The sequence below is a fragment of the Marivibrio sp. genome (assembly GCF_040218065.1).
Taxonomy (GTDB): Bacteria; Pseudomonadota; Alphaproteobacteria; order UBA8366; family Aestuariispiraceae; genus Marivibrio.
Genome location: NZ_JAVJQE010000015.1, coordinates 393,790 through 438,927, shown reverse-complemented (window position 1 = coordinate 438,927; position 45,138 = coordinate 393,790). Strand labels below are relative to the sequence as shown.

General features: G+C 68.0%; 63 protein-coding genes (1 of these 63 only partly in view). 2 read left to right on the top strand and 61 right to left on the bottom strand.

Annotated features, from left to right (window positions below):
* The 6 genes from RIB45_RS18000 to RIB45_RS17975 all read right to left on the bottom strand — a co-directional run.
* Positions 1 to 610, bottom strand: a 610-nt coding sequence (locus tag RIB45_RS18000) for a hypothetical protein (RefSeq protein WP_350051977.1), incomplete at its 3' end; no start/stop codon positions are given.
* Between the two features lie 159 nt (positions 611 to 769).
* Complete coding sequence (locus RIB45_RS17995) at positions 770 to 1,213, bottom strand: hypothetical protein (RefSeq protein ID WP_350051975.1); 444 nt, start codon at positions 1,211 to 1,213, stop codon at positions 770 to 772.
* A 106-nt stretch (positions 1,214 to 1,319) separates the two neighbouring features.
* Positions 1,320 to 1,703 carry a hypothetical protein gene (locus RIB45_RS17990; protein ID WP_350051974.1) on the bottom strand — a complete coding sequence of 128 codons (384 nt, stop codon included), beginning with the start codon at positions 1,701 to 1,703 and terminating at the stop codon, positions 1,320 to 1,322.
* A 476-nt stretch (positions 1,704 to 2,179) separates the two neighbouring features.
* On the bottom strand, positions 2,180 to 2,665 hold the full coding sequence (locus RIB45_RS17985; RefSeq protein WP_350051972.1) for a PH domain-containing protein: 486 nt from the start codon (positions 2,663 to 2,665) through the stop codon (positions 2,180 to 2,182).
* 95 nt (positions 2,666 to 2,760) lie between these two features.
* Positions 2,761 to 3,147 (bottom strand): DNA adenine methylase, encoded by a 387-nt coding sequence (locus RIB45_RS17980; protein WP_350051971.1) that lies wholly within the window; start codon positions 3,145 to 3,147, stop codon positions 2,761 to 2,763.
* Positions 3,098 to 3,574 carry a DNA adenine methylase gene (locus RIB45_RS17975; protein ID WP_350051970.1) on the bottom strand — a complete coding sequence of 159 codons (477 nt, stop codon included), beginning with the start codon at positions 3,572 to 3,574 and terminating at the stop codon, positions 3,098 to 3,100. The genes RIB45_RS17980 and RIB45_RS17975 overlap by 50 nt, the downstream gene beginning before the upstream one ends.
* 157 nt (positions 3,575 to 3,731) lie before the next feature.
* Here RIB45_RS17975 and RIB45_RS17970 point away from each other — a divergent pair, with 157 nt between their 5' ends.
* A complete protein-coding gene (locus RIB45_RS17970) occupies positions 3,732 to 4,505 on the top strand; it encodes a hypothetical protein (protein ID WP_350051969.1) in 774 nt (257 codons plus the stop codon).
* A 20-nt stretch (positions 4,506 to 4,525) separates the two neighbouring features.
* Here RIB45_RS17970 and RIB45_RS17965 read toward each other — a convergent pair whose 3' ends face one another.
* The 51 genes from RIB45_RS17965 to RIB45_RS17715 form a co-directional block, all read right to left on the bottom strand.
* Positions 4,526 to 4,990, bottom strand: coding sequence for a hypothetical protein (locus RIB45_RS17965; RefSeq protein ID WP_350051968.1), 465 nt, complete (start codon positions 4,988 to 4,990; stop codon positions 4,526 to 4,528).
* An 11-nt stretch (positions 4,991 to 5,001) separates the two neighbouring features.
* Positions 5,002 to 6,420 (bottom strand): hypothetical protein, encoded by a 1,419-nt coding sequence (locus RIB45_RS17960; protein ID WP_350051967.1) that lies wholly within the window; start codon positions 6,418 to 6,420, stop codon positions 5,002 to 5,004.
* Position 6,421: 1 nt separating this feature from the next.
* Positions 6,422 to 7,009 (bottom strand): YmfQ family protein, encoded by a 588-nt coding sequence (locus RIB45_RS17955; RefSeq protein ID WP_350051966.1) that lies wholly within the window; start codon positions 7,007 to 7,009, stop codon positions 6,422 to 6,424.
* Positions 7,010 to 7,023: 14 nt separating this feature from the next.
* Positions 7,024 to 8,097, bottom strand: coding sequence for a baseplate J/gp47 family protein (locus RIB45_RS17950; RefSeq protein WP_350051964.1), 1,074 nt, complete (start codon positions 8,095 to 8,097; stop codon positions 7,024 to 7,026).
* A gap of 1 nt (position 8,098) precedes the next feature.
* Entirely contained in the window at positions 8,099 to 8,560 is a 462-nt protein-coding gene (locus tag RIB45_RS17945; protein WP_350051963.1) for a phage GP46 family protein, read from the bottom strand.
* Complete coding sequence (locus RIB45_RS17940; RefSeq protein WP_350051962.1) at positions 8,560 to 9,165, bottom strand: phage baseplate assembly protein V; 606 nt, start codon at positions 9,163 to 9,165, stop codon at positions 8,560 to 8,562. Before RIB45_RS17940 ends, RIB45_RS17945 begins: the two co-directional genes overlap by 1 nt.
* On the bottom strand, positions 9,162 to 10,220 hold the full coding sequence (locus RIB45_RS17935; RefSeq protein ID WP_350051961.1) for a phage baseplate assembly protein: 1,059 nt from the start codon (positions 10,218 to 10,220) through the stop codon (positions 9,162 to 9,164). The genes RIB45_RS17940 and RIB45_RS17935 overlap by 4 nt, the downstream gene beginning before the upstream one ends.
* Complete coding sequence (locus RIB45_RS17930; RefSeq protein WP_350051960.1) at positions 10,213 to 11,427, bottom strand: DNA circularization protein; 1,215 nt, start codon at positions 11,425 to 11,427, stop codon at positions 10,213 to 10,215. The genes RIB45_RS17935 and RIB45_RS17930 overlap by 8 nt, the downstream gene beginning before the upstream one ends.
* Positions 11,428 to 11,437: 10 nt before the next feature.
* Positions 11,438 to 13,228: a phage tail tape measure protein gene (locus RIB45_RS17925; protein WP_350051959.1), complete on the bottom strand. Its 1,791-nt coding sequence runs from the start codon at positions 13,226 to 13,228 to the stop codon at positions 11,438 to 11,440.
* A gap of 33 nt (positions 13,229 to 13,261) precedes the next feature.
* Entirely contained in the window at positions 13,262 to 13,393 is a 132-nt protein-coding gene (locus RIB45_RS17920) for a GpE family phage tail protein (protein WP_350051958.1), read from the bottom strand.
* Entirely contained in the window at positions 13,393 to 13,722 is a 330-nt protein-coding gene (locus tag RIB45_RS17915; protein WP_350051957.1) for a phage tail assembly protein, read from the bottom strand. The genes RIB45_RS17920 and RIB45_RS17915 overlap by 1 nt, the downstream gene beginning before the upstream one ends.
* Before the next feature lie 3 nt (positions 13,723 to 13,725).
* A complete protein-coding gene (locus RIB45_RS17910; protein WP_350051955.1) occupies positions 13,726 to 14,079 on the bottom strand; it encodes a phage tail tube protein in 354 nt (117 codons plus the stop codon).
* A 34-nt stretch (positions 14,080 to 14,113) separates the two neighbouring features.
* The gene (locus tag RIB45_RS17905) at positions 14,114 to 15,592 is read right to left on the bottom strand and encodes a phage tail sheath subtilisin-like domain-containing protein (RefSeq protein WP_350051954.1); all 1,479 of its coding nucleotides are present in this window, start codon (positions 15,590 to 15,592) and stop codon (positions 14,114 to 14,116) included.
* A 4-nt stretch (positions 15,593 to 15,596) separates the two neighbouring features.
* A complete protein-coding gene (locus tag RIB45_RS17900; protein WP_350051953.1) occupies positions 15,597 to 15,794 on the bottom strand; it encodes a DUF2635 domain-containing protein in 198 nt (65 codons plus the stop codon).
* Positions 15,795 to 15,799: 5 nt separating this feature from the next.
* On the bottom strand, positions 15,800 to 16,366 hold the full coding sequence (locus RIB45_RS17895) for a hypothetical protein (RefSeq protein WP_350051952.1): 567 nt from the start codon (positions 16,364 to 16,366) through the stop codon (positions 15,800 to 15,802).
* On the bottom strand, positions 16,363 to 16,896 hold the full coding sequence (locus tag RIB45_RS17890) for a hypothetical protein (protein WP_350051951.1): 534 nt from the start codon (positions 16,894 to 16,896) through the stop codon (positions 16,363 to 16,365). The genes RIB45_RS17895 and RIB45_RS17890 overlap by 4 nt, the downstream gene beginning before the upstream one ends.
* Positions 16,893 to 17,546 carry a hypothetical protein gene (locus RIB45_RS17885; protein ID WP_350051950.1) on the bottom strand — a complete coding sequence of 218 codons (654 nt, stop codon included), beginning with the start codon at positions 17,544 to 17,546 and terminating at the stop codon, positions 16,893 to 16,895. Before RIB45_RS17885 ends, RIB45_RS17890 begins: the two co-directional genes overlap by 4 nt.
* A gap of 30 nt (positions 17,547 to 17,576) precedes the next feature.
* Entirely contained in the window at positions 17,577 to 18,026 is a 450-nt protein-coding gene (locus RIB45_RS17880) for a hypothetical protein (RefSeq protein ID WP_350051949.1), read from the bottom strand.
* A gap of 150 nt (positions 18,027 to 18,176) precedes the next feature.
* Entirely contained in the window at positions 18,177 to 20,579 is a 2,403-nt protein-coding gene (locus RIB45_RS17875; RefSeq protein WP_350051948.1) for a phage major capsid protein, read from the bottom strand.
* Positions 20,579 to 20,890 carry a hypothetical protein gene (locus RIB45_RS17870; protein ID WP_350051947.1) on the bottom strand — a complete coding sequence of 104 codons (312 nt, stop codon included), beginning with the start codon at positions 20,888 to 20,890 and terminating at the stop codon, positions 20,579 to 20,581. The genes RIB45_RS17875 and RIB45_RS17870 overlap by 1 nt, the downstream gene beginning before the upstream one ends.
* A gap of 330 nt (positions 20,891 to 21,220) precedes the next feature.
* Positions 21,221 to 22,114, bottom strand: coding sequence for a phage minor head protein (locus RIB45_RS17865; RefSeq protein ID WP_350051946.1), 894 nt, complete (start codon positions 22,112 to 22,114; stop codon positions 21,221 to 21,223).
* Between the two features lie 8 nt (positions 22,115 to 22,122).
* Positions 22,123 to 23,592, bottom strand: coding sequence for a hypothetical protein (locus RIB45_RS17860; protein WP_350051945.1), 1,470 nt, complete (start codon positions 23,590 to 23,592; stop codon positions 22,123 to 22,125).
* The gene (locus RIB45_RS17855) at positions 23,583 to 24,992 is read right to left on the bottom strand and encodes a terminase large subunit domain-containing protein (protein WP_350051944.1); all 1,410 of its coding nucleotides are present in this window, start codon (positions 24,990 to 24,992) and stop codon (positions 23,583 to 23,585) included. The genes RIB45_RS17860 and RIB45_RS17855 overlap by 10 nt, the downstream gene beginning before the upstream one ends.
* Complete coding sequence (locus tag RIB45_RS17850) at positions 24,964 to 25,563, bottom strand: phage protein Gp27 family protein (protein WP_350051943.1); 600 nt, start codon at positions 25,561 to 25,563, stop codon at positions 24,964 to 24,966. The genes RIB45_RS17855 and RIB45_RS17850 overlap by 29 nt, the downstream gene beginning before the upstream one ends.
* Before the next feature lie 10 nt (positions 25,564 to 25,573).
* Positions 25,574 to 25,861, bottom strand: coding sequence for a VpaChn25_0724 family phage protein (locus tag RIB45_RS17845; protein ID WP_350051942.1), 288 nt, complete (start codon positions 25,859 to 25,861; stop codon positions 25,574 to 25,576).
* Positions 25,861 to 26,238, bottom strand: a complete 378-nt coding sequence (locus RIB45_RS17840; RefSeq protein ID WP_350051941.1) for a DUF2730 family protein — start codon at positions 26,236 to 26,238, stop codon at positions 25,861 to 25,863. The genes RIB45_RS17845 and RIB45_RS17840 overlap by 1 nt, the downstream gene beginning before the upstream one ends.
* 8 nt (positions 26,239 to 26,246) lie before the next feature.
* Positions 26,247 to 26,426 carry a TraR/DksA C4-type zinc finger protein gene (locus tag RIB45_RS17835; RefSeq protein WP_350051940.1) on the bottom strand — a complete coding sequence of 60 codons (180 nt, stop codon included), beginning with the start codon at positions 26,424 to 26,426 and terminating at the stop codon, positions 26,247 to 26,249.
* Positions 26,426 to 27,082, bottom strand: coding sequence for a hypothetical protein (locus RIB45_RS17830; protein ID WP_350051938.1), 657 nt, complete (start codon positions 27,080 to 27,082; stop codon positions 26,426 to 26,428). The genes RIB45_RS17835 and RIB45_RS17830 overlap by 1 nt, the downstream gene beginning before the upstream one ends.
* A gap of 1 nt (position 27,083) precedes the next feature.
* Complete coding sequence (locus RIB45_RS17825; RefSeq protein ID WP_350051936.1) at positions 27,084 to 27,515, bottom strand: hypothetical protein; 432 nt, start codon at positions 27,513 to 27,515, stop codon at positions 27,084 to 27,086.
* 12 nt (positions 27,516 to 27,527) lie between these two features.
* Complete coding sequence (locus RIB45_RS17820) at positions 27,528 to 27,968, bottom strand: structural protein (protein WP_350051935.1); 441 nt, start codon at positions 27,966 to 27,968, stop codon at positions 27,528 to 27,530.
* Between the two features lie 110 nt (positions 27,969 to 28,078).
* A complete protein-coding gene (locus tag RIB45_RS17815) occupies positions 28,079 to 28,444 on the bottom strand; it encodes a helix-turn-helix domain-containing protein (protein ID WP_350051934.1) in 366 nt (121 codons plus the stop codon).
* A 3-nt stretch (positions 28,445 to 28,447) separates the two neighbouring features.
* Complete coding sequence (locus RIB45_RS17810; RefSeq protein ID WP_350051932.1) at positions 28,448 to 29,134, bottom strand: DUF2786 domain-containing protein; 687 nt, start codon at positions 29,132 to 29,134, stop codon at positions 28,448 to 28,450.
* 264 nt (positions 29,135 to 29,398) lie between these two features.
* Positions 29,399 to 29,848, bottom strand: a complete 450-nt coding sequence (locus RIB45_RS17805) for a hypothetical protein (RefSeq protein WP_350051931.1) — start codon at positions 29,846 to 29,848, stop codon at positions 29,399 to 29,401.
* Positions 29,848 to 30,066, bottom strand: coding sequence for a hypothetical protein (locus RIB45_RS17800; RefSeq protein WP_350051930.1), 219 nt, complete (start codon positions 30,064 to 30,066; stop codon positions 29,848 to 29,850). Before RIB45_RS17800 ends, RIB45_RS17805 begins: the two co-directional genes overlap by 1 nt.
* Positions 30,066 to 30,428: a GcrA family cell cycle regulator gene (locus tag RIB45_RS17795; RefSeq protein WP_350051929.1), complete on the bottom strand. Its 363-nt coding sequence runs from the start codon at positions 30,426 to 30,428 to the stop codon at positions 30,066 to 30,068. Before RIB45_RS17795 ends, RIB45_RS17800 begins: the two co-directional genes overlap by 1 nt.
* Positions 30,421 to 30,831, bottom strand: a complete 411-nt coding sequence (locus RIB45_RS17790) for a TSCPD domain-containing protein (protein WP_350051928.1) — start codon at positions 30,829 to 30,831, stop codon at positions 30,421 to 30,423. Before RIB45_RS17790 ends, RIB45_RS17795 begins: the two co-directional genes overlap by 8 nt.
* Entirely contained in the window at positions 30,828 to 31,127 is a 300-nt protein-coding gene (locus RIB45_RS17785; RefSeq protein ID WP_350051927.1) for a hypothetical protein, read from the bottom strand. The genes RIB45_RS17790 and RIB45_RS17785 overlap by 4 nt, the downstream gene beginning before the upstream one ends.
* Positions 31,124 to 31,903 carry a phage protein GemA/Gp16 family protein gene (locus RIB45_RS17780; protein WP_350051926.1) on the bottom strand — a complete coding sequence of 260 codons (780 nt, stop codon included), beginning with the start codon at positions 31,901 to 31,903 and terminating at the stop codon, positions 31,124 to 31,126. The genes RIB45_RS17785 and RIB45_RS17780 overlap by 4 nt, the downstream gene beginning before the upstream one ends.
* A gap of 14 nt (positions 31,904 to 31,917) precedes the next feature.
* On the bottom strand, positions 31,918 to 32,202 hold the full coding sequence (locus tag RIB45_RS17775; protein ID WP_350051925.1) for a hypothetical protein: 285 nt from the start codon (positions 32,200 to 32,202) through the stop codon (positions 31,918 to 31,920).
* A 1-nt stretch (position 32,203) separates the two neighbouring features.
* On the bottom strand, positions 32,204 to 32,863 hold the full coding sequence (locus tag RIB45_RS17770; RefSeq protein WP_350051924.1) for an MT-A70 family methyltransferase: 660 nt from the start codon (positions 32,861 to 32,863) through the stop codon (positions 32,204 to 32,206).
* The gene (locus tag RIB45_RS17765) at positions 32,860 to 33,429 is read right to left on the bottom strand and encodes a hypothetical protein (protein WP_350051923.1); all 570 of its coding nucleotides are present in this window, start codon (positions 33,427 to 33,429) and stop codon (positions 32,860 to 32,862) included. The genes RIB45_RS17770 and RIB45_RS17765 overlap by 4 nt, the downstream gene beginning before the upstream one ends.
* Before the next feature lie 3 nt (positions 33,430 to 33,432).
* Positions 33,433 to 33,678: a hypothetical protein gene (locus RIB45_RS17760; protein WP_350051922.1), complete on the bottom strand. Its 246-nt coding sequence runs from the start codon at positions 33,676 to 33,678 to the stop codon at positions 33,433 to 33,435.
* A 329-nt stretch (positions 33,679 to 34,007) separates the two neighbouring features.
* Positions 34,008 to 34,559 (bottom strand): host-nuclease inhibitor Gam family protein, encoded by a 552-nt coding sequence (locus RIB45_RS17755; RefSeq protein WP_350051921.1) that lies wholly within the window; start codon positions 34,557 to 34,559, stop codon positions 34,008 to 34,010.
* 99 nt (positions 34,560 to 34,658) lie between these two features.
* The gene (locus RIB45_RS17750) at positions 34,659 to 35,195 is read right to left on the bottom strand and encodes a helix-turn-helix domain-containing protein (RefSeq protein ID WP_350051920.1); all 537 of its coding nucleotides are present in this window, start codon (positions 35,193 to 35,195) and stop codon (positions 34,659 to 34,661) included.
* Complete coding sequence (locus RIB45_RS17745) at positions 35,192 to 35,557, bottom strand: hypothetical protein (RefSeq protein ID WP_350051919.1); 366 nt, start codon at positions 35,555 to 35,557, stop codon at positions 35,192 to 35,194. The genes RIB45_RS17750 and RIB45_RS17745 overlap by 4 nt, the downstream gene beginning before the upstream one ends.
* Before the next feature lie 11 nt (positions 35,558 to 35,568).
* Positions 35,569 to 36,528, bottom strand: coding sequence for an AAA family ATPase (locus RIB45_RS17740; RefSeq protein ID WP_350051918.1), 960 nt, complete (start codon positions 36,526 to 36,528; stop codon positions 35,569 to 35,571).
* Between the two features lie 72 nt (positions 36,529 to 36,600).
* Entirely contained in the window at positions 36,601 to 38,541 is a 1,941-nt protein-coding gene (locus RIB45_RS17735) for a transposase domain-containing protein (RefSeq protein WP_350051917.1), read from the bottom strand.
* Positions 38,541 to 39,020, bottom strand: coding sequence for a DNA transposition protein (locus tag RIB45_RS17730; protein WP_350051915.1), 480 nt, complete (start codon positions 39,018 to 39,020; stop codon positions 38,541 to 38,543). The genes RIB45_RS17735 and RIB45_RS17730 overlap by 1 nt, the downstream gene beginning before the upstream one ends.
* On the bottom strand, positions 39,020 to 39,847 hold the full coding sequence (locus RIB45_RS17725; RefSeq protein WP_350051913.1) for a ParB N-terminal domain-containing protein: 828 nt from the start codon (positions 39,845 to 39,847) through the stop codon (positions 39,020 to 39,022). The genes RIB45_RS17730 and RIB45_RS17725 overlap by 1 nt, the downstream gene beginning before the upstream one ends.
* Before the next feature lie 253 nt (positions 39,848 to 40,100).
* Complete coding sequence (locus tag RIB45_RS17720) at positions 40,101 to 40,724, bottom strand: hypothetical protein (protein WP_350051911.1); 624 nt, start codon at positions 40,722 to 40,724, stop codon at positions 40,101 to 40,103.
* A complete protein-coding gene (locus tag RIB45_RS17715; RefSeq protein WP_350051985.1) occupies positions 40,721 to 40,981 on the bottom strand; it encodes a helix-turn-helix domain-containing protein in 261 nt (86 codons plus the stop codon). Before RIB45_RS17715 ends, RIB45_RS17720 begins: the two co-directional genes overlap by 4 nt.
* Before the next feature lie 180 nt (positions 40,982 to 41,161).
* Between RIB45_RS17715 and RIB45_RS17710 the strand changes: the two genes are divergently transcribed.
* On the top strand, positions 41,162 to 42,157 hold the full coding sequence (locus RIB45_RS17710; protein ID WP_350051909.1) for a S24 family peptidase: 996 nt from the start codon (positions 41,162 to 41,164) through the stop codon (positions 42,155 to 42,157).
* Positions 42,158 to 42,510: 353 nt separating this feature from the next.
* Here the strand turns inward: RIB45_RS17710 and speE are convergent, their stop codons facing one another.
* The 4 genes from speE to phbB form a co-directional block, all read right to left on the bottom strand.
* On the bottom strand, positions 42,511 to 43,359 hold the full coding sequence (speE, locus tag RIB45_RS17705) for a polyamine aminopropyltransferase (protein ID WP_350051907.1): 849 nt from the start codon (positions 43,357 to 43,359) through the stop codon (positions 42,511 to 42,513).
* On the bottom strand, positions 43,356 to 43,907 hold the full coding sequence (gene speD, locus RIB45_RS17700) for an adenosylmethionine decarboxylase (protein WP_350051905.1): 552 nt from the start codon (positions 43,905 to 43,907) through the stop codon (positions 43,356 to 43,358). The genes speE and speD overlap by 4 nt, the downstream gene beginning before the upstream one ends.
* 93 nt (positions 43,908 to 44,000) lie before the next feature.
* Positions 44,001 to 44,441 (bottom strand): NUDIX hydrolase, encoded by a 441-nt coding sequence (locus RIB45_RS17695; RefSeq protein WP_350051903.1) that lies wholly within the window; start codon positions 44,439 to 44,441, stop codon positions 44,001 to 44,003.
* A gap of 55 nt (positions 44,442 to 44,496) precedes the next feature.
* Positions 44,497 to 45,138, bottom strand: partial view of an acetoacetyl-CoA reductase gene (gene phbB / locus RIB45_RS17690; RefSeq protein ID WP_350051901.1) — the 3' portion only. It continues 81 nt past the right edge of the window; 642 of the gene's 723 nt are visible here — the last part of the coding sequence; its start codon lies beyond the right edge, outside the window; its stop codon occupies positions 44,497 to 44,499.

Sequence of the window (45,138 nt, the reverse complement as noted above, 5' to 3'; positions counted from 1 at the left end):
GGCGCTCCACGTTGGCGAACTCTTCCATCGCGCGATCGAAGTCCGCCTGCTCGTTGCTGACGAGGAACTTCGACGCGTAGAGCCGACCCAGCAGGAAGCGCTCCTGCACCTGGCCCGCATCGAAGGCCGCGCGGGCGTCGTTGTCGGCGTAGGCGCTCTCCATGATCTCGGTCAGCGTCTTGCGCAGATCCGGCCCGATGACGTCGAGCGTGCCTTTGACCAGTTCGTCGCGCCGGGCGTGGTGGCCGACCGCCGCCTCGAAGGCCGCCTCGTAGTCCTTCACCTTCGCTTCGACCTCGTCGATCAGCGCCAGCTTCTCAGGATCGTCGAACAGCTCGCGCTTCGCGGCGATATCCGCGATCAGCGCCTTCTCGGCGGCGCGCACCGCCTCGATCGTTTCGGGAGACTTCGAGATGACGTAGTTCTTCACCGCCATGCGCGCATCCATCATGCCGGCCGCGAAATTGGCGCTGACGTTCGATTCCCGCGCCAGCTGACGGTATTCAGAGAATAACCCGCCGCCCTGCATCATGCCGACGATCCCCATGCCGCCGGCGATCAGGAGCAGGGCGAGCACGACCGCGAACCCGCCGAAGGTCCGCGTAGTCACTCGTACTTTCTTCAGGCTGTTCATTAGGTTGGCCCCTCTCAGTGTTGTGTTGTGCGCCGCACAATCAAGCGGGTAAATATTTCCGCGAAATGGTTAACGGGATGTGACCGAATCGGTCATTTCTCCGCAAAGTCACGCATCCCGACCTATGGGTCGCAGCTACGAACGCAGGCGGCTCAGCATCTCCTTCCGTCGCTGGCTGTGCTGCGAGCGCGGCGCATCGAGGAGCTTCATCTCGAGATACGCCTCCGCCCAGGCCAGGAACGCATCGCCATCCCCACCGAGATAGCGATCCATCGCCTCCTCGAGCTCGCGATACGTCTCGCCGGTCGCCTCTAGGCCGGTGCGGATTTCCTGCAAATCGTCGTGGAGCCCCTCGAACCCGTCGCACGCGCTTTGCAGCGCCGTGCGCACGTCGTCCAGCTCGCGGCTCATCGCCGACGCCGACGCCCGGAGGCTTGGAGCGGCGACGGCGCGCTCCACGATCCGGTCCATGCTGCGGATCCAGGCATGCGGCGCGGGTCGGCCCATCACCGCCTCACCCTGGATTGCGGCGGCAAGCGACAAAGCGCCCGGCGCCAACCGGCCCAGGACGGCGCTCATCTGGACAAAGGCCCCTTCCGGACTCCCTCCGGGCTCGAACGCGCGGATCATCGCGTCGCGCGCGGCCAGGTAGGAAGGCGGAACAACGGTCCCCGCATGAGCACGCTCAGGCATGGCTGCGAACCTCTGCGGTTGGCGCGGACGCCGGAGCGTTCGCCTGGGCGGGGAAGCCGGCGCGCAGCTGAGAAAGACTTTCTTTGAGCAGGATCTTGAGGCTGCGGGCGGCTTGGACGCGCCGCTCCAAGAGGGCGAACTCCGGCTCCAGGCGCTCGAAGGCGGCCCACAGCGCAACCAGGCCGAACTGCTGGGTCATGGGCCGCAGATCATGCCGCACGCGCCGGTACTCGCTGGTCCCCGGCTCCAAGAGGGCGAGCTCTTCGATCAGATTGGACAGGGTTTCCTCGGTCGTGTCGAGGAGCGTCTGGAACCTGTCAGGCGTGAAGTAGCGCGACAGCTCCGCCGAAACGGCTCGGTCGACGAGGATTAGCACGTCGGGGTCTCCCTCATTCGTTGGGGCGCTCTCGCCGGCGACGGGTGCGCCCGATCGGCGGCGAGGGGAGCCGGTTCGGCCTTAGAACTGACACTCACAGCGAAAGCATTTATTGGCGCTTACGCGGCCCGACGCCCCTCAGATGAGGGGGATTGCTTGATTTGAGTAAAATTTCTTGGAAGGCCGCACTTGAGTACCGCGCGAGAGAAAGACAAAGCACCTCTGGGCGAATAAAATAAAAAATACACGCAAATCATCAGTTGTCGGATTGTCTATTTTTCACCTCTTGGCGCTCGACTGCCAAACGCTCGTGGAAGACCTTCGTCATGAATGGGGACGTTGGATTCGCGGTCTATCGGGGGGGGGGGGGGGGGGGGGGCCCCCGCACGGTCCGCCGCTCATGTAGCGCGCCATTTGATTCTGCACTCGCTGACATTTGAATCTGCAGCAGAACAGAAAGCAGCGCCGCCCGGAAATTAGCCGAGCAGCTTCGCTTTCTGTGCGGCGAACTCCTCGTCCGTCAGAATGCCCTTCTCCTTGAGGGCGGCGAGCCGCTCCAGTTGGCTGGCGATCGACTCGCCGGCGGGCTTGCTCGCGGCGGTCGATGAGCCGCCGCGGCGCTCCTCAATAAGGTCGCGAATACGCTTCGCCTTTTCCTTGTCGCTGCACTTGAAGTCGAGATCGTCGCCTGATGTGTAGATTCGGAGCCTATTGTGCGTGAGCGTGCTGTGGTGCTCGACCGATGACACCTTCGTCAGGTCGATCGCCTCGATCACCTCGGTCATCAGACCCTTTAGATAAAACACGACGCGGCGATCGGTGACAATCAGCACGCCATTGCGCTGCCGATCGTCACCTTGCCCCATCAACTTCCCAATCCAGCCAGGGATCCACTCCAGGATCTCTTCACCGTCGGCCTGCTGGCGCTCGCGGAACTTTCTCAGGTCTGACGGCTCGCCCATCGCTCGCCCCTCCGTTGTCTTCAGTTCGTGAAGCCTATCGCGCGGCCGCCGCGCCCGTCACTGTCAAAAAGGCGGCGCTGTGTGAACAGCGCCGTTCACGGCCCCTGGATGATCAGCTCGGCGGCCTTCTTCTGCGGCCCCTTGTGAACCGAGTAGGTCGTGCCGGCCTCCTCGATCCGGAACGCCCCGAAGATCTCGCGCACCTCTGGGACATCGTTCAGAGACATGATGAAGCGCCCTGAGAGGCCTCTCAGAAGGCTCTCCAGACGCTCGAAATCGGCTCGCTCGAACAGGCCCGGCCCGTAGTCGCCCTCGCACGCCCAATAGGGCGGGTCGAGGTAGAAGAGCGTGTAGGGCCGGTCGTAGCGTTCGATGAAGGTCTGGTAGGGCAGGCACTCCACCGTCACCGAGGCCAGGCGGGCGTGCACGTCCTCAAGCATCGGGATCACCTTGGAGACGTCGAAGCGCGCCGGGCTGGTCATCGAAGTTCCGAATCGGGGCGTCGCCACGCGGCCGCCATAGGCTGGTGCGGGCGAGGTAGAGGAAGCGGGCCGCCCGCTCCAGGTCGGTCAATGTCTCAGGGTCGGTCCGCACCAGCCGGTCGAAGTCGGCGCGGGTCGCAAGCTTCCAGCGGATCATCTCGACGAAGGGCTGGTAGTGCCGCTGGACGATCCGGAACAGGTTGGCGACGTCGCGGTTGAGGTCGTTGATCACCTCCACCTTCGGCCGCCGGCGCCGGCGCAGGAAGATCCCACCCATGCCGACAAAGGGCTCGGCGTAGAGCTGCACGCCCTCGGCCGCGTCGATCATCGCGGTCAGGCGCTTCGCCAGGTTGCGCTTTCCGCCCACCCAAGCGGCGAGAGGGCGGACGGGAGAGACGGCCTCGCCGTCGATTTGAGTCGACTCCATCAGGTTGCACTTTCACACTCTCCCCGCGGTGGCGTCACCGTGCGGGGCGACCGCCGGGCGTTAGCGCGCCCGGCCTAAGTGAGGGGCCTCCACCCCTCGGTTTGGGGCGCTCCAACGCCCCGGCCCCCGCTCCATCGTAGGGGCAGGGTTCAATCGATTGGAGGTCGACGTGAGTCAGCCAAATGACCGCAATTACCAGCTGAAGCTGATCTACAACGACGAAGACCTTCGAAAGCCCAGGCACGATGAGATCATGCATTGGCTCGACGCGAAGTTGAGGGATCCTGCCTTCACGGAAGCTCACGTGATCTCGCCGCGGTTCAGAAGTGCATTCGACCACTATGTTGACGATGTCGTCGAAGTCGATGGCGAGGCGATCAAACCGGACCGGCCCGGATATCAGTATTTGTGCGAAGAGGCGCGGCGGGCTCATCCTGCACCGGCGCGCGGCGCACGCACCTTGAAACCTGAAGAGGGCGAGCCTCCCATACGCAGGCACAGCTGGGTCAAAAACGTTTGGGAGCAGCCCCTCCAGAGCACGGGATACGGCGGGCGGAAGCAAGTCGTGGGCTTCCTCGATCTCGCCGCCTCCTTCAACGCCGATGCAAAACTGGTCCGGGTGCACCATCGACGATTCGCTGCGAAGAACGCGCCCAACGGCTACGGCCAATCGTTCGAGTTGTTGGAAGAAACCGCTGAATGGACTCGCTGGGAGGAGACCCTCCAGGTCGGTTTCGAGGTGAAGAGCGAGATCAGCTCCGTTGGGGAGCTTATGCGCCAGCTTCAGCTCTACCGGACGACCGAGAGCATTCATCAGTATAGGCGTATCATTGTCGTCGCCCCCGCTCACCCCGACGCGGAGAACGTGCTGCGAAGCCATGGGTTCGGCTTTATCGCCTCGCCGGACAAAGCCAGCGGATTGAGCACCTAGCCCACTCACGCCGCCCCTCATTACACCGCCGGCCAGGTGATGCCCGCGAGGATCTGCTCGACCTCCTCGGCCGAGGCGGCCGCGCGGACGGCGTTCTTGGCGGTCAGGCGCGCCTGGCGCTGGGCGTCGAGGGCGGCCTCCCACGGGGCGCGCGTCAGCATGATCACCTCCGCGGCCTGTTTGAGCGTCGCGACGGGCTGTCCGTCGCGCGGGTCGATCGTGCCGGCGGCGACGTCGGCCGATAGGGCGCCGTAGGTTCCGGCCGGGTTGTCCGGATCGGCCTCGGCCAGCAGCGCCTCGGCCTGCTTGGCGGCGCGGTCGTACTCGGCCAGCTTGCGGGCCGAGAGCTGCTCGGTGATCGCGTCGGCGACGGCGTCGGCCCGTCGTTCGATAAGCTCGATCGCGACCTCGCGGGCCAACTGGATCGTGGGGGCGTTGCCGATCGGGTCTGGCCCGGCGAGAAGGCCCTGAAGAATGCGGTTCATGATCGTCTCCCTTAGACTTCAGCGTCGAAGCGGTGGCCATGAAGGCGCAGCGCCTTCGCGCTCGCCGTGCGATAGCGGGCGCGCAGCGTTTGATCGCCGGAACCTGCGAAGGCGGGCAACTCGGCCAGGACCACGTCCAAGCCGTCGAGATCGGTGTAGAGCTTCGCGACGCTGGCCGCCTCCCAAGTCGCGCCGTCGTCGAGGCTGAGATCGACAAGAAAGTCGGTCCCATAGACCACCGCTTCCAGAGGCTCGACCAGCATCGCCGCCAACCCGCCGGCGGGCTCGCCCGTCGCTTCCATCGGCAACGTCACGGCCGAGAGCGTCTGCGGCGCGCCGGTCTGAATAAGGTCGATGTAATCCCAACGCGAACCGGCGCCGTCGCCGTTGGTGTTGACCATCAACCGAACGTCGGCGGCTGATTCAACGGCGAAGGTGTGAAACACCAGCCCGTTGCGGTAGGCGCGGAACGTCGACCCAGTCCGTTCAAGCCGCCAGACGTCGGTGAGCGGCGCGCCGGCGGCGAGCGCACTCGCATCGTCGCCATCCTCGCCCATCGCCATGTAGCTATCGCCGGCGGTCAGAAGCACGCCCCAGGCGCTCGTGCTCGTTACGACGTTGTTTGAGAAGATGTCGGCTCCATAGGCGTTCGCGCCGTTGCCAGGATCGAAGTCCGCATCGCCGCTGGCGAGATAGACGCCAGTGATCGCGTTATTGGCGCTCTTGCCATGACGCCACTCGATTGCGAAGTCGCCGGAGATCACATCGTTTCGGCGGATCGAAGCGCGCGCGTTGTTGCCAAGGGTCTGGCCGACGATCGCGCGCGACCCGGCGTCGAAGGTGAAATAGGTTGCGCTGGTCGCCCCGTTCCAATCCGCAAGATCGTTGGATTGATCGGTCGTGGTCTCGGTCTCGGTCGTCAGATAGCCGCCGCCGGCGCTGTGCGTGTAGCCGCTCGAGGCGCCCGTATCGATGCGCGAGAGATCGACCAGCGGATCCGCGACACCGTTCAGTACGCGGATAGACCCGCCGCCCGCCAGGCTGTCCAGCAGGCCGTTGATCTTGAGCTCCTTGCGCAGCGCAGCGACGGAGATATTGGCCTGGTTGACCCAACCGCCGCCCGAATAGGTGAGCACGTCGCCGTCGGCCGGCGCGGTGATCGTGACGTCCGTCAGGCCGCCAAGGGCGATGGCGCCCAGCTTGGCGTTGATCGCCGCCAGCAGCTGCGCCCGGTCCGTCTTGTCGAGGGAGAGGCCCGCGTCGAGGACGACGGCGACCAGCTCCTCCTGCACTGTGTTGAACCAATCATGGTCCAGATGCGTCGGGATCACGCCTTGTTGCTTGTCGCCCGGTCGGAAATAGCCAGGCGTGCCGGCCGCCGACGGCGCCGGCAGCGTATCGGACGCGGTCGAGGTGTCGATGCGGAACATATCACTCTCCTCCGTAGGCGAAGATCACAAGGGTGTGGGCGGGCTTCCTGCGGCGGATCTCGCACTCCAGGATCTCATCGCCCCAGGCGCGCAGCGGTTCGTCGCAAGGCGTCTCGCAGGTGAAGTCAAAGACGACGGTGTCCGGGGCGTTGACGCGCCAGACGAAGCGCCAGTCGGCGTCGAAGATCGCCTTGTCGGACTCGCTCTCGCAGGTGAAGGGCGTGAACTCGTCGATCGTGATCGGGAAGCCGAGACGCGTCGCCTGGTCGATGAAGAAGGCCCGGCTCTGCCCGCCGCGGCCGGTCAGCTTCGCGTGGGCGGCGCGCCGGCGCTGCTCGAAGGTGGCGTCGGCCGGGGTGCAGTCGTCGGGCAGGCCCAGCACGCGCTCCCAATCGGACAGCAGCTCCGTCGCCTGACGCGGATCCGCCTGGCGCAGCAGCGCCTCCGCCCGGCCGTGCACGCGCGCCAGGCCGTCCGCCGGCGCGCGCAGCAGCCGGGTCAGACCCGCCTCCTCCTCGCGCGGCCAAGCCAGACCCGGCGGCAGCAGGGCCTGCAGCTGGCGGAGGTAGCTTTCGGCGAGGTCGCGCATGCCCGTCAGCCTCCTCAGCTCCAGGTGACCGACCCGAAGGTCGGGATCTCGCCGGCCCCGGCGACGACGTCGGCCGCCGGCGCCACCAGGGCGTGGTCGGTCTCGCCGGCGGCGAGCGAGATCGCCTCGCGGATATGGCTCACCAGGATCGTGCCGCCGGGCTCGCTCTCGCGCCGGATCAGATCCTTGAGTGCGGTCTCGATCGCCGCCTTCACGGCCGCGGTGTTGGGGTTGAGGCCGGAGATCTCGAAGGCGATGGGCGCCGCGATCGGGGCGACGACGTAGAGCTCCTTCACCGTCACCGGCCGAACCTCGTCGATATAGGCGGCGACGGCCGTGAGATCGGCCGGCTGCGGGATCCCGTCGGCATAGGCGTCGTCCATCATGATCCGGACGGTCAGCGTGCCGAAGCCCATCTCATGCGGGTTCACCCAGACGCGGGTGACCTCAATCCCGTGATCCTCCTTGCGCAGCGCCCAGCGGATGTAGTCGAGGCGGCGGCCGCCATGGGCGGGCGCGCGCATCTCCAGCAGCACGCGCTCGCGCAGCCGATCGTCGCTCTCGACGTCGGAGCCTTGGGTCAGGCCGCCGGCCGCGATCGTCGCCTCGCCCTGCACACCCACGATCGGGGAGGTGAGCGCCAGCTTGAGGCCCGCGTCCGCGTTGCCGGCCGCGCCGCCCTTCTCGGCCGTGACGGCCGCGCTGGCGGTCCCGCCGGCGATGGCGGCCGCGGCGGTGGTGCGATAGCGCACCCCGTCCGGCCGCTGCAGGATCGCGCCCAGCGGAATCGCCGCGCCGTCCTCGCCCGTGAAGGTGACGGCGCCGGAGGCCTTCCAGGCCGCCTTGCGCGCCAGGCCGAAGCTGCCGGCCCAGCGGTCCAGGTTCTCGGCCTCCGCCGTGTCCGGGAACCACTGGCGGACGATCCAGGCGAGGAAGCCGTAAAGGCCGTGCAGCCCGCCGGCCCAGACGCGCGCCAGCACGCCCAGGACCGACCGGCGCAGGCGCGCGGCCGCGCCCGGCAGGCGGCCGTCGACGTCGTTCTGCGTCTGCTCGATCAGCTGAGTGAGGGTCGGGCGCTCGAACGGCATATCAGGCGGTCTCCCCGGCAGTGTCCCAGGCGAAGCTGTAGGCCGCCGGCGTCGTCGCCGGCCGATGGACGGTGATCTTCAGGCCCAGCCGGCCGCGGCCGACCCATTCGCCCTCGACGTCGACGCGTTCGGCGACGCCGTCCTCAACAATCCAAGCCAAGGCGGTGCGGCAGTAGGCGACAGCGCGGGTGCGCGTCTCCTCCGTCTCCTTCTCGCGGCCGAGCAGCCAGAGGTGCGAGCCGGTCTCGTCGCCTTCGACGTCGTTCGCCGGCGCGACATCGCCCCAGAAGCCTCTAGGGTCGTCGTCGCCCGCCGGCAATTGGAAGGACGCGGGCGCCCGCCGGTCGGTGAAGAGGCTGACGACGATCGCCGTCTTGAGCCCCTCGTCGGTCGAGAGGTCCGGACCGTCCAGCAGGACATCGGCCGTCATCGCCTCCTCGTTGAAGTCGAGCAGCACGTCCATCAGCCGGCCCTCTCCGGATGCTGGCTGTCCAACCCCGGCGGCTGCACGGCGTTGGTCTCGGCCGTCACGCTCGCGCCCGTCTCCCAGCTCTCGTCGAGCCAGGCCGTCCCGCCCTGATGGGTCTTCGCCTCGCCGCGGCCGGCGACGTCGGTCTGCAGGCGGGTCGCCGCATGGATCTCGACCACGTCGCCCTCGAGGCGGAGCACGCCCTCGGTCGCCAGCAGCAGGTTAAGGCCCTCGACGCGGATCCCGTCGCGCGTCAGATAGACCACCTGACCCTGATCGTCATAGAGCGCGACCTCGCCGCCCGTCATGCCCTTCAGGCGGTAGCGCCGGTCCTCGACGCCCAGCACGATCGAATGCGACCGAACGCCCGCGATCGAGGCGAAGACCGCCATGGCGCCCGACAGCGGCCGCGAGGTGAGGCCATACTCCTGGAAGCGCTCCACCCGATCCAGCGTCTCGCCGGCGAGCGCCTGGATTTGAACGCGCTGGATACCGCCTTGGTCGTCGACCATCGTGATGACGCCGCGGCCGAACAGCAGCGCGATGCGCCGGCGCAGCGGCTCCAGCAGGCGGGCTAGTTGTCGGCTGAGCTTCGTCATAGCCAGCTCTCCGCCGGCGGCGTCTCCGGCTCGGCGCGCAGGTCATAGGCGCCCGGCGGCGAAAGCTCCAGGCCCGTGGTCGAGCCGCGCGATCCCTTGTTGTAGACGCACCGCGTCACGACCATGTGCGCCTCATCAAGGCCCGCCTGCGGGTGGTGAACCCGCGTCAGCAGGCCCGGTCGCCACAGCGGCTCGCCCGGCGCTTGACGCCAGCCTTGAACCTCGCACCGGAACTGGCGGCCGCGGGCCGCCCGCACGCTTACCTCCCAGCCGGCGCGCTCGGTCGCGGCGGCCGTGTCGCTGGCCTCCTCGGCGATGATGACCTTCGGCCGATAGCGACCGACGCCGGGGTCGCCGGCGCGCCCCTCGACCGCGGCGATCTGGTCGGTCGGCAGATAGTCGGCGCCCGGCTGCTGGCCCTTGACGATGATCTGGCTGAAGCGGTCCTTGGCGCTTCGCGGGGCCGACCAGCTCAGGATGTTCTCCCCATAGACCAGCGCGCCGACGGCCGTCCCGTTGGGCGCACGGCCCAGCGTCAGGTTGCCGTAGGCGTCGCTCGCCGGCAGCAGGGCGCGCATCCGGCAGGCGCGCTCGATCGCCTCGAAGGGGCTCTCGCCCACCTCGATTTTGAATTTGGCGAAGGGGCGGCCAATGAGCTCGGGCGGCGCCGTCACCGTCACGCCGAAGGGCTCGGCCAGAACCTGCGCCAGGTCGAGGACCGTCAGGTCGTACCATTCGGTCGGTCCCGTCACGGCGGCGGAGCAATCAACCAGGTCCCCGGTGCGGTCGCGGCCGTCGATCAGGATCTCGTGGGTGGAGGCGTCGCCGCCCGGCTCGACCGCGTCGATCCAGCCGGTGATGACGCGCAGCCCGTCGAGCATCACGATGCAGGCGGCCCCTTCCGGAATCGCCTCGGCGCGGGCGACGTCGCCGCCCCACCGGTCGCTCAGCACCAACCGGAAGGATCCGGCGCCGGCGTCGATCGCGCGGGTGACGGTCATCTCCTTCCAGCCGGCGTGGATCCGGCCGTCGACCCAGAGCTCGACCTCAGCCATCGATCAGCACCTCCAGCGTCTCGCCGCCGGGCACGAAACCGGGATGGCGGATCCGGTTGCGCTCGACCAGCTCGCCCTCGCGCCCGGCGTCGCCGTGGAGGCGGTAGGCGAGAACCAGGCTGGGCGTGGTGATCCGTACTGGCGCGCGGGCCGTGCGCGCCAGGCTCGGCGCGACGGCGTTCAGGTGCTTCACCGTGGCGCTGCGCAGGCCCGCCAACGCCCGAAAGGTCTCGTCGTCCGCGGCCTCCATCTCGCGATCGAGACGCTCGCCGATCGCATCGCGCAGCTGCACCGCTTCGTCGGCCGTCTTGAGCTGGGCGCGCGGCGCCTGGCGCGCCAGCTCGATCGCCGCCTGGCGTCGGACGAGGCCGGCGAAGGCCGCCCGGTTGGCCGCCAGGCGTGAGCGCCCGGGCGCGCCCTGCAACGCCGTCGAGGCCGAGCTGGCCGTCGAGGACCCGCGATCAACGAGCGCCGTCACGCGGTCGAACAGGCCCGTGACGGCCGTCACGCCAAGCCGGTTCAGGATCTCGTTGCCCACGCCGCCGAGGAAGGATCGAACATTCGCCGCCAGGTCCGGCGGGTTGCGCACCAGGTCGACCGCCCCTTCCGCGAGGGAGAGCGCCAGCTCGGCCGTCTCGAACGACAAGGCGGATCCGGCCGATTCCGTCTGAACGACGTCGGCGAAGTCGCCGGTCGCCTCGACGGCGTCCGCCTCGACATAGCCGGGCTCGCCGGCGACGGTGTAGCCGTCGGCGAAGCTGTCCGCGCTCGCGGCGTCGGCCGCGTCAGCCGCCTTCCCGACGGCCGCCGCGGTGTCCGCACGCTCCCGCGGATAGCGCTTCGCGCCCTGCTGGATGAAGCTGAGGGAAAGCCGGGCCATCCGGCCTTCGCCGGTGCTCTCGCTCACCCGGCAGCCATTGCAGACGACCGTCAGCTCGCCGAGGTACGGGTGCACCAGCAAGCCGTCGCCCGGCTCATTGCAGGCTTCGATGACGCGATCGCGCGCGGCCATGTAATCGTCGCCGAGCACGAAGGCGTCGATCGTGAAGTCGTGCGGCTTGGCGCCCAACCCCTCGACATAGGCGCCGTCGCGGCCTGGCGTCTCGTGTACGGCCGCGCGCTGACCGCCCATCTCGCTGCTGTGGCCGGCCACCTTGAAGGGCGCGCCTCGGAAGCTCGCGGGCTGAAGGTTGTCTCGCCAGCTCATCGCGCGGACCTCACGACTGGCCCATGGCGAGGCCGGTCTCGACGCCGAGGTCGAGATCCGGACTGTCGCTCTTGACGCGCTCGACGCGCATGTTGGCCGGCGCGTTCTCAAACCGCACCGAGATCTCGCCCCTGTTCCGTGCGGCGCCCGCACCGCCCGGCGCCAGCGCGCTCGGCGCGGCGGGCGTGAAGCTCGACGCGCTTGAGGATCCGGACGCGCCGGAGATCCCGAGGCGGTCCTTCACCCAGCTGGGCATCCAGGCGACAAGCGCATCGATCGCGCCCTCGAGCCAGTTCACGATGCTGTCCCACTGCGCGCTCAGACCTTGCCCGAAACCGGCCATCCACTCCGCACCGATCTTGGCCAGATCGACGCCGAACAGATACTGCACCAGGCCGTCGACCGCGCTCGCCAGAAGCGAGGCCGGATTGAAGCTCTTCAGGATCTGCACGACGCCCTGGACGAAGCCCTCCTCGAAGGCCGCCTTGACGCCCTCCCAGAGATCCCTGAAGAAGCTCTCGATCTTCTCCCAGTTGTCGTAGATCACATAGGCGGCCGCCCCGATCGCGGCGGCCCCGGCGATGACGCCGGCGACCATCCAGGTAAGCGGGTTGGCCAGCAGCGCCGCCGTCCAGGCCCAGGTCGCCGCGATCGCAGATCCGAGCATAGGCAGCATCTTCATCAGGCCCGCCCACAACTTGGGAAGATGCGTAGCGGCCATCCCCGCCATCTTTTTCCCAGCGTGCGCGATGTCCTTGCCGAGGTCGAAGAAGGCCTTGCCGGTCAGGACCGCCGCCACAATCACCTTTCCGCCCAAAATGACGGCGAGCGCGATCGCGGCGCCCTCCCACCCGATCGTGGTGTCGATCAGGCCCGCGAGCGTGGCGATAACCGAACCCATCACCTTCGCCAGCGACCAAAGCCCGCCCAGCAGCCCGGGCAGCACCTCGGCCGCGCGCTCGATGCCTGTACGCAGACTCTCCATGATCTCGGGCTTCGCCTCGATCGCGAGGTCTTTCACCGTCGTCAGCATCGCACTGAAATGCGGCATCAGCTCTCCGGCGATCGCATGGCCGGTGACGCTCACCACCTTCTTCAGGCGGGTCCAGTTGTCGGTGAAGGCCTCGGCCGCGCGCGCCTGCTCCTCGGTGATGAGGCCGAGCTTGCGCGCCTCCTCACGCGCGCCCTGGATGGCGTCGCTGCCGTTTCGCAGCATGTTGACCATCGAGACGCCCTCGGCGTCGAACAACGTGAAGGCCAGGCGTACGCGCTTCGCCGGATCCTCGATCGACGTCATCTTGTCGGCGACCTCCTCGAGGAGGGCGCCCGTCGGCCGCATGTTCCCTTCGCTGTCCTTCAGCCGGATCCCCAGCGCGGCCAGCGCGTCCTTGGCGACGCCGGTTCCGGCCGCCGCTTCGGCCGTGCGCCGGGTGAAGCGCTGCAGCGCCATGTCGAAGGTCTCTTGGCTGATCCCCGCCAGGTCGGCCGCGTGCCGATACTCCTGCAGCTCCTCGACGCCGATTCCCAGCTTGTCCGACGTCTTGGCCAGCTGATCCGCCGCGGCCGCGCTGCCGGTCACCATCGCGAACAGCGCGCCGGCGGCGACGCCGCCCTTCAGCGCGAACGCCCCCGCCTGCTTGACCAGGTTCCCGAAGTTCGCGCCGAGCTTCTTCGCGCTCGCGGCGACGCGATCGAGACCGGTGTCCCTGGCGAACCGATTGACGGCCTGGCCCATGCGGCGGGCCGGGCCGGTGACCTTGTCGACCGCCTGGAAGATGAGCTTGAGATTGTACTCGGCCATCGCGTCCTGCCTCGATGCGGTCCGGCCCGCCGATCAGCTCTGCGGGCCGGGGTGGAGCTGGCGGTTGATGCGCCGCGCGCCGTCATGCCAGTTGATCAGCTCGCGCACCGTGAGCTTTCGCAGCTCGCTCGGCGGCCAGTGATAGGTGAAGGCGACCTCCTCCATCATTTGTCGCCAGTTGGGAGGAACCCTCCCAAAAAACCCATCACCTCCTGCATGATCTTCGCGGCGTCGACGAACTTGATCTTCTTCGCGCTGGCGTAGGGGATGTTCGCCATGTTGGAGACGAGACGCGGGATGTGGCCCAGGTCGATCCGGACCTTGGTTCCGCCGTCATCGTCGCCGAGCCCCTCGATCACAATGTCGATGTCCTCGAGGACGCCGAGGTCGAGCTCCGAGAAGTTGAGCTCGGTGACGTCCTCGCCGTTAACGGGGATCGGATGCGTCAGCTTCACGGTGCGCAGGCCCTTGGGCGCTTGGGTCTTGTCGGCCATGGATCAGACCTCCTCTCCGGCGGGGGCGTGGAAGAGGACCTGGATGTTGCCCTCCTGGGTCTGGGCGTCGCCGTCGGCGGCGTACCAGGCGTCGCGCAGCATCACGGTCTTGCCGTTGTTGAGCTCCAGCGTGACGGTCTCGTCCTCGATCTCGACGAAGGCCTTGAGGTCCAGGTCCGCCCCGTCGGTGATCTCACCCTCGATGCGGGCGGGCTGCGGCGTCTCGGAGAAGCCGTGCACCTCGTCCTCGCCCGTGATCGGGTTCCGCTTGGGGCGGCCCAGATTGTAGGTGAAGTTCCCCTTCGCGGCGTACTGGGTCCCGCCGATCTTGAAGAAGATCTTGCCGGCCTTGCGCATGTCTCTACTCCCTTAGGCTCGCGATCCGGCCGGCTCAGCGCCGGAACTGGATCTGCACCGCGCCCTGGCGGAACTGGTTGATGACGTTCGGCGGCAGGCGCCAGTTGAGGCGGTTCACGTTCTGCGCGTCGCGCGTGACGATGAGGTCGCGCTTGAACTGCTCGACATCCTCGACCAGCGCCAGCTGCTCCCAGACCTGGAAGCGGGCGATCGCCTCGGCGCGGCCGAGCTTCGGCGTCATGATCTTCTGACCGGCGCCGTAGTTCTTGCCGTCGTCGCCCAGCTTGTGGCGCGGGTACTTCTTGGAGATGTAGGTCCGGAAGTCGTAGCGCAGGTAGGAGAGCGTCAGCAGCGTCTCCACGTCCATGTAGGCGCGGTCCTCCGCCCCCAGCGCGTTCTCCTGGTACATCGTGCGCAGATACTCGATGCGCACCAGGCCGCCGGCGTCGACGTAGTGGGTCGAGACGCCGTCGAGCACGAGCAGGTTCCGCTCCGGGAATTTGGTGAAGCGGTCCGCCTCGGCCTCGGGCAGGACGCCCTGCAGCACCAGCGTCTGCAGCGGCCGGCCGGGGTCGATGTTGCCGTAGTAGGCCGCGACGCCGGCGATCGCCGCCGCCCACTCCCAGGTGGGCGTCGGGCTCTTGTGGGCGTCCATCACCGAGACGTGCGGGCTGTTGCGGCCGTCGCCGAAGGTGATCAGCTCGGAGTGCGTGCCCGTCTTCGCGATGAAGGCGACGCCGTCGATCATCTCCAGCGGGCCGAACCGATCCGCGAGCTCCGCCTCCAGGACGGTCAGGTTGGCGGCGTCGGTGTAGGGGAAGGCGATGACGTTGTAGTGGGTGTCGCCGAGGACGTCGAACAGACCCGTCACGTCCGGATTGCCGGACCCGGCCTGCGTCTGCGCGATCGTCAACGTCAGCCCGTCGGGCAGCGCCTGGCCGGCGTAGTAGCTGTGCCGGATGTCCAGCGCGCTCGGCGCCTCGCCCTTGTGCTTCGCCGTCACGTTCACCTGGGTGTCGGTCGCGCCGTCGACGGCGGCGTTGACCGCCAGATCCGGCACGGCCTCGATAGCGGCCGCGATCGCGGTTGCGATCTCCGCCAGCGTGTCGCCGGTCGCAACGCCGACGCGCACGCGTCGGCCGCCGATCAGAAGCTCGATCGTGCCGGCGCTCACCGTGCCGCCGACCGTGATCGACCAGGTCGCCTTGACGCCGGCTTCGGCGTCGTCTAGCGCCAGCGCGTGCAGCTCGGTCACCTGGTTGTTGTCCAGCAGCCGCTCGACCATGTGCGCCAGCATGGAGCCCTGGCCGTAGTAGTTGACGGCCTGCTCGGCGCGCGTGACGCGATCGACCTGACCGGCCGGCTTGGTCCCGGCGGCGAGCCGCTGCCCGATCGTCAGGATCCGGAAGGGCATGAGCGAGGGGCCGAGGTCGGCCGCGCTCGCGTCGAACTCGACATACATGAACGGCAGCGTGGCCGTCGCGGGGATGCCGTCGAAGCTGATGGCGTCCATGGTCTCAGCCCTCCTTCTCGGTCGAACGCTTGGCCGCCTTGGCGATGGCGGCCGGCGTGGTCTTCACCAGATCGCCGTCTTTCACCCGCAGGCGGTAGTAACGGGTCAGCGGCAGCGCCTCGCCGTTCGGATCGATCCAGCGCGAGCCGTCCTCGCTGCGGACCTTGACGCCCTCGCGGGGCTTCAGGTGTTCCTTCGTCATCGCTCTCACTGCTCCGGTTCGATGAGGTCTTCGGCTTCATTGACGCCGTCGGGCTGCGCCAGGTCGTAGGCGACGCCGCCCTGGAGGAAGTCGTCGATCGCGTCGGTGGCGCCGACGTCCTCGAAGTGCACGGTCGATAGCGTGAGGCGCGCCTGGTGGCACAGGATCCCGGCGAACATCACCGGCTCCTGGCTCTCCAGCTGCAGGCCCGCGCGCCCGTCGACGATCGTCGTGTCGACGACGCCGCCCAGCGTCTCGTCGGTGTTGAACTGCTGGCGCATCGCCTCGAGCGCCTGGTCGAACAGGACCTCGCTCTCGGCTTCGTCCTCCAGCGCCATGAAGCCGCGGATCGTCCAGCGGTTGACGATCCGGTTGGTCGCGCTGTCGTGTTCCTCGCAGCTCCAGCCGGTGCGGGTGATGAAGAAGCCGAGCACCTTCTCACCCTGGGCGTAGAGCGACTTGAAGTCCGAGACCTTGTGCGCGTAGCGCTGATAGCCGTGCGTCACGCCGACGCCAGGCGTCGCATTGACGAAGGCGAGAACGCCGGCGCGAATGTCCGCCAGCGCCGTCATCGTCCGCCCCCCTGAGCCGCCAAGCGCTCGAAGACGCGATCGGGAACGCCGGCGAAGATGCCGGGGAACTGCGGCTCGGCCTTCTCAAGCGCGCCCTTCATCATGAAGGCGCCCTTGGTGCCCTTCGCGGCGATCTTGAGGGCGACCGCGTAGGCGATCGACTTCGCCTCGGCGCCGCCGACGCCGAACTTGGCGCTGACCCAATCGATCAGCGGGTCGAGCGGCGGGAAGTGGGGCTTCGATCCCAGCTCGACCGGGACGGCGTAGGCCAGCGGCGAGGCGACCATGCCCAGAACTCCGTCCGCCGTCTTTTCCGGATCGGCCGCGAAGAAGGATCCGCGCAGGCCGCCGCCGCCGCCGACGCCGACCGGCGTCAGCTCTTTGACCTCCCGCAAGGTCAGGAGCTCCGCCTGCCAGACGGCCGCCATGACCTCCTCGGAGAAGATGTCCGGCGCGGCCTCGAAGGCCTTCGCCATCTCCGCGGTCGGCGACAGGTCGCTGTGGATCTCGAAAGCCGGGGCCGCGCTCATCGCAGAACCCCCGTCTTGAAGAGGCGGCGCTTGCCGTCGCTCGCCGCCTGGTCGAGATCCACGACGACGCCGGCGGCGACGTTGCGCTTCGGATCGATCCCCAGATGGTCGAGATAGGTCTGGCGCATGCGCTGCGCGCGGCGCGCATAGTCGCCGGCCTTGGTCCCGAAATTGACCGCGTCGGCGTCCAGCGTCGATTGCTGGTGACCGGCGTAAAGGCTCGCCAACTGCTCGAGCAGCAGGGACGCCGCCCAGCAGCAGACCGCCTCGCGGTCCTTGAAGGGCACGGTGTCCTCTACCTCGCTCACTACATGGAGCTGGGTGTAGAGGATCTGAAGCTCCTCGCCGGCGGTGACGGACCAGCCCAGGCGGATCTTCTCGCCGCCGAGCGTCAGCTCGACCGCCGCCGGGATCTTGTCGCCGCCCGTCCGCTTGACCTCGGCGATCGCGCTGAACTGCGCGTCCCAGCCGGGCGGCAGATCCTGCATCTCGCCGGCGACGGCCGTCACCTCCTCGATCGCGGCGCGCGGCCGGTCCGTGCTGTAGCGCGTGACGGCCAAAGCGATCGCCCGCTCGCGACTGTCCGCCGTGATCTCGGCGGACTCGTCGCGGACCAGATCGTCGACGATGGCTTGGAAGTCGCTCAGCATGGCGCGGCCGCGCTCCGTCTCAGGTCTGGCTCAGAGCCGGACCAGGGTGATCAGGATCGACACGTCGTCCCAGGTCGGGCTCGTCCCGCCAAGGTCGAGGTCGATGGAGATCTCGCTCTCGTCCGCCACAACGGGCGCGGCGAGCGCGCCTTCGCTGACGGTCCCGGCGGTGACCGCGATCGGCGCCGTCAGCACCGTCGTCCCGTCGTCCAGGACCTCGATCGCGAGCGTCGGCGACGTGCCGCCCGACGCGCGGGCCGTAGCCGTGACGCCGAGGATTTTGGCCTTGAACGGCAGCTGGAAGGTCGCGGCGCCGGTGACGTTGGCGCCCACCTGGCCGGAGAGCTGGATCGGCATAAGCACGACGCCGGGCGTCGCGACGCCGAGGTTGGGCGTGTCGGCCTGCGCCCGATCGATCGGCACGAGCAGCGCGGCGGCCGCGAGGCCGGCGAACGCGAGGGGGGCGAGAAGCTTCTTCATGGGGGTCTCCCGGGTTGGTCATGTCGTCGGTGGGTCGTGCACCCCCGGACCGCGCTGCGCCGCGCCCGGTCCGGGGGATTTCCTGCCGCTGGCTCCGCGACCGCCTCGACGCCGGCGACCGCCTCTCAGCCCGCTCTCTCAGGGTATTGCTTAGGCGACGATCGAGCCGTCCGCCCCGCGGTGGTCGAGCCAGTTGCCGCCGTAGATGTGACGCAGCTTCCAGCTCAGCGTGTCGTGACTGAACATCGAGCCCTGGTTGGGGCTGTCCTGGATGAAGAGCTCCGGCTCCTCCTGCCCGTCGAGGAACGCGATCTCGATGGTCGGGATGTCGGCCGGGTCGACCGTCAGGAACCAGTTGTTCGCGTCGGTCCAGTACCAGACCGGCACGATCTGAATCTGCTGCGACTGGATGAAGGTCTTGTCCTGCTCAGTGTTACGCCGGAAGAGGTCGACCGCGGTCTCCTCCAGATTGTCCGGCACCCACATGAAGGCGGGCGGGATGCCGATCTTCTCGCCGGAGCTGAGCTCCGTCTGATTCAGCATCGCCAGGCGCCGCGCCGCGTAGCTCGTCTTGTCGAGCGCGGCCGCACCCAGGTTCCCGTGGTTCGCGTGGAAGACCGCCAACCCGTCGTAGATCACCGGGTTGGTCGCGAGGAAATCGAGCACGAACTTGCCGCAGGTGCGCTTGGCCGCCCGGCTCAGCTTGATCGGGATCCGCGAGATCGCGCCGGCGTCGTCGTTCTTGATCATCTCCAGCGTGACGCTCTCGGTGCCGCCGCGCTTCTCCACCGCGTAGGTCGCCTTCTCGTCGGTCGGGCTGTTGAGGGCGTTGTAGGGCTGACCCTCGGCCACCTTCGGCATATCGCCGTAGCCGCCGAAGCGCGTGCGCTCCTGGGTCCGGAAGTCGCCGACGCTGGTGACCGTCGCCAGCTGCCGCCAGACGTCGTAGCGCGTCGGCACGTTGTAGTCCGCGACCATGCGCCGGGTGATCGCGTCGCCCAAAACGTCGCCGAAGCTCTGGCTGTCGAGCGCCTCGCGCATCAGCGACTCGTCGCAGTCGCGCAGGCGGCCGGTGACGCGCGTGTCGCCGGTGATGCTGATGTAGGCCTCGCGGAAGGAGCGCGCGTGGCGGTGGTCCCGGTGCGAGGGGTCAAAGAAGGCGTCGAGCATCTGCTCGACCTTCTCGAACCGGGTCTCGCCCATCTGGATCCGGCCGCCGCCGGCGCCGGTGACGCGGCCGGCCTCGGAGAAGTGGGAGAGGTAATCGAGTTCGTCGCGGATCGCCTGGTCGACCTGGGCCTCGGTGAAGCTCTCCATGCCCTCGAACTGCTGGCGCAGGCGATCGCGCGCCGGCTGCGGCAAGGTCGAGTTGGCAAGGCGCTCACGCATCGCGTGGCGGGCCTCGACCATGCGGATGCGGTTCTCGACGTCGGGGCCGGCGTTGGGCGCCGGATTGCTCGGCGGCTGGCCGCCGGAGCCGCCGCCGGTACGGCCGAGGGCCTCCGTGAAGCGGTCCTTCAGCTGCTCGTCCGTGAGGCCGTCCGCCTCCTTCATGGTGATGAGGCCGGCGTCCAAGAGGGCCTGAATGATCTCGCTGCGGTCCATGACCGTCTCCTTCTGCGCTTCCTTGAAGCCGATGATCGCGCCGGCCGCGCCGGGCTCGACGATCAGATCGACCGAGTTGATCTTGGTGAAGGCCACCGCCTCCTTGAACGAACCGGAGGCGTCGCGACGCGGCCGGCCGCGGCCGAGCACGTCGATCGAGAAGCCGAAGAGCGAGGTCATGCCTCGCTTCCAGGCCTCGCGAAGTTTGAGGCCGACCGCGCCGTCCGGCTCGATCAGCTTGAGCGTCGCCTGGATCTCGCCCTGGTCGGCGCTCGCGCCCTCGACGAAGCGGGGGCTGGAGATCGCGCCGATCAGGTTGCGCACGTCCTTGCCGCCGCCGGAGAGGTGCTCCTGATCCGACTTCACGAAGACGCGCACGCCCTCGAACATCGGCGCGGCCTCGCGCAGCACGGCGTCGGGATAGAAGGTGCGGTTGCCGGAGAGGCCGGCGCGGATGACGCGGATCTCGAAGACGCCGCTGTCGGCGTCCGTCGCCTCCAGGAAGAGGTTGCCGGCGACGTCCCCCGGCTTGACCGCCTCGGCCATGGCGGCCGCCTCGCTGCCGGCGGGCGCGAAGGTCTGCACGACCTCCTCGCCGTCGCCGAACGTGACCTCCCCGTCGTCGTCCAGCGTGTAGCCGTACTTCATCAGCTTGCCGTCATGCTCGACCACGATGAAGTCGCCGAAGAGAGCGCGCGTGTAGAGATAGCCGTCCTCGCCGAGGCCGAGCTTCTTCTCCAGCTGCTCGCGCACCTTCATGCCGAGATCGTAGAGATCCCCCTCGAAGGCCTCGCGGATCGCCTCCGCGCCGATCACGCCGAGCTCGGGGATCTGCGCCGCCTGGTCGTTGGACTTGGCCTCGACGAAATGCATCGGCGCGGCGTCGATCGGGGCGAGCAAGACGCCGGCCCCGATCAGTGCGGTTGCGGTGAGCAGCTGCCGGCGCATCAGCTGAGCGTCCCCTCGACCTTGCGGCCGTCGCTCAGCGTCGCCGTCACGCCCTTGCCGTCGTCGTGGACGCGGAAGCCGAGAACGTCGTCGGCTCCCGCCTTCCGTTCGACGGGCCGGCCCTTCGCGCCGCGCACGGTCACCTTCTCGCCGAGCGCCTTCGCGACGTCGGCGGCCGTCACGGTCGGCCCCGTCTCGGCCTTGGCGCTCTTGGCGTCGGCCGTCTTGGCGTCCGCGCCCTTCGCGTCGGAGGTCTCGGCGGCCTTGTCGGCCGTCGCCTGGGCGTTCGCCCCGGTCTGCTTGGCTGTCATCGTGCGCCCCGCCTGTTGCGTCAATCGGAAGCGCCGGCGGATCGCCGGCGTCAGACGAACACTAGGGGGCCTAGCCGAGCGGGTTCACGGCGCAACGGTGCGCCGGGAGGTGGGGCTGCGGTGTGGTGGGACGGCTCGAAGCTACCCCGCACGGGCGCCGCCTGTCCACCAGTCAGCGCAATCGCCGTCGCCGACCTCGACGGTGGAGGCGGCCTAAGAGCGTTTAAGAGGCCGTGAGAGCCCCTCTCGCGTCATTTGGGGGTGGGTGGAGCGGTCCAGGGCGCTCAGCGCGCCCTGACGGCCTTCCTGGCGGGCGCCCTCGCGCACGCCTCAGTCGACCGCGTCGGAGAGCTCGCGTTTGAACCGACTGGCCTGGCGCTCCTCGTCGCTCATCGGCTGACGCCCCGGCGTCGTGACGTCCCAGCTCTCCATGATCGGCAGGGACTCGCAGCCGCAGTTGATCGTCTCCGCCGCCGGGCCGGCCGGGTCGCGCGGGAACATCAGCTTGACCCCGTTCACGGTGAAGGGCTTGTCGACGTCGACGATCTGCCCGTCGGCCAGGTCGTGGCCCGGCCGGCTGTAGAGCTTGCCCGACCGGCGCCATTGCTTCTTCAGGCCGGGCAGCACCTCGCGCGCCTGCGCCAGGCGCTCCTGATTGGCGACGCTGAAGGCGCGCCCCATCTCGGTGCGCACGATCGTGAGCGCGCGGCCGCGGCCGCCTTCGACCATGTTCGCGACGCGCCCGACAACGGTTGACGGCGTCTCGGCCCCGATCATCGCGACCCCGATCTCGGTCTTGATCTTGGCCGCCGTCTCGGCCGCGACGTCCGCAAGCTTGTCGACCAGGAAGGTCCGGATCGCGGAAAGCTGGCGCGCATCGATGTCGGTGACCACGGCGGCGATGCGGATCCCGCCCGCCTTCAGCGGCTCATCCACCAGCGCGACGCCGAGCTGGCTCGCCGTATCCGCGCCGCTCGCAGCCGCGCGGCCGAGCTCGCGACCGATGTCCGCCATCTCCCGATTGATCGCCGCCTGGATCTTCGGCAACTGCCAGGCCTGGAAGTCCGTCGGGGTCGCCGCCAGTTCGGCCGCGATGCGCTCTCGGCCGGCCTTCAGGATCGCCTGGATCTGCTTCAGGGTGTCGCGCCGGGTGGCCGCGTAGAGCCGGCGCTGCGCCTGGCGCTCGGCGCGGAAGGCGCGATCGCGCTCCTTGTCCGTCGCCATCCGGCCCTCTACTCGGCCGCGGCCTGATCGCCGCCCGCCTCATCGTCGCCGACCAGGTCGGGCAGGTCGCCGAGGCCGAAGCTGTCCTCCTCGCGTCGGCGCGCGAGATCCGCGCGCGCCGTCTCCAGTTCCTCGACCGGATCCATCTCGTGGCCCATCTGGGCGGCCGAGATCGCGATCAGCTCGACGGCCGTCTGCTCGCTCAACAGCCCACGCTCCACGGCGACGGCCGCGGCGGTCACGGTCTGGGTCAACGCCGTCGCGGTCTTGGCGACGTCGCGGTTCGACAGCTCGGGGAAGCGGGCGCTCACGATGTAGTCGTCGGGGTGGTTCGACTGCTCGGGCTCCGCCCCGTAATAGGCGCGCAGGCGCTGACGGATCTGGTAGGTCCCGATCTCCTCCAGCATGTAGCCGATCATGGCCTGGCGCATCGTCAGCATCTTGACGGTCGGCTCGCCCATCTCGCTCGCCGTCGCGCGGTTCACGTCGCCGCCGCCGCCGAACCAATGCTCCGGCATGGTGGCCCCACCCAGGATATGGGTGCGGAAGAGTCGCGCGTTGTTCGCGCTCTCATAGGAGCCGAGGTTGGGGGCTTCCGCCTTCCACTCCTCGCTGTCGTTGTGGACGCGCACGCTGCCCGGCTTCGGCACGTTGATGTGCTTCGCCCGCTCCTTGACCTCCTCGGGCGTCGCGCCCTTCAGCGTCACGTCGTAGATGAAGGCGCGCAGGAAGTCCCAGCGCTCGATCTCGCCGAAGAGCGCATGCTCGTAGGCATCGAGCCAGTCCAGATTGGAGAGCAGATCCGACGTCCCGCGGGTCATGTTGGAGAGGTCGTTCACCGCGAAATAGAAGCACTCCCCATCCTCGAAGCTCTCGCGGATCTCCTGCGTCCGCTCGGTGAAGACCGTCTCCGGTCCGTTGATGATCACCTTGTAGCGTCGCGCCTTGAAGTCGTTCTCCTTCGTCTTCCGCGTGACGATACCGATCGGCTGCTCGACGTTGTCGGGATCCGTCACCACGGTCTCGATCAGGCCCGGGTCCAGATAGCCGAGGCGGACGTGACCGTTGGGCGCGACGAAGGCGGGATAGCACTGCTCGCCGTACAGAGCGAGCTCGCGCACCTTCTTGGTGAGCTTGATGTCCATGCGGTTGATCGGGTCGCGCCAGAAGCTTGTGAGCCAGGCCTGCGCCTCCTCGTCGTCGACCTGGAGGGAGACGCCCTCGGCCAGCAGGAAGGCGATCGGCAGCTCGATCAGCCGGTTCGCGAGCGGGTTCGTCCGCCAGCTGTAGAGCGCCAGCTCCTGCATGCGCAGCTGCGTCATCGGCGACAGGTCGCGCTTCGAGTTCCCGGTCAGCCGCCGCCAACCGTCGAGATCCGCATCGACGTCGACGCCGGCGGCCTCGACGAACCGGCTCTTGGGCTCCTCTTGAGAGCCGCCGAAGAGGCTCTTGATCGCCTCTACAAACCTCAGCGCCATGAACGCCTCCCGCCTTGAAAGGGTGTGCCGGGCCGCGCGACCAGCCCGCGCCCGCCGATCGGCCCTGTCCGCGTTGCGCCGTAGGCGCCGTCGGCGGCCTCGATCGTCGCGCCCTCAGACGGCTGTGCGCCCGTCTCCGCCGCTGCGATTCCGAGAAAGCCCGCCCAGGTTCGGTCCGCATGGCCGTCACCGTCATTGCCGGCGACCAGGCGCGGGGCGCCAGTCAGGCTCGGTTGGCGCTTCAGCTGATGCAGGTCCGCACGCAACACCGGGTCCCCCGCGGGGATCCGCACTGTCTTGTCTTCGAAGCGCTGCTTGGCGGCCGTCGCGATGTCGAGACGTCGCGTGGACGTCAGCTGCACCCCTTCGACGCGAAGCGCTCCATGCTTGCGCTTGGCGTCCTCAACAGGCTTCTCGCCCATCCCGGTTTGATCCATCGCCGCGCGTAGCGTGTGATACTTCGCGAAGGTCTCATCGAAGATCTGCTCCTGCTCGGCGAAGCTGATGCGCTTGCGGACGATAATCTCGCGGGTCCAGAGAACGTCCCCGACCAGCTCCCAAACCCAGAGCACCCAGAGGTCTCGACGCGCCGCAATATCGTTGCCCAGGAAGACCGGCCCGCCTTGGTACAGCTCGGGCTTGCCGGCGTCGGGATGTTCGCAGCCCATGATCAGGTCGTAGTCGAGCCAGGCGCTCGCTGCGTCCAACCACTGCAGCTCGTACTCCTGCGCCCAGGCGTCTTCGTCGTTCAGCGCCTGGCGCAACTCCGCGACGTCGCGCGGCAGGCCGTCGCGCACCGCCTGGTAGATGTCGACCTGATGGCGCGACCAGCGCTTATCCTGGCCGGTGAAGAGCTCATAGAACTTGTTGCCCTTGCCGTTCGGCGTCGAGGTAATGCGCAGCTTGTAGCCGTTCGAAACGACGGGGAAGAGCGCCTTCCATATGGCGCGGCTGTCCTGATGAAAGGCGAACTCGTCGAGAAAGACATTGGCGCTGAAGCCGCGCGCCGTATCTGCATTGGCGGGCAGACCGGTGATGCGCGAGCCTCCCGGCAGCGTGATCTCCAGGCCGTTGTAGGTGATGTCGCCGGCCTTGAACTCGATCTCCTGCTCTTCGAGCCCCATGCCGTAGGCCTGAGCGTGCAGCTTCACGCCCTCGCGCATCGCCTCCTTGGCCTGGCGTTCGCCGCGGGACAGCACCACCCACTTTGTGCGCCCGCCTTTCGCCTCTACCTCAAAGCAATCGTCCACCAGCTCCAGGGTGGTCGTGAAGGTCTTGCCGGTCTGGCGTGCGAACATCCCGATCTTGAACCGACTGCGGTCAAGAAACCACTTCTGCTGATACTGATAGAGCGGGACCGCCGGCGCCATTTCAGCCCCCGCCAGCGCCGGGGTCGTCATAGATCCCGTAGATGTCCTCGCGCACTCGCTTCAGCGCGGCCATGTAGGCGCCGTCGCCGCCCGCCGCCTCGGCCTGCTCTATCTCGGCGTCGATCTTCTCGCGCGCGGCGCGCTCCGCCTTCTCCCGCTCCTCCGCCCGGATCCGCTCGCGCAGCTTCGTGTCGCGCTCCAGGTCGACCTTCGCGGCCGAGGCCAGCGAGTGGATCGATTTCGACAGGAAGAAGATGTCCTGCGGCTCGAACTTGATGACCTCGCCGGCGGCTTCGGCCGCCTGCATCCGCATGATCAAGGCGTGCAGCAGCTCGACGTTGGCCCGGGTGGTGCGGTTGTCAGGGTCCGCGCCAATCTTCTCGCAGATGATCTCGGCCGCGCGTCGGCTCTCGCGCGTCATCTCCAGGATCGTGTCGAGATGCTGGATGTGGCGGCCGACGCTCGAGCGCGCGATGTCGACGTTCAACTCCTCGAGCTTGGCGTGGATCTCGTCGATCGTCCGGCCCTTCTTGCGCAACTCTGCGACGAGGTCGCGAGTCGCATCGGGCAGGCGGTCGATCTTGGAGGGGCGGCGGGCCATCGGCTGCGCCTCAGCTCAACTGCCGGTGAACGCCGTCGACGATGATGGCGCCGGCCAGGAAGTCGCGGCCGCGCTGGCGGATCTGCCCGACCAGATAGTCGCCGGCGGGCTCGATCGCGATCAGCCCCTGCTCCTCCAGCCAGCGCATGGCCTGGCGCACCTGGTCGCGCGTCGCCGTGATCGCCTCCATCTGGCCGACGGCGATGTGCAGGACGCTGTCGTTCGCCTTCGTCCCTTCGCGCAGCACCTGCAGGATCGCCCCGCGAAGGTGCGCCATCTGAATGTCGTGCAGGCTCATCACTGACCTCGGTTCTTGGCGGCCCGCGCTTCCGCGAGCTCGTTGTCGACCAGCTGCTGGACGGTGCGTTGCAGCGTGCGGATGCCCTGATTGGTTCCCTCGACGGCCTGCACCAGGCCGGCGACGGTGTTGCTGACCGCCGTCACGTTGCGGTTCACGTCCGACACACGGTCGTGCAGCCGTTGCAGATCGTCATGGCTCGGCGAGTGGGCGAACTCTCCCTTCAATTGCGTGATCTCCGTCCGGATCTCCTCGATCTCCTCGCGGCGCGCGCGGCCGCGACCCATCCACCAGACGACGCCCGTCCAGGCCAGCGCGGCGAGCGAAAGCATCAGGGCCGCAGCGTCGATCGCGACCTTCGCCAGATCGTAGTTCATGCCAACTCCTACCGGCTCCAGCTGTGCCGGCCGCATGCGACGACGTCGGGATCCGCCGGCAACTCGTCTGTCGGGATCGGCTCGCCGCACACCGTGCAGATCCGCGCCGACGTCACGCGCCGGCGATCGAGCGCGCGGCGAAGATGATCCTGCTCGTAACGTTGGGCCTGGTCGGCGACGTCGGCCATCACTTGCCCCGCACCGCCTTGATCAGGCCGGCGACGGCGCCGCCGGCGGCCGTGATCGTGGCCTCGGTCGATTGCAGCGGCCGGCCGGCGCGGATCTCATCCTCGCGCGCCTTGTCGCGCTCGCGGCAGCCCATGTACTTCTTGATCACCTCCAGGCAGGCGTAGAGGGCGGCCAGCGTCGGCGCCCAGATCATCTCGGCGACGGGGGCCATCTTGGCGATCTCGTCCCAGATCGAGGGCGGCGCCGTGAAGCCGTCAGAGAAGAGCGGCCCCACCCAGCCCACCGCCCATTGCAGGACGGTCAGCAGGCCCAGCCAGACGAGGAGCTTTGAGAACTGCTCGATCACGCCCATCGCCCGCATGGCGATCTGCGGCCGAGCGGTCGCGCGGATCTTCTCGGCCGAGCCGTCCGTCATGGCGAGGAAGCGCTTGGTGTCCTGTTCCTGGATCGCCACCTTGGCCGCGATGGTCCGTTCGGTGATCTCCGCGCGCTGCTCTGCGGGCAGGCTGTCGACATGCGCCGCGAAGGCCTCAGGGCTTTCCTTCGCCTCCGCCGGCGGCTCTTCGCCCGTGACGGCTTCATAGATCGCCGTGCCGGCCGAGAAGACGGCCGGCGCGAACTTCAGGGCGGCGAGAAGACCGGTCAGGATCGCCATGTCAGCCCCCGAAGCACGCGACGGCCCAGTCGACGAGCCAGATAAGGACCACCGCGACCAGGCCGATGACGGTCGGAAGCACGAAGGCGAGAATGTCGATGGTTGCGTCGCCAGGCCCGTGCCGGACCTTCGGCAAGGCCGCCCCCATCACGACGCCGTAGACCGTCATGCCGAAGGCCAGGTAGTAGACCCAGCCGATCGGCGCCCCGAAAACCGGCGCCGCGATCGCGAGCCCCAGCCACCAGCACAGGACGCCGGCGATGATCGTCCATCCGACCCAGGCGTCGTACTCGACCATCGTTCGCGCCGCCAGCCAGTCCTCGAAGCGCGCCGCCCAGGGCGTGAAGCCGAAGGGCAGCGCGGCGACGACGATGGCGCCGAACACCAGCGGCAGGGCGGCCGCGGCGTGGAGGAGCAAGGTCACGACATCCATCGGGTCGCCTCCTCAGCTCGCGGCGGCGAGCGTGATCGCGTCGTCGAAGAAGAAGTCGGGATAGGGCTGCTCGCCGTTCTCGTGCCGCACCATCGTGCGCAGCACCGTGGCGAAGGCCTCCCGCTCCGCCGCCAGGTCGATCTCGTAGTCGAGGCCGACCGCGATCTCCTTGGCCACATGACGCGCGTAGGCGTCGGTGTCGTTCTCTACCGGCGGCGCGTAGCGGTTCACGATCGCGCGGATCGTCTTCAGCCCATGCTTGCGCTGATAAGTCATGAGGATCCGCGCCATGGCGCGCAGGCCGTAGATCGGGTGTTCGAACTGCACGAACGCGTCGTCGGCGCTCTGATCGGCGAGCTGCCCGCGCCACTTGGTCGGGCTGTGGCGGATGTTGCCGGGATTGTTGTTGCGGATCCCGCGGGGCAGCTGCTCAAAGGGGCGGTCGAATTCCATTGGGCTCGGCTCCAGAAAGTGAAGCGGAGCCGCTGCAGCTCCGCTTAATCCGAAGCCGAGTGTGCACGTCACGCGCGCAAGCGATTACGGCGCAACGGTGCGCCGGGTGGTCAGCTGAAGAGATCGGGCTGGAGCTTGTCGGAGAGGCTGGCGGCCGCGCCGCTCTCCCAGTTCTGCGCGGTGCGCCGGGCGATTCCGGCCTTGCGCGCGGCGGCCTCCTGGCTGAGGCCTTCCCGGTCGCGATAGTAAGCGTAAACGCCGCGCTTCCACAACGGCACCGTGATCTCGTCGCCGCCGAAGGCGCGCGACAGCTTCTCGGCCGCCGCCAGGCCGACCTCGCGGGCGAGGTCCGAGCCGGCCGCCTTGCGCGGCACATAGAGCCGCCCGCCGCCATAGCGCCGCAGCATCTCGATCGCCAGCTTCTCGCCGACGATCTCGATCAACTGGTTTGCTCCATGGGGCGGGCGGGCGGTCATGGGTCAGGCCTTGCCGATCAGGCGAGGCGCTTCCGCACCGCCGACGCCGGGCTTCAGGTCGAACGATGCGGCGGCCTGATACCCGCGCGCCAGGCTGCGATCGTCCGTGCTGCGGCGGGGTTCGCCGGCCGGCTGAAGGTCGTTGTCCAGTTGCTTGCGCATGAAGGCGTCCGCGGCCGCGATGGCCGCCTGATCGACGCCGGCTCCCATCTCTCGATCGAGCCGGGTGATGAGATTCGCGACGCACCCCTCGACGAACGCGAGGCTCGCCCGGCGCTTGGCTTTCGGCGTGCGCTTGCGCTTGTACTCGGTCGTCTGGCGGTACTGCCGCAAAAGACTGTCGATCCCGGCCTCGCACATGTCGCGCAGATAGGCGGCCACCATCGGCGCAGGCTCGCGGCCGAAATAGTCGAAGCGGCACTCGGGCCAGCTCATGATCTTCACGGCCTTGGTGTTGGTCAGCTGCCCGACCTTGAAGGCGAGGGTGTCCCGCACGTCGTCGTGGCGGCGCGTCATGCGGGCGGTGGAGGCGACGGTCATCACCAGCTCGTCCTCGCTCAGCCCGTGCTCCGCCATCAGCCGCCGCGCGGCCGCGGCCGCCGTCGCCGCCTCGTGCATGCTGAACCCGCTCGCCGTCGTGACACGCAGCAGCTTCTTGATCTTCTCCTTGACCTCGGCCAGTTCAGTCATCCGACCGCCCTCCCTTGAAGTGTTGGCAGGCCGGATCCTTGGCGCGGATGTCGGTTCCGGTCCCGCGGGTCCAGTTCGCCTCTATGAGCCCGCACTTGCGATACCGGCTCGCCCCGCGATCGACGCTGCGGTAGTGGGCGCAGTCGCGGCACGTCTTGCCTTCAGGACCCTGCCCGGGCTGCCCCGCGTGCCCGCGACGCTTGACCCGCGGCGTCGGCTTCCAACCGGGGAAGAGGCTGTCGTGGAGGTGTTGGTTTCGCGACATCAGTTGCGCCCTCCGAGCCCTTCGAGCGCCGCCGCGACCTCCTCTGGGGAGAACAGCTCTGCAGCCTGAAGGCAGGTGACGACGCGCAGCGGGGCTTTGGAGTCCATCGGCTGCAGCTGCGTGACGGCGTAGGCCGCCCAACTCGCCGCCGGCGCGATCTCGCCCTGTCGGATCACCTCCGCCCAGACGGCGTGCACCTCCTCGCGGGTCGCGCCGCAGGCCTCGCGTAAAGCTTCGAGCGCCTGGCCGCGCGGCGGCCCGGCGTCGAGATAGGCGCGAAGCCGACCGAACACCTCCGCCGTCGTTTTGAAGCCGAGTGCCTGCACCGGCTCCTCGAGGAGGTCCGCCCAGAAGCGGAGGAGCTCGTCCTCATGGCGCAGGGCAAGAAACTCCAGCCGCCCGGCGAGGCCGGTTTCGAGCTGCGCCGACTTCTCGTAGAGATCCAGCATCAGTCCCGCGCCTCCTTGTCGGCGCTGCCGCTCTCCTTGAACCAGGCGAAGCGCTCGCGCGGCCAGTGGATGTAGCGGTGCGCGCCGGTCTCCGTGTCGGTCACCTGCGCGATCGTCAGCACCGTGTTGCCGGCCGTCCAAAAGAAGTGCTTCACGTCCTCGAAGACGACCTGCGTGGTGCTGTCGTCGCGGTAGAGGGTCAGGGTTCTCAGGCTCATCAGTCCCGCGCCTCCCCCTTGAGCAGCGAGCCCGGCGGGCGGACCGCGCGACGCTGGTGCTCGGCGCAATAGGCGCCGTTCGGCCGGGCGATCTCGCCGCCGCACTTCTTCCCACCGCGGGTCGGGCCCTCGATCCACTGGCAGCAGTCCGGCCGCCAGTTTCCGCTGAGCGTGCTCCGAACCGCCGGAGCTTCCAGCCGGCGGCCCGGCGCGCGCGCCGGCCAGCCCTTGCGATAGGCGAGGCCGAGCACGGCCGAGCGCGTCGTCTCGAAGGCAATCGCGATCTGCCGGGCGCTCATCGACCCGGAGCGCCAGGCCTCCTCGATCTCCGCGACCTTCTCTTCGGGCCAGGTCTCATACATCGGGGCTCTCCTTCTGGGCTTGATGGTCGCCCTGCAGGTCCGCCTCGACGCGGGCGAGGAAGGCCAGCGCCGCGCCGATCGGGCTCGCCGGCGCGCGGCCGGCGGCGGGCGGGTGGTCCAGCTCGGCCGGCGCCGGCGTCCGCTCGGCCAGCGTGGCGAGGCTGACGCGCAGCGCCTCGATCGAGACGCCGTGCTGCAGCGCGACAGAAATCACCGTCGCGGCGTCGCCGAGCGTGTGGTTGAGGAGCGAGCCTTCCTTGGACGCCGTCAGGAAGATCTCGCTGACGCGGCCCGTCTCCGGATCGACGCCGGCGGTGGCGTAGATCAGCTGGTCGTTGAAGAGCAGCGTCTCCTGCACCGCCGGCCGGCGGTTCGGCAGGCGCTTGCGGCGGGGCTGGGTCATTCCATCCTCCGGTAATAGCGCGGCTTGTCTTTCGGCCGCACCCAAATGGTCAGCACGCAGCGCAGCTGGGCGTCGTAGACGACGCGCAGGCGCAGGCCGCAGTCGAGCTTCACGCGCAGGCGGATTCGCTCCAGGCCGTCCTGATCCCAGGTCGGCCGCATGCGCTCGATCCGCTCCTCGAGCTGGACGATGTCGGCGAGGTCGAGGGGAAGGCGCCGCTGCACCACCCGCGTCATCAGGTGCAGGTGGCAGCTGTTGCGCTCCTGGCGCAGGATGTGGGCGGCGGTCGCGCTCATGAGCCGTCGCCCTCCGCCGGGGCCGTCTTCTGCGCCTTGCGGATCTTGCCGCCCAGCGCCTCGATCAGGCGGTCGAAGTCGGCGTCGTCGTAGAATTGGAAGGCGCTCTTGCCCGTGACGCCGCGGCCGAAGCCTTCGACGGCGACGTGCGGATCGTCGATCACGGCGCCGAGGCGCTTGGCGATCTTCCATTGGGCGTAGATGACGCTGAGACGCGGATGATTACCGACCGCCTCGAAAGCTTTGCCGGTCTCCGGATCAATGACTTGATAAAGCAGCTTCCCCCAATCGACCGCGGCCTCGCGCTCCGCCATCTGCTTGAGCGCCTCGATCACCTTGTGCCAGTCGCCCTTGATCCACTGCAGCGCCGCCTTGCCGGTCTGCCGCTCGCCGAACTTGGCGAGCGCCGATTCCTTCGGGCTGCGCACGACGCCGAGGTGATAGAGCGAGATCCACAGCGCGCGCGCCTTGCGCGCCTCCGGGGCGTCGGCCAGCGCGCGGGCGCCGGCTCGGCCCGGCCCTGTTCGGTTGGGGGCGCGGCCGCCGCGGTGCTTGGGCTTGAAACCCTGGCGCTTCAGGTGGTCGACCAGATCCTCCAGCTCGGCGATCGAGCACGCCTTCATAGAGGTCTTGCCGCCGCACTGCGCGGCGATCATGTCGCGGCGCGACTGGTCGTCGATCCCGAGATCCTTGCAGGCGATCGCAACGGTGGCGTAGAGGCCGCGGCGCTGGGCGTCGACCTTGGGGGCGCGGGCGGCGGGTGCGGCTTGAGCCATCTCTCAGACCTCCCTCAGTGGCGCGTGAGAGCGCGCGGGCGGAAGACCTGCTCGCCGCGGCGGTGCGCGTCCACGGCCGGGCCGAACACGGCGTCGGCGCGCTGGATCCAGCTGGCCCGGGCCGACGGGTCCTCGATCCCCGCAAGCACGGCGGCGAGGCCGGAAAGCGTCTGGTCGAAGAAACGCTCGAAGACGTCGGTCACCTGGGTCGGATCGCTCGGATCCAACACCTCGCGTTCGATGGCCTCACGAAACTCGCGGAGGATCTCGCAGTGCATGCACTTCGGTTGCTCGGGCATCTCAGCTTTCCTCCTCAGTGAAAAAACCGACCTGGTTGCCCCAGGCGTCCCAGCCGTCGCGGCGCTCGCGCGCGAACAACTCGACGCGCGGGCCGGGCGCCAGGCGCTCCAGCCGGCGATAGGCCTCGTCGGGCTTCCGGGAGTGCTCGCGCAACGGCGCGAACAGGGTCTGGCGGACGCTCTTCTCAAGCCGCGGCGGCGCGCCGATCGAGGCCAGCAGGCACATCTCCGGATTGGCGCGCGTCCAGTAGCCGAGGCCCATGGGCGCGAGCGCGTCGCCGAAGGCGTTCCAGTCGCGATCCTCGATCGCGCGATGCAACAGCGCGGTGCGCGGGGCCTGGCGGCCGAACAGATCGAAGGTCTTCACCCAAGTGAAGCCGACGGTGACGAAGCGGAAGCCCCACTCCTCGAGGAGCGCCAGGCCTTCCGGCAGCATCGAATCGATCACCCACAGCGCGACCAGCGCGTCCGGCCGCGCCAGGTCCATCACCGGCAGCTGCGCCAGCTGCGGCAGCGTCATGGTGTCGTACGAGGCCGATCGATCGCGGCCCTGCTCCGACCAAGTCTCGAAAGCCCAGGGCGGGTCGATCGACAGCAGCCCGTAGCGGAGCGGCTTGAGATCGCCCCAGATCCAGTCGGCGGGTTTCTGGAGGAGGGTCATTTGGCCGAGTCCCTCTGCGCGCGCCGGGGCGCAGGCTCACCGCGCCGCTTTGCCTCGTTGGCGGCGCGCTCCCAAAGCGCCTTGCTCGTATGCGCCGCCCCGTTGACCATCCATCGGCCGCGCTTCTTGAGGGCCTGAGGCGCGCCGTAGACCGTGAAGCCGCAGCGGCGCAGGTACAGAACCGCCGGCTCGTCCTCGCCGAAATTCACCCGCCGCGTCGGCTCTTTCTCGGCTAGCCACGCGTCGACCTTCTCGCGTTCCTGCCGGCGGCGGATCTCAGCGGCCGTCACCGTCGGCGGTCCCGTTTCAATGCGCCGCTTAAGGAACCTCGGCACGGTCAGCTGCTCGCCATGTTCGGGCGTTCCATCGGCGACAGCAGTCGTCGGCGCACCGGTCTCGGCGCGCCGCCCCATATCGATCCCGACCCAGATCGGCGTCTCAGGGGGGGCGGCTGGTTTCACCGCCGCTTCGACCGTCTGCCAGCTCACCAAAAGGCGGCAGCAGATCTCGACCGGATCGACGCCGGCGGCGTGCAGCGTGCGGATCTTATTGGAGAGCTCGGCCATCCCTCAGCCCTCCAGATCCGCGCGGTAGCCGGGCCGCTCGCGGGCGGCGCGCTCGGCCGTGTCGATCGCGGCGACCAGGCGCTCGCGGCCGCGTTGCTCCGCCAGCCCGGCGCGCGCCTCCGCGCACAGCTCGCGCACACGCCGCCGCGCCGCCCGGTTCATCGGGTGGGCGGCGAGCGTCGCCGACCAGAAGAGCAGCTCGTCGAGCAGCTCCTCCGCGTCGGTCGGCGTGTGGGCGAGCGCGGCCATGGGTCAGGCCTTCCGCCGGAACGTCTTTGATTTCGGGAGAAGCGCCTCGGCGAGATGTAGCGCGGTGCCACCAATCACGCACAAGGACAAGCCGACGCGCTCAAACTCGTCGCTGTCGACCTGATTCAGCTGCTCGATGAGCGAAGTAATGCGCTCAAGCGCGAGAGACGGCGGGAGCTCAGAAATGCCCGGGAAGGCCTCTTCAACGCGACAGCGCCAAGCGAGAAGCGTGAGCCCTGCGTTGCTGCCAGAAAGGTTCTCTTGGCATCCTTCACAGAGGGGCCGATCCTCCGATACGGTGGCCCCACAGTTTCGGCATTGGCTAGCAGTCATCGCTCGCCTCCCGCCGCGCTGTCGAGGATCGCCTGGGCCATCTTCTCGGCGTCGCTCTTCTCGACGGTGGCGAAGGCCTCGTCGGCGCCGGCGCGGTAGTGCACGCCGAGGCGCTGCAGCGCGTCGCCGGACAGTTTCTTCAGGGCGCTCCGGATCACCGAGGCGTTGGTCTTCACCAGCTGATCCTTCTGCTCCGGCAGCAGGTTGCGGATGCGGTCGATCAGCCGGTCCTCGTCGCCGAGCTCCAGCGTGTCCTGGCCCTTCCGGACGCCGACCTTCACGCCGTAGAGCGACCGGCTCTTGGGGCTCTTGAAGAGCGACCGGTTGCGGTCCACCGCGTCGACCACGGCCTGCTTCGCCCCGGCCTCCTTGGCGGCCAGCTCGCGCACCGTCGCGGCGTGGCGGGCGTGCACGGCGCGCACCTCCTCGGCGACGCGATCGACATAGGTCCTGAGCGCATCGTGAGCGCCGGCGAAGTGCGCCGCCGCGTTCTCGATCTCCTCCAGCGCCGCGCTCTTCGCGACTCCGGCCTCCTTCGCCTTAGCCATGGCGATGATCTCCTTTGAGGGTTGAACGATTGGGAAAGAACAGGGTGACGAGCCAGCGCAGCTGCTGGCGCAATGGGCGCAGGGGCGAGTGACGGCGGATCATCGGCCGACCTCCTGGAAGAGCGGCAGCACCGTCTCGCGATCGCGCGCGCGGATTTTGTCGGCGAGGCCCTTGACCTCCTCGAGCAGGGCGACAGGTCGGTGCGCCGCCTCCCGCCGGAGAAGCTCAAAGTCCCTATGAACAGAAGCCGTGAGCTCCCGCTCAAGCGCGCCGAGTTCCTTCGTGCAGGCCTCGTGCGCCTCTTCGTCGTACTGCCCGCCGGCCTCGATCACCTTGCGCAGTTGATCGAGCAGGCGCAGCGCGACCGCCCCAAGCTTGCGGCCGGCTTTCACGTCGGCCTCAATCTTCTGGACGCCGTGCACCACCGAGGAGTGATCACGGCCGCCGAAGTGACGCCCGATCGCCGGGAAGCTCAGCGTCGTCAACTCGCGCACCAGATACATCGCGACCCATCGGGCCTGGACGTATCCGCGGGCGCGTCGATTCGACTCGATGTCGATGATCGACAGCTCAAACTCGCGCGCGACGAACTTCTTGATGAGCGCGATCGGGCTCACATAGGGCTTGTCGGTCACGCCGCACCTCCCGACCCGTTCGGGTCCCGGTCGAGCGTCGGCGGCCGCGTGAGCGTGCGCGGATCGCGGGGCGCGCGCAGGCCGCTGAAGCGGAGCTTGGCGGGATCGCAGCCCGGCGCGACCGTCTCCAGCGCGCGGCGGGTGTGGAGATCCACGACGTTGTCGGCCGAGGTCTCGGCCGCCGCATCGGCGCCCGCATTCTCCGCCCGCAGGTCGAGGGCGTCGGCGACGCCGATGACCCCACGGAGCTGGTAGGAGAGCCGCTCCTCGGTCAGCTCGCCGGCGCGAACCTGCTCGCCGATCGAGCGGCAGAGCGCGCGCAGGCGCTGGGCGAGGCGGCGATCGTCTTCAGGATTGGTCATGATCGCCTCCCTCACGCCGTCGACTTTTCGAGCTGCTCGTAGGCGCTCTTGATGTGGGCGAGCGCGCGGTCCTGGCCCGCGCCGGCGGCCTGAACCGAGGCGACCTGCAGGGTCTTCGTGAGGACGCGCAGCGCGCCGGGCTTGCCGGCGATCGCCTTGCAGAAGCGCAGCTCCTCCTTGTCGGTGATCCCCCAGGCGGCGAGCAGCGAGCAGATGTCGCCGGGCTTCGGCTTCGCCTGCGTGATGCGGAACCCGACGCGGCTGAAAAGCTGGGCGAACTCCGCCTCGCGCTTGCCGCCCTCCAGGCGGGCGTACACCTTCTCGTTGCCGATCAGCGCGATGCCGAGGCCGAAGATGTCGTGGAAGGCGCGCAGCTGCTCCAGCGCCTTGGTGTCCAGATGCTGCGCCTCGTCGACGATGATCAGCGCCTGACTGCTCTGCAGCTTGCGGCCGATCGCCCGGAAGAAGCGCGTCTGCACTTTCTCGGTCAGGCCGATCTCTTCCGCGATCGCGCCCAGCATCGTGTAGACCGAGCTGGCGCTCGGGTGAACGGTCACCAGCACGACGTTCGGGTTCTTGGCCGCGTACTGGCGCGCGGCCGTCGACTTGCCGATGCCGGCGCCGCCGCCGATGACGGCGATGTCCGGCATGATCTGGGCGAACCGCAGGACGTCGGTGAAGGCGGCCGCGCTCTGGGTCTCGACGAACTCCGGCGGCGCGGGGATCCGCACGCGGGCGCGCTTGTTCTCCTCACGGCTCTCCAGCCAGAGAACGATCTTGCCGGCGACCTTGTCGTTGTCGCCCTGATAGGTCCCGGCCAACCAGCCGGTGAACGTGCCGTAGGCGATCCCGCTCTCGTCGGACAGCGCCTTCTGGCTCTTGCCCTCGACCTCCATGATCTGCCGGGCGCGCGCCCGCAGATCGGCCTGTTCGTCGGCCGTGAAGGTCCTGGCTTCAACGTTGGCGATCATGTTAAACAACCTCCGTGACTTGGTTTCAGGTCCTGAAGGCGCGGCTTCCGGTCCCACCCGGCCGCGCCTTCGCTATTCCCGCGATCCGTCGATAAGGGTCAGGCCTCGCGAGAAGGCTTCGTGGTCGAAGCCGCCGGTCTCGACGGCCTCGTCCTCGTTCGGTTGCGCCTGGGCGGCGAGCGCGTTGGCGCCGCGCACCAGGCGGACGGTCTTGGTCTCGGGGGCGGGCGCTTCGTCGATCTCCGGCAGCATCGCCGCCAGCTCGTCGATCGACATCGAGCGCTCCAACTGCAGGATTTGCTTCTGCGCCTTGAGGTATTCCCGGCGCTTCCGGCCCTGATCGCGGGCGGCGTCGACGCTGTTGAAGCCGGCCGACTCCCAGCACTCCGCAAAGCCGAGATAGGCGTCGTCGGCGCGGTAGATGTGGACGCCCTCGTGCAGCGCGTCGGGATCGAAACGCAGGGTCAGCTTCTGGCCGATGTGCTGCGGCAGCAGCTCCGACCAATAGCGGTTGTCGAACAGGTGAACCGAGCCGTCCGGCTGGCGCGCGGTGACCTGTTCGGCCGCCAGCATCGCCATGCGCAGCTGTTCGGGCCCGGCCTTCTTGATCGGCGCGCGCTCATAGCTCTCGGCGAAGGCCTCGTCGAAGCTCCGGCGGCCCTGGCAGACCTTCGTGCGCCGGCCCTCGCGCTCGTTGTAGCGGTTGACCCCGCTCTCCAGCGTCGCGATGAAGGTGTCGAAGTCGATCGCCTTGGGCTTGTAGTCGGGCTTGTTGGTCGGGCTGTTCCCGGCGTAGGCGCCGGCGAGCGCCGGGTGCTTCGCGATGCGGTCGCAAAACTCGCGGAAGGCGCGCTCGATCGGCTTCGACTGGCCGCTGTAGGGCGTCGTCCAATGGACTTCCACGCCGAGCTGGGTGAGGACGCCCGACATCTCTTCCGGGCTGACCTTGAACCGGAAGCGCGTCGCCTGGCCGCCGGTGATCATCTTCGCCGCGAACTCGCGGCCGTTGTCGAGATAGGCGTAATCGGGGATTCCGTAGGTCTTGAAGACGTCGAAGAAGGCGAGGCGGACGCCTGTTGACGTGGGGGCCTTGTCGACGCGCCAGCCGAGGATCTTGTTCGAGTAGAGGTCCTGGATCGCGATGACCGTGGGCCGTATCTCCGTACCGTCCGGCATGGTGACCCAGACGTCCATCTTGTGACCGTCCGCGTTGACCGCCTCCAGCGCATGGAAGTGCGTGCGGTCGCGCTCCTGCGCCGGATACATCCGCTTCGCGGCGTCGAGGCCCTGGCGCGCCAGCACCTGCGCGACCTTCGGGATCTCGGCGTCGAGGCGGCGCATCAACGTGCGCAGCGCCGGGACCGTCCAGCCACGTCCCTCGCCCGCCTGCAGCGTCCATTCGTAGGCGGCCTCGGCGGTCGGTTGCTCCTTGCGCAGATAGCCGGCCTTGAAGGCCTCCCACGCCTCGGGCGAGCACTCGGCGGTCTTCTGCCGGCCCTGGTGCTGCGGCGCCAGGTAGGGGAGCCAGTCCTTGCGGTCTCGGCCGGCGACCAGGTCGTACCAGTTCCAGATCGACCGCGCGCTCTTCTTGACCTGGCGCGCGACGTGGAAGACGGCCGTGTTCTTCTGCATGCCGCCGCGCACCAGGTGCTCGACGCGGTCGAGCGCGTCCAGCCGCTCCCGCGCCTTGGCCTTGCGGGTCTCTGGCAGCCGCTCGAACCAAGCCCAGACCTCGCCGGTCCCGGTCTCGGACCGCGCCGGCCCCTTGCCCTCGCCCGCGCGCATCGCCGAGTCGGCGACCAGCTTCAGCTGCGCCTCCTTCGGCAGCACGGTGTAGTGATACTCAAAGCCGCCGCCGCGGCCTTGTCTGCGGCGGGCGAGCGCGGTCCCCGCGACGGAGCGATGCGTCGACCAGCGCTTTCGCTTTGCTAGGTCATTGACACCACGCTGCGTGGCCGGAAGGCCTGGTAAAGCGAGCTGCGCCAGCTCGGCGGCGGTGAACCACTCGCGCATCAGCGTCCTCCCTTCCGGATGGTGCGGAAGGCGGCGCTGATCTCCTGCTCTTCCTCCTGGGCGATCTGCATCGCGCGATTGCGGCGATCGAACCGCAGGCCGATCTCGATGAAGGGTCGGAAACGGTTCTCGATGACGGTGTGCTCGAACAGCTCGGCGCCCAGCTGCAGCAGGCGCACGTCGCCGGTCACCTCGACGAGCGCCAGAAGCCGCAGATAAGGGATTGTATGTTCCTCGCGGCCCTGGCTCGCGTAGGCGTTCAGCATGTTCTCGCTGACTTCTTCGCCCAGCGATTCGCCCATCGCCTTCGCGATGTCGGCGCGGCTTTCCTCGCAGTCCTTCAGCGTCTCAGCGACGGCGCGCGAGATCCGGTCGCGCAGGGTCGAGGTGCGGATCCGCTCCTCGGCGTAGCGCGCCGGCTCCGGCGGATTCCACGAGAGCAGGTCGAGGGTCTGATCGTCGCCGCGCCGCTTCGCCATCAGACGACCTCCTCCGCGTCGTCGACCGGCTGTGCGCCGATCTGCTCGAGGAACCGCGTCTGGTCGCGCGCCGAGAGCCGGGCGAAGGCGTTCGCTAGCTTGGCGACCGCGTCCTTCTCCTCCGGCGGCTGCTCCGGCGCGTCGCTCAGAATCCGGCTGGCGTTGGAGACGCTGCGCGCCTCGCCGGCGGCGATCTTCTCGGCGAGCGCGCGCTGGATGCCGCCGCCGTAGCGCGAGAGGGCTTCCAGTTCTTTCTGGTTGTCGGCGATGGCCGTGCCGCGAAGAAGGTTGGCGACCTCCGGATTCAGCCGCTCTCCGATCTGCGCCTCAAGCTGGATCGCGCGCACGCTGCGTTGGGACCGGGAGGCGACAGACGCGTACCAGGATTTCAAGTTGCAATCGTTTGCATCTTGAAAATCCGCGCTGCGTCGGTCGCCGCCGTGCGCCGCTTCCGGGTGCATTTCCAGATAGACGCGCTTCAGCTCGGCGACGAACTGGACGCGCTCCAGCTTGCTCAGCTCGCTGCGCGTCAGGTTCTCCAAGAGCTCGTCTCGCTTCAGCTCCAGTTGATTGCCTTGGACGATGAAGGCCGCGATCTCGGTCACGCCGAGGATCTCGTGCGCCGTCGTGCGGTGCAGGCCGGAGACGAGGCGGTACTTCTTCTCGCCGCGCAGCTGGCCGGCGACCTCGATCGGGACGCGCAGACCGCGCTCCTCGATGTCGCGCGCCAGGGCCTCGACGGCGCCCATGTCGGCGGGCCGCACGCGGTCGGCGACCTCGATCTCGGCGAGCGGGATCATCTGAGGGATCGAAAGCTTGGCGCTCATGCCGCGCCCCCGATCGACAAGGCCCGGGCGGGCGTCAGCGCGGGAAGGGAGGGGGGCGCGCTGACGCCCGGCCCGGTTTCCTCTACACTCGGAGCTACCACACCACCGAGGAGAGAAAGCGAGATGTCGCCAAAGGATCCTGACGAACACGCCGCCAAGATCATCGAAGACCACATTAACGCCGTCGTGTCCGCGAAACTGAAACCGGTCGTTGGATTAATCGGCGGACTGGAAATCGCCTTGCACGCCATCATCATCGCGCTCCATCGGCAGGGCGCGTTGGATCGGGGTCGAGCAGCTCAAGGGCTCGATGAAGCAATTGCGCGATTGGATGGGCAGGTTTCGGGCGAGTCGGTGCTTGTTCTCCGGCAGATACGGAGGATGCTGGACCACGACTCGGGGCCTCATCCGGAGGACATCCGCGGGCAGCTTCGATTGCTTCAAGGAGGTCTTCCTGATTCTGACGAATCAGATCGGCCAACGGAGTAGGCCGGCACTGCCTGATCACCTTCACCCGCTCGGTTGACAGGGACACACCGAGAAGGCCCAGCGCCTCCAGCACGGTCTCGCGGTCAACCCCACGTTCATCGGCCTGCGCGATGGCGGCGCAAATGAGGGCGACCTCCAGGTCTGGCTCGGACTTCGGAGGCGCGCTCGCGATCTCAGCCGCCGGCCGTTCCGTGATCGCTTGGATCTTCTCCATCTCTGCGACAGCGCCGCGGGCGGAGCGGAGCGCCCTGACGACCTCCCAGCCGATGTTCCCGGTGGTGTGGTCTCGGCCGCGAAGCCAGACCTCCGCCAGGTCGCGCTGCGCATCCTGCAGTTGGGCGAGGGCCCGATAGGCCCAGGTTCCCGCGTATTCAGCGTCGTTGTTCACGCCGCCCTCCCTTTTTGACAGTGACCGGAGCGGCTCGAACGCGTACGATTTTCGGCGTCAGGGAGAAGACGGCTGCCGTCGTGGTTGAACCACTCGGGCCAGAGCGCGTGGAGCCTCACGCCCAGATGACGGGCGATGGCTCGGTTGCCTGCGGGCGTGCACCGGTAGAGGCACTTATGAGCTGCGGATTCAGAGATCCCAGCCCGCCGCGCCACCTCTGAAAGCGTGACGCCCGTTTTGCGGACGCGCGCCTTCACATCTTCCGGGTGCTCGTTGCGTCGCACCGTCTTCCCTCCAACACCGGCCCCGCCAGGCCGGTTTTTGTCGATCGGTTGCCGTCCGGTATCGGACTTCGAGGAGGCTAAGACAGATATGTCCACTCGTAAAGACGTTTTTGTCTTCCAAGAAGGCGCGCCTGACCAGTGTGTTGAGTAGACATGCAACCTGCTGATAATAAAAAGGAAAGTGAGAAGTTGGAAGTTTGGCCAAAAGATGGGGTAGGCTTTCCAAGATTGGAGAGAAATCTTGGAAGACGCCTCAGGGCGGCCTGCGAGTCCATCGGCCAGGACACTTCTGTCCGGGCCGCTGAACGATCATGGAAGCAGCTACAGCGATACTTCGATGGCGCGGAGCCAGGCGCGTTCGTTGTAGCGGGCATATGCACCGCCGCCCGCGTGTCGTTAGCGTATGTCATCGACGGTCGAATACAGGTTGCTGCCGATGCCGAGCTTGAAAGAACTCTGATCGATGAGGATTTCCGGGCTGTCCAGAAACGCATAGAGAAAGAAGGCAGAAGGACGGATTTGGTCGATGCGGAGACATTTTTGCTCAGGGAGTCGCAGGTCTATGCGCGCCTTGCCGCATTGCTCATTGGAAAGCCGAGGTACGAAAGGGATTACGAGCACCTCATCAAACCATCCCGTGAAAATTGGACGGCTGAGATCGACGCTGACGAACTAAGGGTCGTGCACGATTATTACGAGTTTGGCGCGGATGAGAGCCATTCAGAGTCAGACACGCCGAGGGTGCCGCGCTACGACCTGGCGCTCGCCGCCGGCCATGGGAGCTTCATCGACCGGGCGGAGCTCCTGGATCACATTCCCTTCACGCAAGCGTTTCTGCGCCGCAAGCTGGGACGGTCCTCGACGGACGGCCTGGTGATGCTGGACGCCCGCGGCGATTCGATGGAGCCGACGATCGGCGATGGCGACCTGGTCATGATCGACACGCGAGAGCGGGACCTGCAGGGCGGCCTCATGGCCTTCGTCCTGCACGACGTCGCCTACATCAAACGGCTGCGGCCCCTGATGGCGGGCGGTCTCGAGATCGTCTCCGACAACGCCGAGCTCTATCCGGCCGAACGTCTCGGCCAGCAGGACCTCGCCGACCTCCAGGTCATCGGCCGCGTTCGGTGGGTCGGGAAGGTACTCTGAGAGATCCCTGAGAGCGCCGTCACGCCGCGCCGAGAGACTGCAAATTCAAGTGTCAGAAAGGCCCGCAACATGCCCGACTGCAAATTCAACGACGAAACCCCGACGACGCCCGAACACCAGTCATCCCGCGGGGTCCCGCCTCATCCCGCCATATCCCGCCTCACTGCAGGTTCATGTGTCCCCTAACAGCTCAGCAGATTGATTATGGCCTGTTTTCAATGAGAAAAGGGCGATGAAGGTTAGCCCTTCATCGCCCGCTGTCCCAAGGTCCGGAATGTCTCGCTTCGCGCGGGGGGGGGCGCCCGCTGAACAATCAGGCGTGTCGGCGAAGGCGCAGACTCAAGCCGCAGCCGCTAGCGCAACAGATCGCGCACCGTCTTCGGCAGCGCGAAGCTCGCGACATGCAGCTCGGGGGTGTAGTAGCGCGTCTCGATCCCGGCGGCCTCGAAGCGCGCCTCGATCGTCTCGACCGGTTGGCGGCGCAGGCTCGCGTCGTCGCTGGCCCAGCCGAAGGCCATGTCGCCGCCCTGATAGGTGGGCACGGCCGCCAGGTAGAAATGCACGTCCTGGAAGCTGCGCCCCAAGCGCCGCCAGCTGTTCGTCACCTCGTCCGGTTGCACGAAGGGCACGCCGTTCTGGGTGACGATCACGCCGCCGGGCTTCAGGCGGCTCTTGCAGTCGGCGTAGAATTCGGCGGTGAACAGCACCTCGCCCGGCCCGATCGGATCCGTCGAATCGACGATGATCACGTCAAAGCGCTTCTCCGTCTCCTTCATGAACGTGCAGCCGTCGGCGATCACCAGCTCGAGCCGGGGGTCGTCGAAGGCGCCGTTCGAAAGCGACGGCAGATGCTGTTTCGAAAACTCGACCACGTCCGGATCGATCTCGACCATCACCGGGCGCACGGCCTGGTGCTTGAGGACCTCGCGCGCCATGCCGCCGTCGCCGCCGCCGACGATCAGCACGTCTTGCGCCCGCCCGTGCGCCAGGATCGGCACATGGGTCATCATCTCGTGATAGACGAACTCGTCCCCCTCGGTCGTCTGCACGACGCCGTCAAGGCACAAGACCCGCCCGAAGCGCGGGTTTTCGAAGACGACCAGATCCTGCAGCCCGTCGCCGGACTGGTACAGGACCCGGTCGATCTTCAACCCCTGGCGCAGCTCCGGATGGAGCTCCTCGTCGAACCAGTCGCCGGTCACGAGACCGGGACGCCCTGGCGCGCCACGCGGCCGCGCATAAGGTCGTTGAGCTCGACCCGGCCGGCCGAGAAGCCCTCGCGCAGCACCTCGATCGCCGCATGCGGCGTCGCGTCGCCGCACATGAAGATGTCGAGGGCCGCGTAGCCGACCTCGGGCCAAGTGTGGATCGAGATGTGACTCTCCGCCAGCACGGCCACGCCCGAGACGCCCTCGGGGCTGAAGCGGTGCAGGTGGAAATGCAACAGGGTCGCGCCCGCCACCTCGATGCAGCGCTTGAGCACGCTTTCGATATGGTGGATGTCGTCGAGCCCGCTGGCTTCCCAAAGGTCGACGATCAAGTGGGTCCCGGCGAACGTCTCGCCGTCGCGCTTGATGAAATGATCCAACCTGTCGTCGGCGAAAAGGCCGGCGGGCAGGTGGAAGGTTTCGGTTACGCTCTCGTCCTTATGGGCTGCGCTTTGGACCCCGTCCGCTGCCGTCCCCAGATCGGAAAGAGCGATGTCGTCTCTCGGCATCGCATCCTCCATCCAGTAGATGACACGCTTCATCAACGTGAGCGCGCGATATGCACTGGAACGGCTTTCGCACGCAATGGGAAAAATGGGGATTTCCCATGAAATTTCATCACTGTCGCCATGCAGTCACGGCAGGGCTGGTTTGCAGGCGGCGGTGATGACCCGCACCGTCTCCTCCCACAGCGCGAACCCGTCCAAATCCGCGGGATCGGCCCAGCAGGCGTCGATCGCGTCGTCGCCGGGGCGCGGCTCGCCCGCGGTCCAGCGCGCGGCGAAATCCACCAGAGTGTAGTGGTAGAGCGGCGGGCCGGCGGGCGCGGCGGGATCGGCCGTGATGCTGTCGACCACGTCGATCAGCCGCAGGTCGGCGATCTCGACCCCCGCCTCCTCGCGCACCTCGCGGATCGCGGTCTCGCGCACGGTCTCGCCCAGCTCCTGGCGACCGCCGGGCAGCGACCATTGACCCTCGCGCGGCGGGCGGCCGCGCTTGATCAGCAGCACCTGCGGGCCGTGGGCCGTCGTCTTCAACACGACGACGCCGACGCCGATCAGGGGGCGGGCGGTCATGGCGCCCCCGCCAACCTCCCCCCATGAAGGGGGGAGGCTTTGTCCGGAGGCGTCCTCAATACATATGCTGCCCGCCGTTGATGGAGAGGGTCGAGCCGGTGATGAAGCCGCCCTCGTCGCTCACCAGGAAGACGACGCCGCGGGCGATCTCGCTCGCCTCGCCGAGGCGGCCGACCGGGATGCGCGCCTTGATCTTCTCCAGCACGTCCTCCGGCACGGCGCGGACCATGTCGGTGTTGATGTAGCCGGGCGCGATCGCGTTGACCGTGATGCCGGCGCGCGCGCCTTCCTGGGCCAGCGCCTTGGTGAAGCCGTGGATGCCCGATTTGGCGGCGGCGTAGTTGACCTGGCCGTACTGCCCGGCCTGGCCGTTGATCGAGCCGATATTGACGATGCGGCCGAACTTGCGCTCCCGCATCCCTTCGATGACGGCGCGGCTGCAGTTGAAGCAGGAGCCGAGATTGGTGTCGATCACCGCCTGCCATTGGTCCGGCGTCATCTTGTGCATGGTGCCGTCGCGGGTGATGCCTGCGTTGTTCACCAGCACCTCGATCGGGCCGAGCTCGCTTTCGATCTTCTTCACGCCGTCGACCACCGAGTCGTAGTCGGAGACGTCGAACTTGTAGACGGAGACGCCCGTCTCCTCCTTGAACTTGTTCGCCGCGTCGTCGTTGCCGCCGTAGTTGGCGGCGACCGT

What these genes read in the sequence shown, in the direction of transcription:
- RIB45_RS17995 (WP_350051975.1), bottom strand. Translation starts at nt 1,213, where the DNA reads ATGAGCGCCGTCCTGGGCCGGTTGGCGCCGGGCGCTTTGTCGCTTGCC.
- RIB45_RS17985 (WP_350051972.1), bottom strand. Translation starts at nt 2,665, where the DNA reads ATGGGCGAGCCGTCAGACCTGAGAAAGTTCCGCGAGCGCCAGCAGGCC.
- RIB45_RS17980 (WP_350051971.1), bottom strand. Translation starts at nt 3,147, where the DNA reads ATGACCAGCCCGGCGCGCTTCGACGTCTCCAAGGTGATCCCGATGCTT.
- RIB45_RS17975 (WP_350051970.1), bottom strand. Translation starts at nt 3,574, where the DNA reads ATGGAGTCGACTCAAATCGACGGCGAGGCCGTCTCTCCCGTCCGCCCT.
- RIB45_RS17965 (WP_350051968.1), bottom strand. Translation starts at nt 4,990, where the DNA reads ATGAACCGCATTCTTCAGGGCCTTCTCGCCGGGCCAGACCCGATCGGC.
- RIB45_RS17960 (WP_350051967.1), bottom strand. Translation starts at nt 6,420, where the DNA reads ATGTTCCGCATCGACACCTCGACCGCGTCCGATACGCTGCCGGCGCCG.
- RIB45_RS17955 (WP_350051966.1), bottom strand. Translation starts at nt 7,009, where the DNA reads ATGCGCGACCTCGCCGAAAGCTACCTCCGCCAGCTGCAGGCCCTGCTG.
- RIB45_RS17950 (WP_350051964.1), bottom strand. Translation starts at nt 8,097, where the DNA reads ATGCCGTTCGAGCGCCCGACCCTCACTCAGCTGATCGAGCAGACGCAG.
- RIB45_RS17945 (WP_350051963.1), bottom strand. Translation starts at nt 8,560, where the DNA reads ATGGACGTGCTGCTCGACTTCAACGAGGAGGCGATGACGGCCGATGTC.
- RIB45_RS17940 (WP_350051962.1), bottom strand. Translation starts at nt 9,165, where the DNA reads ATGACGAAGCTCAGCCGACAACTAGCCCGCCTGCTGGAGCCGCTGCGC.
- RIB45_RS17935 (WP_350051961.1), bottom strand. Translation starts at nt 10,220, where the DNA reads ATGGCTGAGGTCGAGCTCTGGGTCGACGGCCGGATCCACGCCGGCTGG.
- RIB45_RS17930 (WP_350051960.1), bottom strand. Translation starts at nt 11,427, where the DNA reads ATGAGCTGGCGAGACAACCTTCAGCCCGCGAGCTTCCGAGGCGCGCCC.
- RIB45_RS17925 (WP_350051959.1), bottom strand. Translation starts at nt 13,228, where the DNA reads ATGGCCGAGTACAATCTCAAGCTCATCTTCCAGGCGGTCGACAAGGTC.
- RIB45_RS17920 (WP_350051958.1), bottom strand. Translation starts at nt 13,393, where the DNA reads ATGGAGGAGGTCGCCTTCACCTATCACTGGCCGCCGAGCGAGCTGCGA.
- RIB45_RS17915 (WP_350051957.1), bottom strand. Translation starts at nt 13,722, where the DNA reads ATGGCCGACAAGACCCAAGCGCCCAAGGGCCTGCGCACCGTGAAGCTG.
- RIB45_RS17910 (WP_350051955.1), bottom strand. Translation starts at nt 14,079, where the DNA reads ATGCGCAAGGCCGGCAAGATCTTCTTCAAGATCGGCGGGACCCAGTAC.
- RIB45_RS17905 (WP_350051954.1), bottom strand. Translation starts at nt 15,592, where the DNA reads ATGGACGCCATCAGCTTCGACGGCATCCCCGCGACGGCCACGCTGCCG.
- RIB45_RS17900 (WP_350051953.1), bottom strand. Translation starts at nt 15,794, where the DNA reads ATGACGAAGGAACACCTGAAGCCCCGCGAGGGCGTCAAGGTCCGCAGC.
- RIB45_RS17895 (WP_350051952.1), bottom strand. Translation starts at nt 16,366, where the DNA reads ATGACGGCGCTGGCGGACATTCGCGCCGGCGTTCTCGCCTTCGTCAAT.
- RIB45_RS17890 (WP_350051951.1), bottom strand. Translation starts at nt 16,896, where the DNA reads ATGAGCGCGGCCCCGGCTTTCGAGATCCACAGCGACCTGTCGCCGACC.
- RIB45_RS17885 (WP_350051950.1), bottom strand. Translation starts at nt 17,546, where the DNA reads ATGCTGAGCGACTTCCAAGCCATCGTCGACGATCTGGTCCGCGACGAG.
- RIB45_RS17880 (WP_350051949.1), bottom strand. Translation starts at nt 18,026, where the DNA reads ATGAAGAAGCTTCTCGCCCCCCTCGCGTTCGCCGGCCTCGCGGCCGCC.
- RIB45_RS17875 (WP_350051948.1), bottom strand. Translation starts at nt 20,579, where the DNA reads ATGCGCCGGCAGCTGCTCACCGCAACCGCACTGATCGGGGCCGGCGTC.
- RIB45_RS17870 (WP_350051947.1), bottom strand. Translation starts at nt 20,890, where the DNA reads ATGACAGCCAAGCAGACCGGGGCGAACGCCCAGGCGACGGCCGACAAG.
- RIB45_RS17865 (WP_350051946.1), bottom strand. Translation starts at nt 22,114, where the DNA reads ATGGCGACGGACAAGGAGCGCGATCGCGCCTTCCGCGCCGAGCGCCAG.
- RIB45_RS17860 (WP_350051945.1), bottom strand. Translation starts at nt 23,592, where the DNA reads ATGGCGCTGAGGTTTGTAGAGGCGATCAAGAGCCTCTTCGGCGGCTCT.
- RIB45_RS17855 (WP_350051944.1), bottom strand. Translation starts at nt 24,992, where the DNA reads ATGACGACCCCGGCGCTGGCGGGGGCTGAAATGGCGCCGGCGGTCCCG.
- RIB45_RS17850 (WP_350051943.1), bottom strand. Translation starts at nt 25,563, where the DNA reads ATGGCCCGCCGCCCCTCCAAGATCGACCGCCTGCCCGATGCGACTCGC.
- RIB45_RS17845 (WP_350051942.1), bottom strand. Translation starts at nt 25,861, where the DNA reads ATGAGCCTGCACGACATTCAGATGGCGCACCTTCGCGGGGCGATCCTG.
- RIB45_RS17840 (WP_350051941.1), bottom strand. Translation starts at nt 26,238, where the DNA reads ATGAACTACGATCTGGCGAAGGTCGCGATCGACGCTGCGGCCCTGATG.
- RIB45_RS17835 (WP_350051940.1), bottom strand. Translation starts at nt 26,426, where the DNA reads ATGGCCGACGTCGCCGACCAGGCCCAACGTTACGAGCAGGATCATCTT.
- RIB45_RS17830 (WP_350051938.1), bottom strand. Translation starts at nt 27,082, where the DNA reads ATGGCGATCCTGACCGGTCTTCTCGCCGCCCTGAAGTTCGCGCCGGCC.
- RIB45_RS17825 (WP_350051936.1), bottom strand. Translation starts at nt 27,515, where the DNA reads ATGGATGTCGTGACCTTGCTCCTCCACGCCGCGGCCGCCCTGCCGCTG.
- RIB45_RS17820 (WP_350051935.1), bottom strand. Translation starts at nt 27,968, where the DNA reads ATGGAATTCGACCGCCCCTTTGAGCAGCTGCCCCGCGGGATCCGCAAC.
- RIB45_RS17815 (WP_350051934.1), bottom strand. Translation starts at nt 28,444, where the DNA reads ATGACCGCCCGCCCGCCCCATGGAGCAAACCAGTTGATCGAGATCGTC.
- RIB45_RS17810 (WP_350051932.1), bottom strand. Translation starts at nt 29,134, where the DNA reads ATGACTGAACTGGCCGAGGTCAAGGAGAAGATCAAGAAGCTGCTGCGT.
- RIB45_RS17805 (WP_350051931.1), bottom strand. Translation starts at nt 29,848, where the DNA reads ATGCTGGATCTCTACGAGAAGTCGGCGCAGCTCGAAACCGGCCTCGCC.
- RIB45_RS17800 (WP_350051930.1), bottom strand. Translation starts at nt 30,066, where the DNA reads ATGAGCCTGAGAACCCTGACCCTCTACCGCGACGACAGCACCACGCAG.
- RIB45_RS17795 (WP_350051929.1), bottom strand. Translation starts at nt 30,428, where the DNA reads ATGTATGAGACCTGGCCCGAAGAGAAGGTCGCGGAGATCGAGGAGGCC.
- RIB45_RS17790 (WP_350051928.1), bottom strand. Translation starts at nt 30,831, where the DNA reads ATGACCCAGCCCCGCCGCAAGCGCCTGCCGAACCGCCGGCCGGCGGTG.
- RIB45_RS17785 (WP_350051927.1), bottom strand. Translation starts at nt 31,127, where the DNA reads ATGAGCGCGACCGCCGCCCACATCCTGCGCCAGGAGCGCAACAGCTGC.
- RIB45_RS17780 (WP_350051926.1), bottom strand. Translation starts at nt 31,903, where the DNA reads ATGGCTCAAGCCGCACCCGCCGCCCGCGCCCCCAAGGTCGACGCCCAG.
- RIB45_RS17775 (WP_350051925.1), bottom strand. Translation starts at nt 32,202, where the DNA reads ATGCCCGAGCAACCGAAGTGCATGCACTGCGAGATCCTCCGCGAGTTT.
- RIB45_RS17770 (WP_350051924.1), bottom strand. Translation starts at nt 32,863, where the DNA reads ATGACCCTCCTCCAGAAACCCGCCGACTGGATCTGGGGCGATCTCAAG.
- RIB45_RS17765 (WP_350051923.1), bottom strand. Translation starts at nt 33,429, where the DNA reads ATGGCCGAGCTCTCCAATAAGATCCGCACGCTGCACGCCGCCGGCGTC.
- RIB45_RS17760 (WP_350051922.1), bottom strand. Translation starts at nt 33,678, where the DNA reads ATGGCCGCGCTCGCCCACACGCCGACCGACGCGGAGGAGCTGCTCGAC.
- RIB45_RS17755 (WP_350051921.1), bottom strand. Translation starts at nt 34,559, where the DNA reads ATGGCTAAGGCGAAGGAGGCCGGAGTCGCGAAGAGCGCGGCGCTGGAG.
- RIB45_RS17745 (WP_350051919.1), bottom strand. Translation starts at nt 35,557, where the DNA reads ATGACCAATCCTGAAGACGATCGCCGCCTCGCCCAGCGCCTGCGCGCG.
- RIB45_RS17740 (WP_350051918.1), bottom strand. Translation starts at nt 36,528, where the DNA reads ATGATCGCCAACGTTGAAGCCAGGACCTTCACGGCCGACGAACAGGCC.
- RIB45_RS17735 (WP_350051917.1), bottom strand. Translation starts at nt 38,541, where the DNA reads ATGCGCGAGTGGTTCACCGCCGCCGAGCTGGCGCAGCTCGCTTTACCA.
- RIB45_RS17730 (WP_350051915.1), bottom strand. Translation starts at nt 39,020, where the DNA reads ATGGCGAAGCGGCGCGGCGACGATCAGACCCTCGACCTGCTCTCGTGG.
- RIB45_RS17725 (WP_350051913.1), bottom strand. Translation starts at nt 39,847, where the DNA reads ATGAGCGCCAAGCTTTCGATCCCTCAGATGATCCCGCTCGCCGAGATC.
- RIB45_RS17710 (WP_350051909.1), top strand. Translation starts at nt 41,162, where the DNA reads ATGCAACCTGCTGATAATAAAAAGGAAAGTGAGAAGTTGGAAGTTTGG.
- speD (WP_350051905.1), bottom strand. Translation starts at nt 43,907, where the DNA reads ATGAAGCGTGTCATCTACTGGATGGAGGATGCGATGCCGAGAGACGAC.
- RIB45_RS17695 (WP_350051903.1), bottom strand. Translation starts at nt 44,441, where the DNA reads ATGACCGCCCGCCCCCTGATCGGCGTCGGCGTCGTCGTGTTGAAGACG.